This window comes from Haliscomenobacter sp. (assembly GCF_041740695.1).
In the GTDB taxonomy this organism is placed as follows: domain Bacteria; phylum Bacteroidota; class Bacteroidia; order Chitinophagales; family Saprospiraceae; genus Haliscomenobacter.
In genome coordinates, this window is record NZ_JBGSLK010000111.1 from 1 (window position 1) to 57,671 (window position 57,671).

42 protein-coding genes (1 of these 42 running past the window's edge) are annotated in these 57,671 nt (G+C 46.1%); 34 read left to right on the forward strand and 8 right to left on the reverse strand.

All coding sequences use genetic code 11. The annotated features are described in order from the left end of the window. Positions 1-209 precede the first annotated feature (209 nt). Positions 210-1,202, reverse strand: a complete 993-nt coding sequence (locus ACEW9O_RS22050; protein ID WP_373552373.1) for a glycosyltransferase — start codon at positions 1,200-1,202, stop codon at positions 210-212. Between the two features lie 183 nt (positions 1,203-1,385). Here ACEW9O_RS22050 and ACEW9O_RS22055 point away from each other — a divergent pair, with 183 nt between their 5' ends. The 6 genes from ACEW9O_RS22055 (at position 1,386) to ACEW9O_RS22080 (ending at position 7,568) form a co-directional block, all read left to right on the forward strand. Further along, a complete protein-coding gene (locus tag ACEW9O_RS22055) occupies positions 1,386-3,377 on the forward strand; it encodes an OmpA family protein (protein WP_373552374.1) in 1,992 nt (663 codons plus the stop codon). A gap of 68 nt (positions 3,378-3,445) precedes the next feature. Continuing rightward, complete coding sequence (locus tag ACEW9O_RS22060) at positions 3,446-4,447, forward strand: sugar phosphate nucleotidyltransferase (protein WP_373552375.1); 1,002 nt, start codon at positions 3,446-3,448, stop codon at positions 4,445-4,447. A gap of 13 nt (positions 4,448-4,460) precedes the next feature. Then, positions 4,461-4,994: a TlpA family protein disulfide reductase gene (locus tag ACEW9O_RS22065; RefSeq protein WP_373552376.1), complete on the forward strand. Its 534-nt coding sequence runs from the start codon at positions 4,461-4,463 to the stop codon at positions 4,992-4,994. A 232-nt stretch (positions 4,995-5,226) separates the two neighbouring features. Beyond that, positions 5,227-5,799 (forward strand): nucleotide exchange factor GrpE, encoded by a 573-nt coding sequence (locus ACEW9O_RS22070; RefSeq protein WP_373552377.1) that lies wholly within the window; start codon positions 5,227-5,229, stop codon positions 5,797-5,799. A gap of 6 nt (positions 5,800-5,805) precedes the next feature. After that, positions 5,806-6,984, forward strand: a complete 1,179-nt coding sequence (gene dnaJ / locus ACEW9O_RS22075) for a molecular chaperone DnaJ (protein WP_373552378.1) — start codon at positions 5,806-5,808, stop codon at positions 6,982-6,984. A gap of 104 nt (positions 6,985-7,088) precedes the next feature. Then, positions 7,089-7,568 (forward strand): gliding motility lipoprotein GldH, encoded by a 480-nt coding sequence (locus ACEW9O_RS22080; RefSeq protein WP_373552379.1) that lies wholly within the window; start codon positions 7,089-7,091, stop codon positions 7,566-7,568. 22 nt (positions 7,569-7,590) lie between these two features. Here ACEW9O_RS22080 and ACEW9O_RS22085 read toward each other — a convergent pair whose 3' ends face one another. Together ACEW9O_RS22085 and ACEW9O_RS22090 are read right to left on the reverse strand one after the other, a co-directional pair. Further along, positions 7,591-9,864 carry a DUF5916 domain-containing protein gene (locus ACEW9O_RS22085; RefSeq protein ID WP_373552380.1) on the reverse strand — a complete coding sequence of 758 codons (2,274 nt, stop codon included), beginning with the start codon at positions 9,862-9,864 and terminating at the stop codon, positions 7,591-7,593. Positions 9,865-10,101: 237 nt separating this feature from the next. Continuing rightward, positions 10,102-10,395 (reverse strand): helix-turn-helix domain-containing protein, encoded by a 294-nt coding sequence (locus ACEW9O_RS22090; RefSeq protein ID WP_373552381.1) that lies wholly within the window; start codon positions 10,393-10,395, stop codon positions 10,102-10,104. 196 nt (positions 10,396-10,591) lie between these two features. On the opposite strand from ACEW9O_RS22090, the gene ACEW9O_RS22095 reads away from it, so the two are divergent. Genes ACEW9O_RS22095 through ACEW9O_RS22120 form a run of 6 tightly spaced genes read left to right on the forward strand, consistent with a single transcriptional unit; the run spans position 10,592 to position 21,416 of the window. Further along, on the forward strand, positions 10,592-11,410 hold the full coding sequence (locus tag ACEW9O_RS22095; protein WP_373552382.1) for a tail fiber domain-containing protein: 819 nt from the start codon (positions 10,592-10,594) through the stop codon (positions 11,408-11,410). A 49-nt stretch (positions 11,411-11,459) separates the two neighbouring features. After that, on the forward strand, positions 11,460-12,692 hold the full coding sequence (locus tag ACEW9O_RS22100) for a T9SS type A sorting domain-containing protein (protein ID WP_373552383.1): 1,233 nt from the start codon (positions 11,460-11,462) through the stop codon (positions 12,690-12,692). Positions 12,693-12,740: 48 nt separating this feature from the next. After that, a complete protein-coding gene (locus tag ACEW9O_RS22105; protein ID WP_373552384.1) occupies positions 12,741-19,553 on the forward strand; it encodes a DUF6443 domain-containing protein in 6,813 nt (2,270 codons plus the stop codon). Next, the gene (locus ACEW9O_RS22110) at positions 19,546-20,079 is read left to right on the forward strand and encodes a hypothetical protein (RefSeq protein ID WP_373552385.1); all 534 of its coding nucleotides are present in this window, start codon (positions 19,546-19,548) and stop codon (positions 20,077-20,079) included. Before ACEW9O_RS22105 ends, ACEW9O_RS22110 begins: the two co-directional genes overlap by 8 nt. Further along, entirely contained in the window at positions 20,079-20,537 is a 459-nt protein-coding gene (locus tag ACEW9O_RS22115) for a hypothetical protein (RefSeq protein WP_373552386.1), read from the forward strand. The genes ACEW9O_RS22110 and ACEW9O_RS22115 overlap by 1 nt, the downstream gene beginning before the upstream one ends. 24 nt (positions 20,538-20,561) lie before the next feature. After that, entirely contained in the window at positions 20,562-21,416 is an 855-nt protein-coding gene (locus ACEW9O_RS22120) for a carboxypeptidase-like regulatory domain-containing protein (RefSeq protein WP_373552387.1), read from the forward strand. A gap of 1 nt (position 21,417) precedes the next feature. Here ACEW9O_RS22120 and ACEW9O_RS22125 read toward each other — a convergent pair whose 3' ends face one another. The 3 genes from ACEW9O_RS22125 to ACEW9O_RS22135 form a co-directional block, all read right to left on the reverse strand. Next, a complete protein-coding gene (locus ACEW9O_RS22125) occupies positions 21,418-21,675 on the reverse strand; it encodes a hypothetical protein (protein ID WP_373552388.1) in 258 nt (85 codons plus the stop codon). A gap of 105 nt (positions 21,676-21,780) precedes the next feature. Continuing rightward, the gene (locus ACEW9O_RS22130; protein WP_353481193.1) at positions 21,781-21,981 is read right to left on the reverse strand and encodes a DUF2283 domain-containing protein; all 201 of its coding nucleotides are present in this window, start codon (positions 21,979-21,981) and stop codon (positions 21,781-21,783) included. Continuing rightward, the gene (locus ACEW9O_RS22135) at positions 21,971-22,240 is read right to left on the reverse strand and encodes a DUF4258 domain-containing protein (protein ID WP_373552389.1); all 270 of its coding nucleotides are present in this window, start codon (positions 22,238-22,240) and stop codon (positions 21,971-21,973) included. Before ACEW9O_RS22135 ends, ACEW9O_RS22130 begins: the two co-directional genes overlap by 11 nt. Before the next feature lie 305 nt (positions 22,241-22,545). On the opposite strand from ACEW9O_RS22135, the gene pheT reads away from it, so the two are divergent. The 10 genes from pheT (at position 22,546) to ACEW9O_RS22185 (ending at position 33,913) form a co-directional block, all read left to right on the forward strand. Then, complete coding sequence (gene pheT / locus ACEW9O_RS22140) at positions 22,546-25,014, forward strand: phenylalanine--tRNA ligase subunit beta (RefSeq protein ID WP_373552390.1); 2,469 nt, start codon at positions 22,546-22,548, stop codon at positions 25,012-25,014. Positions 25,015-25,208: 194 nt separating this feature from the next. Beyond that, complete coding sequence (locus tag ACEW9O_RS22145; RefSeq protein ID WP_373552391.1) at positions 25,209-25,505, forward strand: hypothetical protein; 297 nt, start codon at positions 25,209-25,211, stop codon at positions 25,503-25,505. A 7-nt stretch (positions 25,506-25,512) separates the two neighbouring features. Beyond that, entirely contained in the window at positions 25,513-25,806 is a 294-nt protein-coding gene (locus ACEW9O_RS22150; RefSeq protein ID WP_373552392.1) for a cell division protein ZapA, read from the forward strand. Between the two features lie 29 nt (positions 25,807-25,835). Continuing rightward, entirely contained in the window at positions 25,836-27,521 is a 1,686-nt protein-coding gene (gene rny / locus ACEW9O_RS22155; RefSeq protein WP_373552393.1) for a ribonuclease Y, read from the forward strand. 288 nt (positions 27,522-27,809) lie between these two features. Continuing rightward, entirely contained in the window at positions 27,810-28,058 is a 249-nt protein-coding gene (locus ACEW9O_RS22160) for a hypothetical protein (protein WP_373552394.1), read from the forward strand. Between the two features lie 102 nt (positions 28,059-28,160). Then, complete coding sequence (gene gwsG / locus ACEW9O_RS22165; protein WP_373552395.1) at positions 28,161-29,126, forward strand: grasp-with-spasm system ATP-grasp peptide maturase; 966 nt, start codon at positions 28,161-28,163, stop codon at positions 29,124-29,126. After that, positions 29,113-29,385 carry a hypothetical protein gene (locus ACEW9O_RS22170; protein ID WP_373552396.1) on the forward strand — a complete coding sequence of 91 codons (273 nt, stop codon included), beginning with the start codon at positions 29,113-29,115 and terminating at the stop codon, positions 29,383-29,385. The genes gwsG and ACEW9O_RS22170 overlap by 14 nt, the downstream gene beginning before the upstream one ends. Next, positions 29,372-30,409 carry a grasp-with-spasm system SPASM domain peptide maturase gene (gene gwsS, locus ACEW9O_RS22175; RefSeq protein ID WP_373552397.1) on the forward strand — a complete coding sequence of 346 codons (1,038 nt, stop codon included), beginning with the start codon at positions 29,372-29,374 and terminating at the stop codon, positions 30,407-30,409. Before ACEW9O_RS22170 ends, gwsS begins: the two co-directional genes overlap by 14 nt. A gap of 11 nt (positions 30,410-30,420) precedes the next feature. Next, the gene (locus tag ACEW9O_RS22180; RefSeq protein WP_373552398.1) at positions 30,421-32,622 is read left to right on the forward strand and encodes a peptidase domain-containing ABC transporter; all 2,202 of its coding nucleotides are present in this window, start codon (positions 30,421-30,423) and stop codon (positions 32,620-32,622) included. 1 nt (position 32,623) lies between these two features. Next, positions 32,624-33,913, forward strand: coding sequence for a biotin/lipoyl-binding protein (locus ACEW9O_RS22185; RefSeq protein WP_373552399.1), 1,290 nt, complete (start codon positions 32,624-32,626; stop codon positions 33,911-33,913). Between the two features lie 128 nt (positions 33,914-34,041). On the opposite strand, the gene ACEW9O_RS22190 is transcribed toward ACEW9O_RS22185, so the two are convergent. Further along, positions 34,042-36,252, reverse strand: a complete 2,211-nt coding sequence (locus ACEW9O_RS22190; RefSeq protein WP_373552400.1) for a S9 family peptidase — start codon at positions 36,250-36,252, stop codon at positions 34,042-34,044. A 561-nt stretch (positions 36,253-36,813) separates the two neighbouring features. Here ACEW9O_RS22190 and ACEW9O_RS22195 point away from each other — a divergent pair. The 11 genes from ACEW9O_RS22195 to ACEW9O_RS22245 all read left to right on the forward strand — a co-directional run bounded on the left by ACEW9O_RS22195 (position 36,814) and on the right by ACEW9O_RS22245 (position 53,230). Beyond that, complete coding sequence (locus tag ACEW9O_RS22195) at positions 36,814-37,665, forward strand: universal stress protein (protein WP_373552401.1); 852 nt, start codon at positions 36,814-36,816, stop codon at positions 37,663-37,665. A gap of 102 nt (positions 37,666-37,767) precedes the next feature. After that, the gene (locus ACEW9O_RS22200) at positions 37,768-38,730 is read left to right on the forward strand and encodes a histone deacetylase family protein (protein WP_373552402.1); all 963 of its coding nucleotides are present in this window, start codon (positions 37,768-37,770) and stop codon (positions 38,728-38,730) included. Between the two features lie 3 nt (positions 38,731-38,733). Then, positions 38,734-40,107: a tRNA uridine-5-carboxymethylaminomethyl(34) synthesis GTPase MnmE gene (mnmE, locus tag ACEW9O_RS22205; protein ID WP_373552403.1), complete on the forward strand. Its 1,374-nt coding sequence runs from the start codon at positions 38,734-38,736 to the stop codon at positions 40,105-40,107. Positions 40,108-40,446: 339 nt separating this feature from the next. Next, positions 40,447-45,639, forward strand: coding sequence for a DUF6443 domain-containing protein (locus tag ACEW9O_RS22210; protein ID WP_373552404.1), 5,193 nt, complete (start codon positions 40,447-40,449; stop codon positions 45,637-45,639). 1 nt (position 45,640) lies between these two features. Then, positions 45,641-46,078, forward strand: coding sequence for a hypothetical protein (locus ACEW9O_RS22215; RefSeq protein WP_373552405.1), 438 nt, complete (start codon positions 45,641-45,643; stop codon positions 46,076-46,078). Positions 46,079-46,211: 133 nt separating this feature from the next. Continuing rightward, complete coding sequence (locus tag ACEW9O_RS22220; protein WP_373552406.1) at positions 46,212-46,682, forward strand: hypothetical protein; 471 nt, start codon at positions 46,212-46,214, stop codon at positions 46,680-46,682. Between the two features lie 16 nt (positions 46,683-46,698). Further along, a complete protein-coding gene (locus ACEW9O_RS22225; protein WP_373552407.1) occupies positions 46,699-48,669 on the forward strand; it encodes an RHS repeat domain-containing protein in 1,971 nt (656 codons plus the stop codon). Positions 48,670-48,756: 87 nt separating this feature from the next. After that, positions 48,757-49,299, forward strand: a complete 543-nt coding sequence (locus ACEW9O_RS22230) for a hypothetical protein (protein WP_373552408.1) — start codon at positions 48,757-48,759, stop codon at positions 49,297-49,299. Beyond that, positions 49,296-51,425 carry an RHS repeat domain-containing protein gene (locus tag ACEW9O_RS22235; RefSeq protein ID WP_373552409.1) on the forward strand — a complete coding sequence of 710 codons (2,130 nt, stop codon included), beginning with the start codon at positions 49,296-49,298 and terminating at the stop codon, positions 51,423-51,425. Before ACEW9O_RS22230 ends, ACEW9O_RS22235 begins: the two co-directional genes overlap by 4 nt. Before the next feature lie 113 nt (positions 51,426-51,538). Continuing rightward, on the forward strand, positions 51,539-52,210 hold the full coding sequence (locus ACEW9O_RS22240; protein ID WP_373552410.1) for a hypothetical protein: 672 nt from the start codon (positions 51,539-51,541) through the stop codon (positions 52,208-52,210). A 96-nt stretch (positions 52,211-52,306) separates the two neighbouring features. Beyond that, positions 52,307-53,230 (forward strand): hypothetical protein, encoded by a 924-nt coding sequence (locus tag ACEW9O_RS22245; RefSeq protein WP_373552411.1) that lies wholly within the window; start codon positions 52,307-52,309, stop codon positions 53,228-53,230. 150 nt (positions 53,231-53,380) lie between these two features. Here the strand turns inward: ACEW9O_RS22245 and ACEW9O_RS22250 are convergent, their stop codons facing one another. Beyond that, on the reverse strand, positions 53,381-54,466 hold the full coding sequence (locus tag ACEW9O_RS22250; RefSeq protein ID WP_373552412.1) for an NAD-dependent epimerase/dehydratase family protein: 1,086 nt from the start codon (positions 54,464-54,466) through the stop codon (positions 53,381-53,383). A gap of 567 nt (positions 54,467-55,033) precedes the next feature. Between ACEW9O_RS22250 and ACEW9O_RS22255 the strand changes: the two genes are divergently transcribed. Then, on the forward strand, positions 55,034-57,671 hold the 5' portion of the coding sequence (locus tag ACEW9O_RS22255; RefSeq protein ID WP_373552413.1) for a dockerin type I domain-containing protein. Its footprint extends 1,268 nt past the window's final position; 2,638 of the gene's 3,906 nt are visible here — the first part of the coding sequence; its start codon is at positions 55,034-55,036; the stop codon falls past the right edge of the window.

The window sequence follows — 57,671 nt, forward strand, 5'->3', positions numbered from 1 at the left end:
AATCAACAGCAGTTGATTGATCACAACGTGGCAGCCTTCGACTGTTTTTGGTAGCTCCAACTCAATGTTTTTGATGCCCTAAGATACTTTTTATTTTCATATTTAGCAGCCGCCGAAGGCGGCTGCTAAATAGTTACAAAATAAGTATAGAAATCACGCCCCCAACTACTGGTCCTTTTGAAGACTTGGGCTAGCGATAATCAAATCGCCTAAAGCCCGTTTAAACATTTGGCTAACTCAAAATCCTCCTGCTTCGACCACGGAAACTGCCCCTCTGCCCCCAACTTCCGCGCCAAGTACTCCTGCTCCGGCTGCCCCGGTGTAGGCACCAACCATGCTGGCCGCCCGGTAACCGCCAAATCCATCAAAGTACTATACCCGGATCGACATACAATGAGCCCACTCTGGGCAAAAAGCAACGACAAACCTGCTGTATCCAGATGAGGCGCTGCCGTAAGGTTGCCCTCTTGTTCTTGAAAAAAGGGTACTTCTGGTTTGCCTTGCAACAAGAAAAAGTGCTCCTCCGGAAAAGCCCGGACCTGCTCTCGAATCTCCGCTTCCCAAATGCTGCGCTGCGGCTCGGGGCCAGAAAGAACAAAGGCGATGCGGTATTGAATCGGCGCTTCCATTTTGTGCAAGCGCGACAAAGGCCCCAAATAACGGGTTTTGATGCCGGTAAACGGAGGATGGCTCAAATCTCCCGCCAAGCCTGGCGCTTCCTCCCAATCTGGCACCCAGCATTCCTGAAAACGCTTTCTGATCAAAGTTTCATGCATCCATTGTCCACCGCTCCCTCCAAACCAATCCTGCAATGGCAAATGCAATTGATGGGTAACAAAAGCATTAAAAGCCCCCGGAATGTAGCAGCCATAACGCTGATCGGAAATGACCTGCTGAAAGCCAATTTTTTGCTGCAATTGCCTTACCACTCGCTGCTCCCGGGCAATGGTCACAATAATTTTGGGCAACTGCCGCACCATCGGCCAGTACAAGTTGGCTTTGGGATAACTTATCGCGTAATCGGGTAACTGGTGGCAGGGCAAATCCGGAAAAGTAACTTTTAAAAAAGCCAGGGCTCGCCCGCTCGAAGCCAAGTGCACCTCGTGGCCTTGCTCCAACTGCTTTTGAATCAATGGCACGCTGCGTGTAGCGTGGCCGAGTCCCCAATCCAGGGGCGTAACGAGGGTTTTTACTGCTGACATCAAACCGTTGAATTATTACCCGGCAATATCTCGATTTTTTCTCCGTGCTTTGCTGTTATTTATCAATGAGCCAACAGTTATTTTTGCCGTAATGATAATGCTTAATGTAGCGCATCAAAACATCATATTTTTTCGTTATCTTCTCAGCAGTATCTATTTGTCCGCGTTATCAATCCCTTAACTATGCAGCGATTATCTACCCTTTTGTTCTTAAGTATCCTTTTTTGTAGCAGTGACCTCCTGGCCCAAAGCACCATCACCGTCAAAAATTGTAGCCGCATCAACAGTACTTCGTTGGAGTTTTCGCCCGCCTTTTATGGCAATGGGTTGGTTTTTGTCTCTTCGCGCAAACGCACGGGCGAGATAGACAAGGTAACGGGCGAAACTTATTTTGAGTTGTATTATGCCGATTTTGACGAAGATGGGATGCCCATTCAACCTGCTCTTTTTTCTGCCGAAATCAATTCTGAGCGCCACGAAGGACAAGTGAGTTTTACCAACAGCTCCGATAAAATGTTCTTTAGCCGCAACAACATCAGTAAAGGGGTACCCCAGGCTGGCAAAGACGACACGGTGCGCATGCGGGTGTACGAGGCATTTAAGGGGCCTTATGATTGGGAGCGAGTCCGCCCGCTGCCTTTCAACAATGTGAACTATTCCTGCATGCACCCCTCCTTGAATTACGATGGAACCCGCTTGTTTTTTGCTTCCAACATGCCGGGAGGTTATGGGAAAATGGACATTTATTTCGTAGACTGGGATGGTAATAAATGGTCAGATCCCATCAATCTCGGGCCGGAAGTCAATACCTCAGGCAATGAAGTTTTCCCCTACATCCACGACAATGGTGCCCTCTTTTTTTCCTCCACCGGCTTGCGTGGCCTCGGCGGCCTCGATGTGTACATGATCGATCTCAGCGGCAGCGAATGGGGCAAGGTGATCAACCTGGGACAGCCATTCAACTCCAAGGCCGACGATTTTGGCTTGATTTTGGACAAAGAAAGTACCCGGGGTTTTTTCTCCTCTAACCGCAACGGTGGCTCAGGAAAAGACGACATTTATGCTTTTGAAGCGCCCAATGGACTACAAGGACTCAAACCAGTCATCCAGGCTACCCTGCGCATTACGGCCATCGATGAAGACAACAACGCCACCATGCCCAATGTAAACATCCGTGTCTTCGAACGCGCCAGCGATGGCCTGATCAAAGATGGCAACACTTACGCCGCTACCCTGGTACCCGCCAATGACCAATCCCAAGACCTGATCATGCGCCTCAACCGCAAAAACGATGAGGAATTGGGCAACCCAACAACCGTAACTGGCCGCGATGGCTCCTCGACAATCAACCTGGCGGTCAACCGCGAGTATGTGGTATTGATTTCAAAAACTGGCTTCAAAACACAGGAACTCCCCTTTACCCCCAAGGCACAAAACCTAAAAAACACCATGGATGTGCGTATGGCCCACATCAACTGTATTCCCTTACGCGGCATTGCGCTTACTGACAAATATGAAAAACCCATTCCCAATACCAAAATTCGGGTCATTAGCAATTGCAATGGGCAAGAAGTGCTGCTTACCTCCAATTTGGATGGTACTTTTGACCACTGCCTGGATTTGGGTTGTACCTACACCATTCTGGCCGAGAAGTATGGTTTTAAACCCACGCAAACCCAACTTTCCACCGAAAACGTGCGGGGTAGCCGTTCCTTTTCCATCAGCATGCACCTGATACCAACCAACGAAGAAGTCATGCGCAAACCCCTGGCAGAAGGTACCATCATTGTGATGGAAAACATCTATTACGATTTCAATAAGGCTGCGATTCGAACCACCGACGCCCGCGATCTGGAGGCACTGACCCGTTTGATGGTCAAATACCCTACCATGGAGGTAGAACTAGGGGCACACACCGATTCACGCGGCACCAGCGAATACAACCTGCAATTGTCCCAACGCCGGGCTGAAGCTGCCAAAGAATTCCTGGTGCGCAAGGGGGTTGCGGCCAATCGCATCCGTACTACGGGTTTTGGTGAAACCCAAATCCGAAATCACTGTAAAGATGGAGTAGAATGTGTGGAAAAAGAGCACCAATTCAACCGTCGAACGGAAGTAAAAGTGTTAAAAATCAATGAAACCGCTCAGTATGAAATCAAACCTGGCGGGAATTGAGCTGCAATGAACGAGCGTGTTTTTATTCACAAAGTCTGCTATCTTAGAGCCCACATACGTAAAAAATCATGCATACTAAAGCCATTATTCCGGTAGCCGGCGCAGGTACTCGTTTGCGGCCATTGACTTATACTCAGCCTAAACCCTTAATTCCTGTTGCGGGCAAACCCATCATTTCTTTCATCATCGACCAATTGATCGATATTGGAGTGCGCGACTTTATTTTTGTGATTGGTTATTTAGGGGAAAAAATTAAAAATTACGTAGAACAAGCTTACCCCGACATCGAAAAGCAATTTGTCAATCAGGAATTGCGCTTGGGCTCCGCACACGCCATCTGGACAGCCCGGGAATCGATTCGGGATGCCAATGATGTATTCGTTTTTTTTGGAGACACCATTATTGATCTCGATTTTCAATTGGTGCTCCAGGATCCTTATTCTTGTTTAGGGGTAAAAAAAGTAAACGATCCGCGCGAATACGGTGTAGTGGAGTACGGTGAAGATGGTTTGGTCAGCAAAGTGATCGAAAAACCACGTATCCCCAAGTCCAACATGGCCATGGTTGGTTTTTATCACCTTAAGGAAGTGCCTGCCTTTATCGATGCATTAGAGTTCAACATCAGCAACAATATCCGTACCGATGGCGAATTCCCCCTCACCGATGCCTTGATGCGCATGATTGAAACCGGTACCCGTTTTAGCACCATCGAAGTCGACAACTGGTTCAACTGTGGCAAGAAGGATGTACTACTGGAAACCAATGCCATCATGTTGCGCCGCAAAGGCTATGCTTCCGCCAACCTGCCCGAATTCGACAATTCCATCATCATTCACCCCGTCAGCGTTGGTGAAAATTGCCAAATCGTAAACTCTATCATCGGTCCACATGTTACCATCGGCAACAATGTTCGCATCAACAATGCCATCGTGCGCGACTCGATCATTGGCAATTACGCCGCCATCCAGGAAATCATCCTCCAAAATTCGGTGGTGGGCAACGATGCCTCGATCACGGGTTTGCGGCAAAGTTTGAACATTGGCGACAATACCGAAATTGATTTCAGTTGATAAGATTTAACTTATGAAAATCACCTTCGATCGCCTTGTGATCGTCCTCATCATCGCAGTGGCAGGCATCTACATCGGCAAGTATTTTTACAAACAACCACAGTTTGTCAATGGTCAAAAAGCACTGGACTTTCAGGCACAAACCATCAACAAGCAAACTTTTCGACTTTCAGACCTGAAAGGCAGTTACGTTTTGCTCGATTTTTGGGGGTCCTGGTGTGGGCCCTGCCGAATGGAAAACCCTGAGTGGGTGGCCTTGAACAACCGATTGGCTGGGCAAAAATTGCCAAAGGCCAATGGGTTTCACATCGTCAGTATTGCCGTTGAGCGGAATGAAGAAAGCTGGAAACGGGCCATTGAGTATGATGGACTGAATTGGCCGCTGCACATTCTGGATCAAAGCAGCAGTTTGAAATTTTTCAATTCACCCATTGCCAGTTTGTACAAAGTACGCGCCTTACCCAGCAATTATTTGATCGATCCCAAGGGGATGATCATTGGGGTAAATGTAACTCCTGAAGAGGTAGAGAAACGGATTGGCCAGTAAATCTTGTCATGTCAGGCTGTCAAAAACTGACAAGCTGACCTTTGGGGCGATAAAAAAATAAATGTTCATTTTGCCAAAGGATTAGATGAATAAACGGTTCATTTAAAGTGTCTTATCTAATCCTTTGGCTCAAAAAAAATGAACATTTATTTTTGCCCCACTACTTCGTCTACTCCTTTTTTCTGCCATGGCAAGATAATTGCTGTGGGTTCCCAAAAACAATTGTATCGTGATGGATCCGAATAAAAACGTGGAAATCAACGAAGAAACCATAGCAACACCAGTGGAAAACGACAACAACATCAACGACGAAGGGCAAGCCGAATCAACGCCGGGCGGAGACAACTCCGTAGAAGAGCAATTGGCTCGCTTGCAGCGCGATTACGCAGAATTGCAGGATAAGTACGTCCGTTTGGCTGCCGAGTTTGACAACTTCAAACGCCGTACCCTCAAGGAGCGACTGGACTTGATGCGCACTGCCGCTCAAGATACCATTCAGGCCCTGCTGCCTGCGCTCGACGATTTTGACCGGGTCAAAACTGCCAGCGAATTGCCCAATAGCCCCGAACCTTTCAGCGAGGGCGTAAAACTGGTGTACCATAAGTTGTACCATATTTTGGCAGCTCAGGGTTTGGAACCCATGGAATCCAATGGGCAGGATTTCGATACTGAAATCCATGAAGCCATTACTGAAATTCCAGCCCCTACCGAAGAAATGAAAGGCAAAGTGATCGATACCCTGGAAAAAGGATACAAACTCAAAGACAAAATGATCCGCTACGCGAAAGTGGTGGTGGGCAAATAACAAAGCATGGCGAATAAGCGCGATTTTTACGAAGTGCTTGGGGTGCCTAAAAACGCCGATGAGGCGACTTTACGCAAGGCTTACCGCCAAATGGCGATGAAATACCACCCAGACAAAAACCCCGGCGACAAAGAGGCCGAAGAAAAATTCAAGGAAGCTGCTGAGGCTTACGAAATACTCAATGACGCTGATAAACGGGGACGTTACGATCGGCACGGTCACGCTGGCGTGGATCCCAATATGGGTGGTGGCGGCGGCTACGGCCCCGGCGGCATGAGTATGGACGATATCTTCTCCCAATTTGGCGACATATTTGGAGAGGAATCACCTTTTGGTTCTTTCTTTGGCGGCGCAGGTGGTCGTTCTGGCGGAGGCCAACGTGGCGGTCAACGTGGAGGAAACCTTCGCATCAAAGTATCCCTGACGCTGGAAGAAATCGCCAATGGGGTCACCAAAAAAATCAAAGTCCGCAAACAAACCACCTGCGACGAATGCCGTGGATCTGGGGCCAAAGACTCCTCTTCGGTAAAATCCTGCAACACCTGCAATGGTGCCGGGTATGTCCGTCAGGTGCGCAATACCTTCCTGGGACAAATGGCAACAACTACGCCTTGTCCAACTTGTGGCGGTCGTGGCCAGGTTGTAACCAGCCATTGTCCCAAATGCCGTGGCGCAGGAACAGTTGAAGGGGAAGAAACCCTGGACATTGATATCCCAGCAGGCGTTGAGGAAGGCATGCAACTCCAAATGCGGGGCAAAGGCAACTCAGGGCCCAATGGCGGCCCGGCCGGTGACCTCTTAATTACCATCGAGGAAAAAGCGCACGAGCACTTGCAGCGGGATGGACAAAACGTGATTTACGAGTTGTTCATCAATTTTGCCGATGCTGGCCTGGGCACCTCCGAAGAAGTCCCAACTCTGGAGGGCAAAGTCAAAATCAAAATACCACCTGGTACTCCTGCGGGTAAAATTTTCCGGCTGAAAGACAAAGGTTTGCCTTCGGTGCAAGGTTATCGCGGTGAGCGTGGCGACCAATTGATTTATGTCAACGTCTGGACGCCTAAAAAACTGAACGACGAGGAACGCCACTTGTTGGAACGAATGCGGGAACTCCCCAACTTCAAGCCACAACCTGGCAAATCCGACCGTAGTTTTTTTGAAAAAATGCGCGACTTTTTCAAATAAGCAATAGTCTTGATCGTTGCTGCAAATGACGAATAATGAAAACGGTCACTGAGCGAAGCCGAAGTGCCGTTTTCATTATTCGTCATTTGAATTAAAACACCGATATGAAATATGCTTTTGCTCTCTGCCTCGCCCTTGCTTTCCTGCTTAGCGCTTGTGGCCCCAACTACGTCTACAACCACAAAACGGCCTTCGAAAACGACACCTGGACTTACCAGGCCGTTCAGCAACACCAGGTAGAAATCAAAGACACCACTTACCTCTATAACCTGATCATTGGGGTCAAACATAGCCCTGAATACGCTTTCCAAAACTTGTACGTCAAGATCAAAACCGTTTTCCCAAATCAAGAAAAACGCGAACAAGTCGTTTCCCTCAACCTGGCCGATGGAAGCGGAGCCTGGTACGGCAAATGCAGCGGCAAAACGTGTAGCATCGAAATCCCCCTCCAACAAAACGCCATTTTTGAACAAGTTGGCACCTACCAGTTCAGCATCGAACAGTACATGCGAACGGAAAAAGTGGAAGGAGTAAAGGGTTTGAGTTTTAAAGTGGAAAAGACCACGATCAAAGCCGCAAAATAAAAATTTGATGCCTGCCTTGGGCCTACAAATTCAACCAATACGTCACCTTCAGCACCAGCGCCCGGTTCTTCACCTGTGGCCCTTGAAAAAACTGGTCGGTAAAATAATTATCCGTATACACCAAAAATACATCCGATACGGGCCTGAAGCGCCACTGCAAACGGCTATTGATGTTCACGTTGTTGACCTGGGTATTGTATTGCAAAAAGGTGCTGAAAAACAGGCTGCGGCTAAAGGACAATTCCGCCCGCGGCCCGATCAGCCAAAAACTGGCGCTGTTGAAAGGGCTAGGTAAATGGATATCATTGTAGGCGTAGGTCATCGCAAAAACACCGTAGGGTTGCCAGCGGTAGACCAGCTCGCCGTTGATGCGGAAAATATTGCCATTGAAGTATTGACCAGTACCCACGTTGACTTCGTAGGAAAAAGGTTTGCGGAAGTCCGAAACATAGCTCACACTCGCCGTATGGTAGGTGTAATCCGTGCCTGCGGGCAACACCTCGCCGCCCGAATTGGTCGGGTCAAAAGGGAAATAGAGGTAGGTGTATTCCTGTCCAGCTTTCAATTCCAGCGCCGAATTTCCCGGAAACTCCATGAAGTAAGCCAACTGGTGGCTGCGGTCGGTCAACTGATAACCGGGGGCATTGTAAGTGAGTGTATTTTCCACGTTAAACCCGGTAACGTTGACCTTTTTGGCCCAACTCTCCTTGCGGGGGAAGATGTTCATTTTGGTGATGTTGAACATCGAAAAATTCCCTGGCCGGGGGATAAAACCCACATCGGCGCGGAAGTCCTGCCCGATGTATTGCATGCCTGAAAGTACCGACCATTTGCGGGTAGAATGACCTAAAAATGCGGCTGCCGATTGGGCGTCGGCGTTGCTTTGTTGGCCCGAGAAAGAGCGGTGGTAATAAAACTCCCCTTCCCACTTGTTGTCTTTGGAAAAAAGGTTGTACTCCAGGCCCGCTACCCGATTGTAAGCGCCGGGGTTGTGCTGGATTTTTTCCTGATCATCTACCCGGAAGTTTTCCTTGTTGACAAAAACGGCGCTGATCGCCGAACGTTCAAAAACCTTGCGCTGCAAAACGCCCACGGTGTAATTGGCCGGGCCTTGTTTGAGGGCGCTTACCCGACCCGTTTGCATGTTGAGCAGACCGATGCGCCAGTTTTTATCCAGTTTGCCGCTCAGGCGCATCCCGGCCTTGATGGGCACATTGAGGTTGCGCGTCACGGAAACGGTATCGCCCTCAGTAGTCACCTTGCGGATGCTGCCATTGGCCAAGCCCACCCTGCGGCTAAAAAAAGGCCGACTATCCGGGAACCCACAACGGCCAAACAAGTCTTCATTTTCCAAAAAGAACTGCCTCCTTTCGGGAAAAAACAGCTCAAAACGGCTCAGGTTGGTGATCTGGCGGTCGACGTCCACCTGAGAAAAATCGGGGTTGAGTGTCAAGTCCAGGTTGAGTGAAGGGGTGATGGCGATTTTGGCGTCGCCGCCGATGTTGAGTTTGTTTTCGGTGGGGATTTTGAATTCAAAGTCCTTCTCCGTGCGCCCGATGATGTAGGGAATCACCGAAACGTTGGCGCCGGGTTGTGGTGGCGCATCTTCCCAAACGAGCGAGCCAGTGAAGGCCAGATTGACCGGTAAAAAAGCCCGGGGTACGGGTGACCAGGTGGAAGCCTCGTTTTGTTTGAGGCCGAAACGGACAAAATTGATGCGCCAGGCATTTTGCCCGCTGACCTGCCGGTAGCGCAGGGTTTTGAAGGGAATGGCGATTTCCACTACCCAATGGTCGGTATGGTTCTGGATTTCGGAGTACCATTTGTTGTCCCAGTCGGTGGTCAGGTTACCCCCATTGTCGATCAAACCTTCACGCTGCACATTGAAGGGCGAAACCGCAAAATGAAAGCCATTGAGTTTGTCACTAAAAGGATCGATGTTGACCGCAAAAACGTCGCTGGTACCACTTTGAAAATCGCGCTTGAGGGAAGTAGTGATGTAATCGGCCTGATTTTGGTACAACACCGCGCCAACGTAGAGGAAGTTTTGGTCAAAAGTGAGGCGAATTTCAGATTTGAGGTTGGCTGCGGAGGTATCAAAAGGGAAGTTCTGGAAAAAGTCTTTGGCGACTTGTGCACTTTGCCAGGCGGCTTCATCCAGGGCCCCATCCAGGCGAATGGCTTCTTTGGATTTTCGAATCGAAACTTGGTGTTTTTCAGCTGGTACCGGGGCCTGGCTGTAAAGATTTTGGGCCAGCAGCAGGCAGATACCACTGATAAGTTGGGCGATTTTCATACTAAACAGAGTTGTTTGGACTGTACAATGCCGCGAAATTCTGGATTATAATGGTGCAAAACAAATGATGGGGCTGAAGGGGGAAAGAATGATGCCCAACAAGTCGTTTTTGACGATTGAAACAATTTTCAGTTCAAAGTTGAATACAACAAATAACCGATCCAAAATGACTGGATCGATTATTTGTTAAAAGGATTTGGAAGAGAGGTTAAGTGTCAAGACCAAGTTTGGCAAGGCTCACAATAATTTTTCCAGTGCTTTACGAATTACTTGTTTTACTTGCTCTTCAATATCCCCTTCTTTCAATAATTTATCGCTTTTTTGCTCTTTTTTAAATAAAAGATCAGGCTCAATGTTAAGCACTTCAGCGATAGCTAAAATGTGGCTTATTTGGGGAATGACCATTCCATTTTCCAGGCTTATGTACCAGCGGCGAGAGATTCCCGCCTGATCGGCTACATAAGCCTGTGTGTAATTGCGTTGTTCTCGCCAATAGCGAATATTCTCGGAAACAGTTTTGGGACTAATCATGAGGAAGTTTATTACAGTGAAACGAATTAATCTAGGATACTGAAGATGTAGTTAGCGTTCTGCTCATTTGTGCACAAACTTCGCTCAAATCTGCATAGCATGAGAAGTTTTGAGCGTTACTTTATTGTTAATTTTATCAAATATTGCACCATGAAAAAGTGATATCGGATTAAAAACATCATAAAAACTCTTCCTTATGAAAAATTTATTGCTCCTGATTGTTTTCGCTCTTTCTTTTTTCGCGGGTCAATATGGAATTGCACAAGTAAAAGTTACAAGTACAGGAAAAACGATTCTCGGGTTAGAGCGTTCAGGAAATGATCCATCTGCTCAGGTAACTACGGAAGCATTGGGGATTAATCCTTCGGATGGACTTCGTACAAAATCAAGAATTTCCTTTGGAGATTACAGCTCCGCAGGTTCAGGAGAGTATATTTTTTTAGGAGAAGCCCGTGCCAATATCACCGGAGGGGGCGACGATTCTGATGCCCTACATTTACACGGCAGCAATGGTATCTATTTTTCCACCACCTCTACTGGGGCCTATGTAGGAATGAAACTGGATGTGAGTGGTAATTTATTGGTGAGAGGAACTTTAACACAAAATGTATCTACCTTTTCCGACATTAGACTGAAAAAAAATATCTTAAAAATTGATAGTAGTTTAAGTATTCTCAAAAAACTAAACGGCATCCGCTATGATTTTACTCCAGCAGTAAATTCCAAATATCGAGCAGACCTGGATAAACTGAGTCCAAGTGGTGAAAAAGAGAAAAAAGCGCTGGAAGATGCGAAAAAAAGTATAGACAAAGCATCCACACCAGTACCCGATCAATACGGCCTTTCCGCACAAGATGTACAAAAAGTATTGCCCTCCATCGTGTCTACTTCGGAAGATGGATACTTGGCCGTCAATTACACTGCTCTTATTCCAATACTCATCGAGGCAGTTAAGAGCCAACAAAAACAAATTGAAGACTTACAAAAGGAAGTAGACCTCTTGAAAAAGAAATAAACAGCCTCTTATCAGCTTTAGTACACGCTTAAACGCTAAAAATCAGGATATGAAATTCGCAACCCGTTTCATAAAAGGACTTCTTTTGATCCTCATCGTGGCAGGGCAGGTATACGGCCAAGAGCAATTAAGCTGGCTACCCACCAATTCACCCCAAGGCACGGTATTTTTTTTGTCATCTCAAAAGAAACACCTCTATGCTGGTATCCATAATCATGGGGTATACCGCAGTAGTGATTTGGGGGAAACCTGGGAGCGAGTAGATCAAGGTATAGCCAGCCTGATGCCTCATTGTATGTTGGCTTCGGGTAAATATTTTTTTGTAGGTACCAACCATGGAATCTACCGTAGCCTGCCAGATGAATTAAAATGGGAGCGAAAAGAAAAGGGATTGACCAACAGCAAAATTCTTTCTTTAGCCCAAAATGGCAAAACTATTTTCGCTGGAACCAATCAAGGAATTTTTCAATCACATGATGAAGGGGAAACTTGGGAACAAGCAAAACTTCCCCAGCCAATAGGAGTATCCAGAAATATTTATGCATTGCTGGTGACCAAGGACAACAATATCATAGCCGGAACCAGCAGAGGCGTATACCTAAGTGCCAATGAAGGCAATACCTGGCTACTATTAGACGTGGGCACTCCACACGATATAGCAAGCCTGGCTACCGATGGCAAAGTCATTTATCTGGGAACGAGTGGTGATCAGATCATCGAAACGGAACGTTTGAGTTTTTTTGGAAAAGGAATCAAACAAACGCAGGGTCTTTCGAATGTACAAGCCTTGGTGGTTGCTGATTCGGCACTCTACAGCGGTGGAAACATCAAAGGAGTAGTAAAGGACACTCAAAAAATAGATCGGGAATTGCCTTTTGAAGGCATTCGCTCCATCGCTGTTCATGATAAAGTGTTATTTGGGGGTACGCTCAAATTTGGTGTCTGGAAATACGCCTTAAAACCTAAAAAACTCCATGACATCGAATTGGCCGAGTTGGGTAAAGCAGATGCTCAACAGTATGGCATGAAGGTGTTTCCAAATCCTGCACCCAAAACGGGTGATCGGAAAATCTCTTATTGGTTGTCCTCAACCGAAAAAGTAGAAATACAAGTATTCAATGCGCTAGGCACACTGGTTTACAAAACCGATTTGGGCATCACGGCTCCTGGTAAATATGACTTCAACTTAGGGGGAAACAACAACTTGCAAGCAGGGATGTACGTATGCACGCTCCGCATCGGCAATAAGTTATTGATTGAAAAACTCATTTTTTCAGAATAGTCAATCAAACACTGGGATTTAACTACTCATCCATCTAAATCAAAAATCATGTTCGCTGGCTATAAGCACCTGAAATTATACATTGTCCTGGCCTTCATTGTTTCTTTTTTTATTGTTCCAAAAGAGCATTTGTTGGCGCAGGATCCATCCATTGTATTGCCCTCCATTACCCTGCCTAACACCCCTGAAGCATCCAGCTTGGGTAAGTTTGGCGAAGGAAACATCAACACTTATACCGGAGCTTTGAATGTTTCCATCCCTTTATATACCGTTCAGGGAAAAGAATTAAAAGAATCCATAGCTCTTTCTTATGATGGTTCCGGCAACAAGGTTGCGAACCTGCCTACTTGGGTGGGCCTGGGCTGGACTCTTGCCAACGGTGGGGTGATCACTCGCTCCATGAACGGTATGCCCGACTTGAACTCCAACTATTACTCCAAAGCCGATCAGATCAAACCAGAAACAAATGTTGGGTATACCGACCAATTTCAAGAAAATGACTACTTGTATGAGGTGGCCGGCCGTAGAATTGAAACTGAACCCGATGTATATTACTTCAACTTCGGAGGCTACTCCGGTCGTTTTTACATCGACGCCCGGAAGAATATTTATCAGACCGAGAAAAAAGATGTGGTAATCCAACCAGTGTATGGTTCTGAGGATATTACCTCATTCACCATCAAGGACATGATGGGGAATGTGTATGAATTTACCGCTACCGAGGTAACCGATGCTTTTATTGACTGTTCAGAAACAGCAGTATGCTATCGAGCGCAGTACGTTTTTAACAGCAGTTGGTACCTCACCAAAGTGACCTCTGCGAATGGAACTGAGTTGATGGAATATGAATACGAAACTTTGACTACTCCTTATAGTCCACCCATAAATCTTGCTTCCAATCATTCGATGACCTACATCTTACCAGTAGAATATCCGATTGAACCTATTCAGTTTCCTCCAGGTGGTTGTTGCGGACCTCCTTTATTCCCTTGTGGTGACAATACAAGTACTCCATCAGTACAGAAAGGAGGATTTACCAATCAAACGTATATCTTAAATCGTAAGTTTTTAACCAAAATTTCTTACAAACTTAGAGACCTCAATACTGCTGGAACAATTACTATCGAAACAGTAGATTTTCAGTCATCACTAGATATTTCGCATTATGCATATGGCGGAAAGCGGCTGGATAAAGTGCTGATCAAAAAAGGCGAAAATGGAGCAACTGGAATCATGGAATGGAAATTCAGTTATCCCACCGCGAGTTCGGCTACTTCTAACAATCGATTAAAACTATTGAGTCTTCAGCAATGTGCATCAGGTACCTCTACTTGCGCACAACCCTACCTGTTCGAATACAATACATTGGAACTGCCCGATCCTACTGCTAGCCAGATTGATTTTTGGGGATACTACAATAGCAACCCTAACCAACAAGGGCTGATACCTTCTTTCACCTACAATACGGTAACTTATCCTGGCCAAAACGCCAACCGCAATACCGATACCACCCGCGTTAAGGCAGGCATTTTGACTAAAGTGACGTACCCCACTAAAGGCTACACCGAGTACTACTACCAAGCTCATTTGGTAAAAGACTATGAACTTACTGGCGATAACAGATATGTAGGCGGCTTGCGCATCAAAGAAATCAAAAACTACAACTATGATGGTACCCTAATCAATAAAAAATATTACCGCTACATTGCTGAAGGGACCAATCCAAATACACCTAATAATTCAAGTGGCAGTCTCTTATCCCGGCTTGACTATCTTAGCTTTCCCTCTTTTTATCATTATTCCGAAGCTGGAATACCATGCCATAATCAATTTGGTCATTGCACGGGTTTCCCCGAATTTTATATATGGATCTGTAGATTCATCACTGTTACAGCCACCAATCATACAAATTTAGGTAGTGAAGAACTTGGACATGTTGGCTATGCTCGGGTGGAAGAAATTTCTGCTGGCAAAATGGTTTATCATTTTTTCCGAGGAAACAATGGTAATGGAGAATTGCTCAAAACCGTTGCTTACGATGATCAGGATAAAAAACTAAGCGAAAGCACTTTCACTTATAGCCATGACATCAACGAAACCCGCAATTTTACCAGTTGTTATGGCTACAAAGTAGAACAATACCTGGATCAAGATAATGCCACCACACTTTGCGGAGTTGGTGGAGTATTTTCTTGGCTAACCCCACTGCAATCGGGTACCAACTGTGAAACTCAAAGAGGCTACGGAGTCAAACTCCGTCGCAGCTACTATGGCATCCAACAACAATGGAGGTACTTGGCCGCCAAAACCGACAAACAATTTTTCTACGATGGAGCAGGTATCCTTACGGGTGAAGTCAGCAGCACTACCAACTTCACTTATGGCAACACCAAAGTGACTCAGCCTACCATTACGTCCGTGCAAAACAGTGATGGCAAAACCTACACCAGCATTGTTCGCTTCACCGAAGATGCCTCCCCTGTACAATCCGCCCTGGTGACCAAAGGGATGTTTGGAGTACCCGTGGAAGTGGAAGAACAGGTGGACGGGGTTTTGACCAAAAAGGTGAAGGCGGAGTACTCCGTAGATGAATTCCCCGGTGGACTGGTCTTGCCCTACCGCTTCTACCACAAATACAACTCCAGTCAGGTTGATGAACTCCAGCTTACCGTTCAGTCTTACGACAAATATGGGAACCTCCTGCAATTACAACGCGAGTACGACCAACCCGTAAGCGCCCTCTGGAGCAATTACCATACCCGCATGGCTGCCAAAGTACTCAATGCCGCTCAAAACGAAGTGGCCTACACCAGCTTTGAAACCACCGAAGCCACCCAAGGCAACTGGAGCATCACAGGTACTAATAACATCCAATACAATGGCGCCAGCCCAGCCAAAGCTGGAGCAGGTTGTTTTGGCACTGGGTCTGGAAGTTTTACCAAAACGGGACTCCCCATTGGCAAATACATCCTCAGTTATTACAGCAAATCGCCAGGAGGTGTAAGTGTGACGCTCTCAGGAGGTACCGTGCTTTCTACCACCACCGACCAAACCGAAGGAGATGGCTGGGCCTACGTCGAACGCCTGCTGGATTGTACCGCCAGCAACGCCAGTGTAACGGTCAATACCTCCGGTGCCTTGTTTGACGAACTGCGCCTTTACCCTCATGATGCCCTCATGACCACTGCCAGCTACGACCGCAACTCCTGCCTGGTCAAAGCCATCAGTGAGGAAAGCAACCTCAGCGCCAATTTTGAGTACGACGCCCTGCTGCGCCTGCTGCGTGTAAAAGACTTCAATGGCGACTACGTAAGCAGCACCGATTACCTGTATCGCACTGGCAGTGGTGGCGAAAATACCATCAAAACCCGCCTGATTCAAACCGCGGGGATCACCACCACCGCAGGCATTTCCGATTTGACGGGTGCCAACCTGATCGACTCCTATAAGTTTTTTGATGGCTTGGGTCGCCCAGTCCAACAAATTGACCTCAATCAGTCTCCTACCCAAAAAGACATAGTCGCCTTTATGGAGTACGACCAGTTTGGTCGGGAAGTAAAAAAATACCTGCCGTATACCATTGCTGAGACCAACCCTCGATCTATTCGACCTAATGTCATCAGCGAGCAACAAAGTTTTTATACCGCCATTGCCGAAGGATCTGCCTATACGGAGACCGTGTTGGAAAACTCGCCCCTCAGCCGCCCCAAACAACAATACTTGGCGGGTACTTCTTTCCGCAGCAAACCTGGCAGCACCACCTACGGTACCAACACCAGTAACGAAGTGCGCAACTTCAAAACTAGCGGCTACTATGCGGCCAATAGCCTCATGAAAGTGACCGCTACCGACCCTGACGGCAAAACCAGCATTACCTATACCGACAAAATTGGCCGGACCCTGCTCACGGTCAATGGTAGCGAAAAAACCTATACCGTATATTACGATCATGGCGGCATCCAGGCAGTACTGCCCCCCAATGCCAGCGCACTCCTGGAAAGCAATACTGGCTGGACAGCAGCCAGCAGTACCGAAGGGGAACGCCTGTACAAATACACCTACGACCCCAACAATACGAGTCTGCTGACTTCCAAACAAGTGCCGGGCAGCAACGTCCAATACATCTACTATGACCGCCTGGATCGGCCAGTGCTCAGCATAGATGGCAATGGCATCAAACTCTTTACCAAATACGACATCCTCAATCGCCCCGTCATCACGGGCAAATACAACGGCGGTAGCGTGCCCTCCAGTGGCAATGTCCTGTACGAAAGTCCCAGCACCAGTGGCCCACACTACTACACCACCACCACAGCCTTTCCTACCGATGGCTTGATCGAGGTATACTCCGTAAATTATTACGACCAGTACGACCTCAATCGCGACGGCACCCTCTCCAGCACCGACGAAGCCTACAGCACGCCGCCCTCCGGCTACAACCTGCCTACCTACCGCGTGCGTGGCAAAAGTACCGCCGTCAAAGTAGGGCAACTGCCCGCTACGGGTGCTGCGCCCACTCAATACCTCTTGAGCTTCGCTTACTATGACAAAAAAATGCGCGTGGTACAAACCCGCAGCGACAACCACCTGGGCGGCAAAGACAAAACCTACCAGCAAATCAACTTCCCCGGTTGGACGCTCAAATCCAAACGCGAACACACCGTAGGCGCTACCACTACGACCATCGAAACCACCTTTGAATACGACCACGCTGGCCGCCTGACCAAAACCAGTGAAAGTGTGAATGGCGTATTCCCTACAGTACTCTCTCAGCAGGAATACGACGAGCGCAACCTGCTCAAAAGCAAAAAACTACACCAGGCCAGCGGAGGCGGCTACCTGCAAACCCTGGACTATACCTACAACATCCAAGGCTGGGTAAGCCGCCTCAACGACCCCGCCAACCTGGGAACTGACCTCTTCGGCTTTGAACTAGTATACAAAGAAGGCGACGCCAGCCTGGACAGCCGTTATGCCAGCGGCCAAAACGCCAACTACGCAGGCAACATCACGATGATGAAATGGAACGTACAAGGCAGCAGCAACGTCAAAACCTATGGCTTCCTGTACGACAACCTCAACCGCCTCAAAGAAGGTATTTATGCCGAAAAAACCAGCGTCGGCAGCTACACCGCCAGTGGCAACTACGCCAATGCCCTCACTTACGACCGCGATGGCAACATCCTGACCCAAACCCGTACTGGCCGCAAGGGTGATGGAACCTTCAACCAGATCGACAACATGACCTATACCTACAATAGTAAGGGGCAACTGGCCACCTTGCTCGACAACGCCGATGGCAGCAAAGGCTTCGTCACGCCTACACCCGGCACTGCCCAAGGCTACACCTACGACGGTGCAGGCAACCTGACCCGCGATGAACACAAAAAAATAACCATCACTTACAATGCCCTCAACCTGCCCCGCCGCATCCTGTTTGACAATGGCTCCCAACTCGACATCACCTATGACGCTGCGGGCAACAAACTCAAAAAACAAGTCATCTACCCAAATGGGGATAGAACCATCAACAACCTGCCCATTTCCTCCGGCACTTACACCGCCAGTGGCACCATCACCTCCACTGGCCGGGTCGACAATGGCAGCAATGTGACCTTCAAAGCAGGCATGGCAGTATTACTCAACCCAGGCTTTGAAACCAAACAAGGTGGTGCTTTTCTTGGCAAAACTGAAACTGGCCAAAGCGCCAGCTACACTCAGGACTACGTCATGGGCATTGAGTACCAAAACACCGTGATGCAAACCATCTACAATTCCGAAGGCCGCTTGTACTTTGCGGGTTCTACTACGCGTTATGAGTACACTATGACGGATCATTTGGGCAATGCCAGAGTTAGTTTTACGGATCAAAATGCGGATGGGGTTCCGGAGGTTATTCAGGAGAATCATTTTTACCCCTTTGGCCTCGCCATGGAAGGCCCCTGGGTGAATGACCCAGCGGAGGATAATAAGTACCAATTTAATGGGAAAGAACTGAATGATGATTTTGGGCTGGGTTGGATGGATTATGGAGCGAGGTGGTATGATGCGAGTGTAGGGAGATGGAATGGGGTGGATCGGTTGGCGGAGAAGTACATGCCTGTTAACGCTTATGTTTTTGCAATTAATAATTCGTTAAGATTTGTTGATCCAAATGGCATGGATATTATTGAGTTCGCAGGAGGGATAACATTTACTGGTGAAGATGCCAAAAGGGCTTTTGAGCAATTTAAACAAAATAAAAAAGTTCAAGTGTATATTGTTAATTCAACTAATTTTGGTATCAATCCTTTATCTGATGAAAAGTTAGAAAAAGCAATGGGTTATGCTAATGATATATTTAAAAAAAATGGGTTTCATTTTTTACAATTCAATTTAATTTCTAAAACTGAGGCAAAGGAGAAGGAATTGAAGTATGATGATTTATTCTTAGAAATTAGATCTTTTATAAGTGCGTCATATGGAGGGAATTCTTCGATTAATGCTAATAATACAGATGTATATTTAGATAATGAGGCAGCAGAATCTTACGCCAATTACGGCTTTGAAGGAGTACAAAATAATACCAATCCCCTCTATGCATTGGGCTTTTTAATAGCGCATGAATCACTGCATCAACTTGTTGTTAAAGCTCATTTTGCGCACTTCCAACTTTTTACCGAGTCAAGCACAATGTATTTCTCAGAAAGTGAAGGTGCCCATGATAACTCGCGCCCAAATTTGAATAGAGAGGGAGATTATGCTAAAATCCCTGACGGGCCAGCTAAAAAGGTACAGCCAGAGGAAAGAATTTTGGGGGATCGATGGCTTTATATTTGGTACCACTTTATTCACGTTCAAAAATACGACAACAATGAATAATAAATTAATTTTATGTATTTTATTTTTAGAATTCTTTGCTAGTATCATTTTGTTAAGCATCAGCTCTTGTAGTAATGTTAAACAAAAAGGTTTACTATCTTCATGCATTGTTGAAATAATTGGGCCAGTAGCTACTGACACAACATTGACGGAGGACAAATTCAAAGACATTTCTCATAGGTTTATTATGAAAATTTCAAATACAAATGAATCCCAGGATTTAAATATCTGGCCATACAACGCTGCGACGAATAAAATGAATCCTTTAAGTATTAACTATTCAAAAAAAAGTGATAAACCTGATTTTAGAATGGTTCTACCGGAAATCTTTAAAACAGATACATTGAAAATAAAGACAAAAAAGACAGTAGAAAAAAGGTTTAATATCCACTTTTTTCCAGAGTTTGATACTGTACATTTTGATTTTAAATGCTCTTTTGGGGATGGTGATGAAAGAGGTTTTAAGATTAGCTATTTAATAGTTAAAGGTAGATTGAAGGAAAAAATCAACCAATATTATTATTAATGATTTTGCTAGCCCAAGTGTTTCAAAATCAACCGAACCGAAAACATTCCGCTACCGCTGGTACGGCGTCTTCTACGTTTAATTCTGGACAATGGCAGCAATATGACCTTCAAAGCACGGCCGTACTGCTCAACCCCGGCTTTGAAACCAAACCCGGTGCCGCCTTCCTAGGCAAAACCGAAACTGGCCAAAGCGCCAACTACACCCAGGACTATGTCATGGGCATCGAGTACCAAAACACCGTGATGCAAGCCATCTACAATTCAGAAGGCCGCCTGTACTTTGCGGGTTCTACTACGCGTTATGAGTACACTATGACAGACCATACTTCGGCTACGCTCAGTAACCATTTGGGCAATGCCAGAGTCAGTTTTACGGATCAAAATGCGGATGAGGTTCCTGAGATCATTCAGAAGAACCACTACTATCCCTTTGGCCTAGCCATGGAAGACCCTTAGATGAATGACAATAATTACCACGGTATGCATAAACTCTGTTCCTCTCTCGTATGTTTCTGGCTGGTTTTGTTACTTCCCGCCCAATCCATCCAATCCACCATCTCCGACTTCAGCACTCATGAACCCGTCTCCTTTGTCAACATCGGCATCCTCGGCAAAAACATCGGCACCGTCAGCGATGCCAATGGTCATTTTACCCTGGACATTCCCCAGTCCGAAATTGTGCCCAACGATACCTTACGCTTTTCTTCAATCGGCTACCAAACCTTAGATTTTTTGGTCAAAGACCTTGCGACGCTCCCAAAGGAAATAAAGCTACAAAAAACAACCTTGCTGCTCCCTACCGTCACCATCAACCCCAAAAAATACAAACGTTTAAAAACCCTGGGGCATCGAGCCAATTCCGACAAGATTGTCTTCTACTTTCAGTCCAACCGCCTGGGAACGGAACTGGCCAGTTTAATTGAGGTAAAAAAGGGCAGTTATTATTTGAAATCGGCTCATTTCAACATTGCGGAGAACAAATTTGGGACGCTATTTTTTCGGGTAAACCTCTATGAAAGCCTCAATGGACTGCCCGGCAAAAACCTGCTGTCCGAAGGGATCATTGTCAAAACCGACTTAAAAAAAGGCACGCTCAGTGTGGACCTGGCCCGCTACAACCTGGTGCTTGCCGAGGATTTTATCCTCTCTCTGGAGTGGGTGCAAGCCTTGAATCAAGGCAAGCTGAGCAAAGACTTGATGTTTTGTGCAGCCCTGGGCAATGGCACCATTTTTACCAAAACAACCAGTCAAGCCAATTGGCGGGCGTTTACGCAGAAGAAATTTGGATTCAGGCCACAGTTGGGCTTTTATGTGGAGGGTGCGGCGGCGGAGTGATCTAGGCCGCTTTAGCGCTCATTTGTCCCAATAAATCTGCTGCCATTTCTGGGAGCCTTAAGAAGCATCGGGTGAACTCTGCTTTTAACAATTGCATTTCAGCAGCTGGTAAGGTATTGGCATCTCTCCAAAATCGCTCATTGAGTGCATTACATTCTTGTGCACTTTCTGCCATCAGATATAATGTGAAAAAAGTACGAAAGGTTTTATTATCCGATAAACGGCTGACTACATCTTGCACATGAGCATATTTTTTCATTCGCCAGGATTTTTGAAATCAAGTAAATCATACTCCCGCTGGTAAAATTTGCTGGTGCTATAGAAAGCTTAGGCAAGCGAGATGCAGGTCAGAAGAGCTAAATCTCTAAGCGCTAGCTACTTCATATTCCAATTTAAAAGGTGCTGCCATTCGTTTGGATGCATCCAAAATCTCGATTTTGACAATATTACCTTCACTATCAAAATCCAGAATAACCCCAGGCTTTACTTCATCGCTTTCCAGGATTTTTTCTTCTGAAAAGCGAAGAACAAGAATGTCTACCTCTTGGTCAAATTTAATTTTCATTTCGCCAATATTTTTCCACCTTGCTGGTTAGATAAACAGTAATAACCAGATTAGGGATTTTGACAATGTTAACGAATACCCTCACTAGAAAGTCTTTACCTTCATCCTCAAAATACCAAATCGATTGATAAATGAGTTTATTTTCTCCTTGAGCAATTGTTTGTTGGGGGTTTTCAATAATTGAGAAGACTATTTCTTCTGTTATTCCCCGCTCCTCCATTTGCTCTCTTGCATGACCTGAAATAACTACTTTAGGCATACCCTTGTAATTTACAAATTTTACATAATTCTCTACGAAATTTATTCACAATCCTTACAAAAATAGCGTTTTAGTTTGATTAAAAAAATAAAAAAACATTTTAATGAAAAATATTCCCTGTATGTAGTGCATTCCATGCTGGCACAAGTCTTCTAAATCAAACTCAAATAAACAATCAACCTGCTTTTATGGTTTCAACACTAGCCACAAGGAACTAAAACCCCCTCCCCCACATTGATCTTACCAAACATACTAAAAATCCCAAACAATCCCCCTATCTTTGCGCCCAAATACGACAGCGAAACATGAAGGTTTCTCTCAACTGGTTGAAGCAATACCTGAATCTGGACGGCCTCAGCCCCGAAAAAGTCGGCGAAATATTGACCGACATAGGTTTGGAAGTAGAAAGCATTGAACGTACCGAAAGCATCAAAGGTGGACTGGCAGGCGTAGTGGTAGGCCACGTGTTAGAACGTGAAAAACACCCCAATGCCGACAAACTTTCGGTGACCAAAGTAGACATCGGTACGGGCAGCTTGCTCAATATCGTTTGTGGTGCGCCCAATGTGGCCGCGGGCCAAAAAGTACTGGTTGCCACCGTTGGCACCACTTTATACCCCACCGAAGGCGAGCCCATCACCCTGAAAAAAGGCAAAATCCGCGGCGAAGACTCCGAAGGTATGATTTGTGCCGAAGACGAACTCGGCCTGGGCCACGACCACGCGGGCATCCTGGTTTTGCCAGCCGATACCCCAGTTGGCCAATCCGCCAAGGACTATTTCCAACTCGAAGAAGACCACCTCGTCGAGATTGGCCTCACCCCCAACCGCTCTGACGCAACCAACCACCTGGGTGTAGCCCGCGACCTGGCGGCAGCCCTCAAAATCAACTACGGCCACAACGGACTGGTCTGTGTACCCGAAGTTGAAGCGTTCAAAATCGACAACCATAGCTTACCCGTAGCGGTGAGCGTTGAAAATACCGAAGCCTGCCCCCGTTATAGCGGGGTAGTCATCAAAGGCATTACAGTGGGAGAGTCTCCCGATTGGTTGAAGCGCCGCCTGCAAGCCGTGGACGTGCGCCCAATCAACAACATCGTGGACATCACCAACTTTGTACTCCACGAATTGGGCCAGCCCCTGCACGCTTTCGACCTGGATGAGATCAAAGGTCGCCAAATCATCGTCAAAACTCTGCCCGCAGGCAGCAAATTCCTGTCTTTGGACGAGGTAGAACGCACCCTGCACGCCGAGGACCTGATGATTTGTGACGGCGACTCCACAGGCATGTGCATCGGCGGGGTATTTGGTGGACTCAACTCCGGGGTCAAGGACAGCACCGTCAACATATTTCTCGAAGCCGCCCATTTCAGCCCCACGTACATTCGCCGCAGCAGCATGCGCCACAACCTGCGCACCGATGCTGCGAAGGTATTTGAAAAAGGCAGTGACCCCAATGTCACCGTTTTTGCCCTCAAACGCGCAGCTTTGTTGATGCAGGAACTGGCCGGTGGCGAAATTGCCTCCGAGCTCATCGACATCTACCCGAACCCCGTAGCGCCGCGTGAAATCACGGTAAAATACAGCTACGTGAATGGTATTTTGGGGGTTGACCTCAGCCCTGCGGAAATGGAGGAAATCCTCGTTGCGCAAGGCATGAGCATCCTGACTTCGGATGAGCAAAGTTTCACCGTGGCCGTGCCCACCAACAAAGCCGACGTGCTGCGCCCTGCCGATATTGCCGAAGAAGTGCTGCGCATTTACGGCTTCAACCGGGTGGAGATTTCCGAAAAATTCAGCATCTCCGCCGCTTTGGCTCCCAATCCAGACCCAAGTCTGGTGCGCAATGCCATTGGCGACTTTTTGGCCGCTTCAGGGTTCAATGAAATCATGGCGGTATCCCTATCACAATCGCGTTATTACCGCCAGGCCCTCAAAAGTATTGCCGACGAGGAACTGGTGTACATCAACAATACCTCCAACGCGCAGTTGGACATCATGCGCCCGGACATGCTCATCAGCGGCCTGGAAGCCATTGTACACAACCAAAACCGCCAGCAAACCCGCTTGCGTTTGTTCGAATTTGGCAAAGTGTACCGCTTCAAAAGTGAAGGTGCCATTGATGAAAAGGCGCAACTCAGCTTGTTCCTGAGCGGCGATCGGTATGGCAAATCCTGGCTGATGAAGTCGCCATTTGAAGGGTCCAGCAACAAAACCCCTTATTTCACCCTCAAAGGCTACGTGCAAAACATCCTTTCCCGCCTCGGCTACGAAGGTTACCAGGAAACGGTGTTGGAAAACGATGAGCGTTTTGCCTACGGCTTGACTTACCACCGCGGCCAGCAGGTTTTGGCTACTTTTGGGCGGATCAGTGGCAACATGGTCAAAGAATTGGGCGTGCGCAACGAAGTTTATGCAGCCGTTTTTGAATGGGATAAACTGCTGAAAAGCCTGAGAAAGCAGAACGTGACCTATCAGGAAGTCAGCAAATTCCCGGCGACCAGTAGAGATTTGGCGCTGATTATTGAAAATTCTGTTAAATTTAGCGATATTGCGGCAATTGCCCGCAAAGTGGGTAAAAAATTGATCAAGGACATTACCCTTTTTGACGTGTACGAGAACGCCCAACAACTCGGCGAAGGAAAACGATCCTATGCCGTAAGTTACTGGTTCGAAGATGCTGAAAAAACCCTCGAAGACAAAGAGGTGGACAAGGTGATGAACCAATTGATCAACGAATACGAAACTAAACTAGGCGCCTTAATTCGGCGTTAGGGGCAATAAAAAAATAAGTACTCCTTTTGCCAAAGGATTAGATAAGTAAACGGTTTACTTCAAGTGTCTTATCTGATCCTTTGGCTCAAGAAAAATGAGCACTTATTTTTGCCCCACTACTTAATACAAGTGAATACTAAATGTTAGGACATTTACGTTGACTTGTTTTATTCGAATTTTGTGATGATCCTAAGATGAACGCATCTGAACAATTTGAACGCATCGAAATCAAAGTCCGCCAATTGTTGGCCCTGGTCAAACAATTAAAGCGCGACAATGGAGGTTTGCAGGAAGAAAACCGCGAACTCAAAGAGCATATTGCCCAGCGGGATGCCGCTATTCGTGTGTTACAAACTCAGGTGGAGCGCGCTGACCAGGAACTGGTAAAGCTGCGCCGTGAGGAGACCGAGCAATCGGACAAGTTTAAAGAGCAAGTCGATCAGTACGTTAAGGAGATCGACAAGCGCATTGAGTTGTTGGCCAACAATTGACTATAGCATGGAGGGGCAAGAGGAAACGAAGAACATCACGGTTGTAGTTGCCGGACGTCCATACCCCTTGAAAATCAGGGTAGAAGACGAGGCTTCTCTTCGCAAGATAGTCAAAGAAGTCAACGAAAAGATCAATCGTTTTCAACTGACATACACGCATAAAGACAAGCAAGACTGCCTGTCTATGGCGCTTTTGACCTACGCTGTTGATCTGCACAAAACCCAACTCGCCGCCGCTCAGGAAGCCCATCTCTCGGCCAAACTTTCTCACCTGGAAGCTCTCTTGGATCAGGAAGTATAATATTTAAAAAAATCGGAAAAAACGACTTTATGGCAGAAATTGGAATAGGCGCCGTCATCGGGTTAGTCATTGGTGCAGTAGCGGGATATTTTTTGGTTCAATTTTTCCTGAATAGATCCAAACAGCAGAAACTAGAAGAACTCAATTCCCAAGCTGACTTACAGATCAAAGAAGCCCGTTTATCGGCCAAACGTATTGTCGACGAATCAGAAACCAAAGCGGAGAAAATCGTCAATCAAGCGGAAAGCAAAAACGAACGCATCAAACAAAATAAAATTCAGGAGGCTAAGGATCATTTTGCCAAACTGAAATCTGACTTTGATAGCCGCAAGTCCCAACAATTGGTAGAAATGAAAGAGCGCGAGATGGAAATCAAATCGCTCGAATCAGAATTCAAGTCCAAGGAAGAAAAAATCGAAACGCGCCAGCGTGCGCTGGAACAGCAAAAATCCGAGTTCGACCTGAAAGAAGCTGAAACCGCTGCCATCCGGGAGAACCTGGAGAAGCAGCTGAAAATTGTGGCCAAAAAACGGGAAGAACTGGACCAAGCCAACGAAATTCGCATCAAAGAACTGGAGATCATCTCTCGCCTGAGCGAGCAAGAGGCGAAGGAACAGCTTTTGGATGCTGTACGCGCCAAGGCCCAAACCGATGCGATGTCGATCGTCAAAGAGTCCATCGAACAGGCCAAAATGGATGCCAACAAGGAGGCGAAAAAAATCGTCATCCAGACCATCCAGCGCATGTGTGCAGAATACACCATCGAAAACACCGTTTCGGTATTCCACCTGGAATCGGACGACATGAAAGGCCAGATCATCGGTCGGGAAGGTCGCAACATCCGGGCGCTGGAAGCTGCCACTGGTGCTGAAATCGTGGTAGACGATACCCCGGAAGCAATCGTCATCTCCAGCTTTGACCCCATCCGCCGCGAAGTAGCGCGTTTGGCCCTCAAAAAACTGGTGGCCGACGGTCGCATCCACCCTGCCCGCATCGAAGAAGTGGTGGCTAAAACCCGCAAACAACTCGACGAGCAGATTGTAGAGATTGGCGAAAAAACCGTCATCGACCTCGACCTGCACGGTCTCGATCCGTACCTGGTGAAAATGGTAGGTCGCATGCGTTTCCGCTCTTCTTACGGTCAGAACCTGATCAAACACTCCATCGAAACCGCCAATCTTTGTGCCATCATGGCCGCGGAATTGGGCCTCAACGCCAAACAGATCAAACTGGCCAAACGGGCGGGCTTGCTCCACGACATTGGTAAGGTTGCTGAAGAGGAATCTGAATTGAGCCACGCTATCCTGGGGATGCAGCTCTGCGAAAAATACAAGGAACACCCTGCCGTCATCAACGCCGTAGGTGCCCACCACGATGAAGTGGAAATGAACAACATCATTTCACCCATCGTACAGGCTTGTGACGCCATCTCTGGTGCACGCCCAGGTGCTCGTCGCGAAATCCTGGAAAGTTACCTCAAGCGCATCGGTGAGCTCGAAGAGCTGGCCATGGGGCACGAGGGTGTAACCAAAGCTTTCGCCATGCAGGCTGGCCGCGAATTGCGCGTCATCGTAGAAAGTGAAAAAGTAACCGACCAATATGCCGACGACCTGGCCTTTATGATCTCACAAAAGATCCAGGACGAAATGCAGTACCCCGGCCAGATCAAAGTGACGGTCATTCGGGAGAAACGGGCGGTGGCTTTTGCACGGTAGGGCGATAAAAAATGAGTGTTCATTTTGCCCCACTACTAAGTCAAAAATATACTCGATTATAACACGGTTGGAAGCGCCTGTTTGGGAAACTGAGCAGGCGCTTGTTTTTTGTTTAAGGGGTATTTACCCAACCAAGCTATAATATGTCTAAATTAGGATTGCAAGAAAAATACACAATGGAATATATTGTTATTCAAAATAAATCACTATGTTTGTCAACCATTGAAAAATTAAACACCCAGTGAAAGCGGTTTACTCAAATTTTTTACCTGTAAAATAGCTTTAAGTATGAAAAAAACGCTTGAACGCCTGAATGGCGAAAAATTTGCTTCCTATGCCCTAGAGGCAAAAGCAATGTTCTCAATTGTTGGAGCTACAGACCTTACGGATGGCCCCACTGGTACACAAACCGGCGGTTCTACCAACAAACTTGTTGCTTCAACTTGTAACCTAGGTTTTTCCCATGCCAACAAAGACTGGGCTTCCGATCAAACACCTATCGACCTTGACCCAATCAAGGATGTTGATGTTAAGTAGGTTCTGACGGTATCAAAACCAATTTTGGGCTACAGGAAAGGTTAACTTTCTCGTAGCCCATTCTTATCTTTAGTACTGTCCATTCCCAAAACAACACTGGAAATGATCCTGATCAAGTCAATAGCGGATGACTTCTCGACTACTCATATCATCAAATGGTTGGAATATTTTGGCGTTCCCTTTCTGCGGATAAATGATGAAAAAATAATCAGCTTCAGCATTGAAAGTGGGAAAAGAACCCGGGTTAACCTGGAAAATGAAAAAAGCTTCGTGTTGGAAGAAATCCAGGCCTATTGGTACCGTAGGGGGATGTGGAAATTCAAATCAAATGCGGCTGCAAGCACCAATACACTATACAAGGTTTTTGACCAACAAGACACAGCGAATAAAAAAGGCTTGCTGAAGTTTTTGAACGAATCCCTCAAACTATGCGGCGACATCAGTGACCAAAATAGTGCATTTGAAGCCAATAAACTGGATCAGTTACGCAAAGCGGAAGCCTGTGGAATTCCTCTGCCCGAATATCTGGTCACGACCCAAAAGAGTGAGTTGCTTGCCTTTTTAGCTCAACATAGTAGCCTTATCACCAAAGCGCTCACCAACGCCATTTATTACGTCAGCGAGGATGTCTTTTTTCCGCCGCATACGCTGCTTTTGGATCAAAGCAATGTAAGCCGTATCCCAGATGTATTTGCAGAAAGTCTGTTTCAGACACTCGTGCTTAAAAAATACGAAATCCGCAGCTTCTATTTTTACGGGAAATTTTACTCTATGGCCATTTTTTCCCAAAATGACGATCAAACCAAGGTAGATTTTCGGAACTACAACTGGAAAAAGCCCAATCGCAACGTACCGTATCAATTACCCGTTTGCTTGGAGGAAAAGCTGCAAAAGCTGATGGAGCTACTACAACTACAAAGTGGGTCCTTTGACCTCATTGTTACTCCCGACGATCAGTATGTATTTTTGGAAGTAAACCCGGTTGGACAATTTGGTATGGTTTCTATTCCATGCAATTACGGTTTGGAAAAACTACTCGCAGAACACTTGGCATATGGAAAACAATAACAGAAAGAGTTTGGAGGAAGTCAAAGTGCTATTTGACGACCTCAAAACGACCCAGCCTGAAATGCTGGAAGCCTTATTCTACCTGGAAGAATTGAAATTTTTTAATCCCGATGAAACTTTTTTGGTGAAGGAAATGCCTTTGGAGCGCTACCAAACCAGCGCATACCTAATGGATACTAGCTATTACAAAACCGTTTCCAGGATGTTGCCCAAAGCGGTGATTGAAAAATTAAAAGCCAACACCGATGAAATACGCTGAGCAGGCCACACAGTACCTGAAGCTGTTTTCGAACTGTTTTGTCACTAAAGGAGTCATTCGCTCCATCATTGTCGACGGGTACCGAGGAGGATTTGAATTTATCCCCAACGACCTGGGTGATTTGTTACAAGAGGCGGAGCAATATACCATCGGCGAACTCTATACCCAGTACGGGGAAGAGAACTACCCGGCAATCGACGAATACATTGACTATCTGCTCGAAAAAGAGCTGGTTTTTATGGTCTCAGCTGCTGAGAAATCCTGTTTTCCTGCTCTGTCTATGGAATGGCGTTTTCCTGGAAAAATTGCAAATGCAATTCTGGATGTTGGCGCAGCGCAATCCTATGACTTGCCCGCCGTACTTCAGCAATTGGATGAGCTGCAATGCCTGGCCCTACAGGTCAGGTTGTTTGCGCCACAATCCTTGGAATGGCTGGAGAACCTGCTTAAAGCCTGTTCAAGCCTTACTTTTGAAAGCATCAACCTGTTTCTGCCTTACGATTCCTTGCTTGACGAGGAAAGACTGTTGTATCTGGCCTTAGCGCACCAAAAAATTGCCAGCATAGTGGTGCATGGTGCCCCCGAAACCCGTCGTATTCGCCACGAAGCCATTGATAAATTGGCTGGACTTTTCTACATTGAAACGCCTATTGTTGACGAGAGTCATTGCGGGGTTACGCTCCCGGAGTACTTTTCCGCCAATCTACTACACTATACAGAATCTTTGGCGGCCAATACCTGCCTGAACCACAAAATCGCCGTGGATCGTTTTGGAAACATCAAAAACTGCCCCTCCATGATCGAATCCTATGGGCATGCCAATGAGGTTTCGCTCAAAGCAGCATTAGCTGCAGAAGGCTTTAAAACCAAATGGAGCATCAAAAAAGAGCAGATCGATGTTTGCCAGGTGTGTGAATTTCGGCACATTTGTACCGATTGCCGGGGGTATCTTGCCGAACCTGCCAATGTGTATTCCAAACCCGCCAAATGCAGTTATGATCCTTATGTGGGAGTTTGGAATTAAAAAAAATTAGTATGCCACTAAAATATCCATTTTTTGGGCAACTCGATGCCAGCGATTGTGGCCCGGCCTGCCTCAAAATGGTCACCAAATTTTTTGGCAAAGAAGTTTCCATCAGCACCATTCGTAGAACGACTTTTTTGCAGCGCCAGGGCACTTCGATGTTGGGCCTGAGTCAATCGGCAGAATCACTCGGGTTAAAAACACTGGGGGTCAAAATCAACCTTGACCTACTGCGTACCGAAGCCCCTTTACCTGCCATTTTATTCTGGAATCAAAACCACTATGTTGTACTGTATAAGGTAAAAAAAACGCGCTATTACATCGGCGACCCTGCCCGGGGGCTGGCCTGGATTTCAGAAGCAGAACTCAAAAGATCCTGGATTACGGATCAAACCAATGGGGAAGGCATTGCCCTTTTTTTGGAACCGGGGACTCATTTCCAGGAAATGTTGGACGAAGGTCTCGAGGAGGAGAAAAAAACAAGTTTATGGAGCTTGAGCACTTATGTATACAAGTACAAAAAATACTTCGGTTATTTATTGCTGGGCATGTTGCTGGGTTCATTGCTGGAGTTGCTCATTCCCTTTTTGGGCAAAACGATGATTGATCAGGGGGTACAAAACCTTGACCTGAGCATTGTCAACCTTATTTTGGCCTCTCAATTGTTCATTTTTTTTGTGGGTACCGTCATTCAGACCCTACGTTCCTGGTTGTTGTTGCACATCAGCAGCCGGATCAATGTGACCATTCTGAGTGAGTTTATTTTTAAACTATTGAACCTTCCCCTTTCGTTTTTTGATACCCGCATGAAAGGCGATATCCTCCAACGTACCAATGACCACGTACGCATTCAAAGTTTTTTGACCTCCAGTACCCTGGCCACTGTTTTTTCCTTTTTGAACATCCTGGTGTTTTCCATCGCCTTGGCTTTTTACAGCGTTCAAATCTTTGGGGTGTTTCTGGCGGGCAGTCTGCTTTCGATCCTGTGGGTGTTCTTTTTTTTGGAACGGCGGCGTTTTTTGGACAATGCCACTTTTCGCTACAACGCCAAAAGTCAGAACATTCTTTTTGAGCTGGTGGACGGCATTCACGAGCTCAAACTCACCAATGCGGAGCTTCCCTACAAGTGGAAATGGGAAAATGTACAAGCGAAAGCCTTTAAGTTGGGGCTGCGCAGCCTCAACATCGAACAATGGCAGTCGATCGGCAACAACGTTTTGAATGAACTCAAAAACCTCCTGGTTTCCTATTTAGCGGCGCGTTTGGTGATCGAAGGGAAAATCACCCTGGGCATGATGCTCACCATTTCCTACATGATGGGGAGCCTGAATGGCCCGATCAGCCAGATCATTGGATTTTTTCGGGCAGCCCAGGACGCCAACATCAGTTTGCGCCGCCTACAAGAAGTAAATGCCCTCAAAAATGAAGACGATGGCCTGTTTATGGATGCTCCGGCCTCGGAGCTTCGAGTTATGATTGGGGCGGGAAACATCACGATTCAGCAAGCCAGTTTTTCTTATGGTGGCCCGGGTTCACCCAAAGTATTTGAGGGTTTAAATCTGGATTTGCTGGGCGGAAAGGTCAATGCCATTGTGGGCACCAGTGGCAGTGGCAAAACCACTTTGCTCAAACTATTATTGAAGTTTTATGCCCTCGAAGCAGGCGAAATCCGCATCAACGGCATTGATTTGAACAGCCTGCGCTCTTCCTCCTGGCGCGGGATGTGTGGGGTGGTCATGCAGGATGGATACGTATTTGGAGATACCATTGCCCACAACATTGCCCTGGGGGAAGAAGATGTCAATTATGCCAAGCTGATCCATGCGGCGCAAGTGGCCAATATCCATGAGTTTATTGCAGGTTTGCCGCTGGGCTACAACACCAAAATTGGCTCCGAAGGCATGGGCATCAGCATGGGCCAAAAGCAGCGAATTCTGATTGCGCGGGCAGTGTACAAAGACCCCAATTTCATCTTTTTTGACGAGGCCACCAGCTCCCTCGATGCCAATAATGAGCACGAAATCATGCACAAATTGGGAGCTTTTTTTGAGGGAAAAACGGTGGTAGTGGTGGCGCATCGCCTGAGCACGGTGCGCAATGCGGATCAAATCATCGTGTTGGAAGATGGGAAAGTTGCGGAAATAGGCACCCATCAGGACTTACTCAACAGAGAGGGGATGTACTATCGATTAATCAATAAACAATTGACTTAACATGGCAGTGCAGCACAAAGAAATCGGCCAATTTGACGAGATCATCGGCGCCATCCCTGAACGGGCACTACGCAGGTACGGCTTGATGATCATCCTTCTGGTTGCACTGGTTGGATTGGCCGTATCCTTTTTAAAAATCGCCGAAAAGATCAACACAGACATTACCATTACCGCCCTGAACCCGCCAGTGGAGCTCAGTCCCAGTACTCCAGGCATCGTAAAAGAGCTTTTTGTCAAGGATAAAATGCAGGTGGAAAGAGATCAGGTTTTGGCACACATTGAAGCGGAAATTGACCTGGAGGATATTGAATTGATCGAAAAAAGTATTCCTTATTTTTCCACTTACCGCAGCCACCCAGAACAAGTATTCAACATGTTGAATGGAATTGGACACCTGGAAGGCGAAATTGAAATCCCAATCGTAAACCTGGCCCAACACCTGGAAAAATACATTCGCCTATTGGCCGACCCCCTCTACAAGGACAAAAGAAGCATCCTGGAAGAACAACTGGTGTACAAACGGCGCTTACAAGAATTGTTGGTCGCAGAATTTGATAGTAAAACGGAAGAAAAAGACACCGAAGCCTCCGAACACGAGATCAACAGCAAATTGTATGACTCCTCCGTCATCTCCAAACTCGACTATTTAAGATCCAAAAAACAACTCATCAGCACCGAATCCATTTTAAAAAGGCAGCAAACTGATCTAGAACGGAATAAAGCGGAGATGGAGGAGATCAAAGCAAATGTGCAAACCCTGGAAATCGAGTACAAAAAAGAACTACGCCAGATTGAAGATAAAATCGATGATGAAATCAACGGCCTAAAAACCATGGCGCATGGTATGGAGCATACCTATCGCCTGGAGTCGCCCATTGCTGGCTTACTGGAATATGTGGATGCCTTGGATCGTGGCCAGTCCATCAAACAAGCAGACGTCTTGTTTGTGGTCACCCCGGCGTCTAGTCAGGTGATTGGCCGCATGTCGGTGCCGGAAATCAATACTGCCAATTTGCACATCGGCAAAAAAGTGCGGGTTAAACTACAAAAATACCCTTTTAAGGATTGGGGCATGCTGGAAGGCCGCATATATGCCATTACCAATATTCCGATTGAGGGGAAATACCGGGTGAAGGTTGAATTCCCCAAAGGTTTTTTGACTACCTACGGGAAACGAATTTCGGAGGCCAACCAACTAGAAGGCAAAGCGGAAATCATCTTGAGTAAAAAGACGATTTTTTACCACTTGTTTAATCAATTCAACTCAGCGCTTGATCAAATGAAAGATTAGGATGTAAAACGACTGAGGTGTTTCTTAAGTGTCTTAGGATTCTTAGGTGGTAAAAAAATGTGCTTACAGTTTTTCTTTCACCACCTAAGAATCCTAAGACACCATAGAGACACCTCAGTAGGGACCCCTTACGGCCTCACCACCCGATCCACGCCCCCCGGAGGGCAATTCTCCTTCAAAAACTGCGTAAACAGCGTCGCCAAATGCTTCGACGTCCCCTCACCCTCATAAATCCCGTGCGAGCGGTTCGGGTAAGCCATCATTTCAAACTGCTTGTTGTGTTTGACCAATTCATTGATCAAACGTTCCCCGCTCTGGTAATGCACATTGTCGTCGCCAGTGCCGTGGATGTAGAGCAACTTGCCCTTCAGGTTTTTGGCGTAGGTGATTGGCGAACCATTCACAAAATCCTCCATGTTCTCCTGCGGCAGGCCCATGTAGCGCTCCTGGTAGATGTTGTCGTAGCAGAGTTGATCCGCTACGGCGGCAATGGAGATACCGGTCTTATAAATTTCTGGGTGTTTGAACAACAGATTCAAGGTTGCGCTGCCGCCGCCACTCCAGCCCCATACCGCTACGCGGGAGGTGTCGATGTAGTTCCATTTAAAAATCTCTTTGGCGCCCATAGCCTGATCGTGGATGTTGATGATGCCGATTTTGCGGTAAATCGATTTGCGCCATTCCCTGCCTTTGGGTGCGGGCGTGCCCCGGTTGTCGAGCGAGATGTAGAAGTAGCCATCCTCCGACATGTTGCCCTGGTACATGTTGGCATTGCCCATGCCCCAGGAATTCTTGACTGTCTGCCCGGCTGGTTCGGTATACACGTGGAACACCACTGGGTACTTTTTCTGCGGGTCAAAATTTTGGGGTTTGACCATCCAGCCGTCCATCGTGACGCCATCCACCGTAGTGACCTGGAAAAACTCCACTTTGGGGCTGGCGGCTTCGGTTTTAGGCGCCTCCGTTTTGGCCTTTATGGGCTTGCAATCCGGGATGGTAACCCAGTCACTTTGTGGGCGCGTATTCACGTTGGAAAAACGCTGCTGTGCAAAACGGCCACTCGGCGCAAAAGTATAGCCATAAGTCCCCTGGGTATTGGCGGGGGAAAGCCGTTCCGCTTTGCCGCTGCCATCCAGATTGACTTTGTAGAGGTATTTTTCGGTGGCATTGTCGGGTGAGGCCAGAAAATAAATGGCCTTGGTTTTTTCATCAATCAAACCTGGATCAATCACATCATAAGCGCCTGCTGTGAGGAGTTTTTCCTGTTTGCCATCCCGGCTGATGCGGTAATAATGCCGCCAGCCGTCTTTTTCGGTGAGCCACAAAAAGGCTGCACCACCTTCGATCCAGTCCCAGCTCTGATCGGCGTCCATTTGTACATCTACCCAGGCGGCGTCTTTTTCCTCCCAAATCGATTTTGCCGTGCCGTTGGCGATGGTGCACAAGAAAATTTTGTTCACTTGCTGCTTGCGGTCCAGTTGTTGCAGGATGATTTCGGAAGAGTTGGCTGCCCAATCCATGCGGGGAATGTAGTGCTGCCGATTGTCGCCGGGTACATTCATCCAGCGGGTAGCTCCGCCTTTTACCGACACGATGCCAACCTTACAGGCCGAGGGCGTTTCACCGACCTTGGGGTATTCCACGGGTACGGTGAAGGAATAAATCGAATCAGTGTTGTTGATCATCAGGAAGTATTTCACGTTGCTGGCGTCGATTTGCCAATAGGCGATGTTGTTGCCATCGGGGCTCCAGCGGAAGCCGTCGCGGCAACCAAATTCTTCTTCGTAGGCCCAGTCGAAGGTGCCGTTGATGATCTTGTCGGTGCCATCTTTGGTCAGTTGGGTGATCTTGTTGTCGGCCAGGGTTTGTACATACAGGTTGTGTTTGCTCACAAAGGCCACCTTGCTGCCGTCGGGCGAAAATTTGGCAAACATCAGCGAGGAAACGGGCAGGTTAGCCCCTAGCTGTACCAGGCTCTTTTTATCCAGATCCAGTACCCAATAATCCCCCCGGGTATCGGCGCGCCAAACTCGGACTGAGTTGGTATAAATCAACACTTTACGGTTGTCTGCTGAGGGGCGGATCGAACGTAGGCGCAGCGCCTCGGTTTTGCCCGCTGGCGTAAGCATGGCCGTAGTCGCGATTATGCTACGGGTTTGTTCGGGGAGGGTGTATTGTACAATCTCCCCTTTTTCGGGTGTCCAGTAGGAATTGCCGTCTTTGGTCCATTGGTTTCCGCCGCCTTGGGCGAAGAGGGTAATGCTACTCAGGAGCAACAACAGCACGAGTGATGTACTACGCGGTTGAGCAGTAGCAATCCATGATTTGAATTTGTTCATATGCCTGACAATTTTGGGAAAGTTAAAAGTAAAAAATTGGGAATGAATGCGCAAGCCTTTAAAAACTGCCGGGTGGATTCATTTGGTCGACGAAGGGCGAGCGTAATATGAGGCAGGAGTTCGCGTAGGTATAAAAAAAGAGCATCCTCCGAGAGGATGCTCCAAGATTCCCTAAAATCACCCGAATTATTAATCAATAATAGCGATTAACTGCCACAAATAAAGCGGTTTTGGAAGGGCTGGCTGATGACATTTATCATGGGAATACTTTGATTTTTGTCAAAAAACTTGATTCGAGGGAAAAGAATACGTTTTTGTAAAGTCACCCCTTTTCTCTGACATAACTCATTGTAGTCGGCACAGATATTGAGCTTTTTTGCAGGAACTAAGTACCAGCTCATAATTAATGATGCTTATTTGAAGGAGCTAATTTTAAACCAGACAAGGCAAAAAACGTAGCCATAGCAGCGCTACGGCGAGGCTTTTTAACGAAGTCTGGTTTAAAAATGGCCCTTCAAATAGCATTAATTGATTGTGAGCTGGTACTTGAAATCGACGATCATGAGCGAAGTAAAAAAAATATTGTTCCCAACCGATTTTTCGCCCAGCGCGCAAAATGCATTCAAACATTGTTTGATCCTGGCCGATTATTATCAGGCGAAAATAGAAGTGCTGCACGTGGTGTTTCCCGAATACGCCGCGCTGGATGTTCCGGTGGTTTCGATGGCCACTACCCGTGAAAAAGTGGACGCTGCCGTATCCGTCATGCATTCCTTTGTGGAATTGGGCCTGTCCCAAACCCAGGCTTTGTATACCTTTCAATCCATTCCTAAGGTGGAGGAAAAAGTAGAAATGGGCATTGCCGTGGGTACCATCGTCAAACTGGCAGAAGACCGCCACGCGGACTTGATCATGATGGGCACCAAGGGCTCGCACAATACCCTGGAAAAAGCCTTCGGCAGTATTTCAACGGGGGTCATTGAGCAGGCCAAATGCCCAGTGATGCTCATCCCCGAGTTTGCGCAATGGAAACCTACCCATATTGTGGCCTACGCCAGTGATTTATCGGAGTCCGATCCTTATCATTTTTGGAAGGCTGCTGAAATGTTGACTCCTTTTCACCCTCTTTTGCACGTGATCAACATTCATAAAGGAGGTGCTCATGATCAAATAGCAATTGATGAATTGAAAAAAATCTTCAGCGACAATACCCCAGCGGTACAAATTTCCTTTCACCAGGAAAAACACGACTCCGTTGCTACTGGTTTGGAAGAGTTTGTCGACAATTACGGCGTCGACATGCTAGTGATGTATTCGCCTCACCGCTCCTGGGTCGAGCGTTGGTTTCACCACAGCCAAACCCGGGATGTAGCGTTTACGACGCGGATTCCGTTGTTGGTGATTAAAAGTTGAAAAGTTGAGGAGTTGATAAAACGGTCGCTGAGCGTAGTCGAAGCGTCGTTTTCTCAACCCTCAACTTTTCAACTCTTCAACTTTTCACTCTATCTTTAAGGCATGAAATTACTGTACAACCGCATTTGCCTGCGCCACGATACCGGAATGCACCCAGAGAACAAAAAACGCCTGGAGGTATTTTCAGATATTCCAGAAACGGAGTTTCCCAATGGCGAGCAATACCTGGAACTGGTTCACGATCCTGCCTACATTCGTCAGGTGCGGGAAGCTGCTCATCTGGGGGCCCATCTCGATCCCGACACCGTTGTTTCGGAGGGTAGTTATACAGCAGCTTGCCATGCGGTGGGGGCGACAATTCTAGCCATGCAAAACCAGGATTTCGCCCTGGTGCGCCCACCTGGTCATCACGCTTATCGGAATCGGGCAAGTGGTTTTTGTTTGTTTAACAATGTAGCCATCGCCGCTCAATTGGCGGTCAACGAAGGCAAAAGAGTCCTGATTTGTGATTTCGACGGCCATCTGGGCGATGGTACTTCGGATATTTTTTACCAATCCGATCAAGTATTATACTGGTCGATGCACCAATACCCGGCTTTCCCAGGGCATGGTTTTGTCAACGAATTGGGGGAAGAGAAAGGTTTGGGTTATACCCTGAATATGCCGCTGCCACCCGGTAGCGCCGACGATATTTTTATGGATGCCTTTGGTCATTTTTTGCCACTGGCCGAGCAATTCCAGCCCGATGTGGTGGCCATTTCCGCAGGCTTCGATGCCCATCAATACGACTTGCTACTCGATTTAAAGGTTACTACCAATACGTATTATCAGATCGGGCAATTGCTCCGGGAACGTTTTTCGCATATTTTTGCGGTGCTCGAAGGCGGCTACAATATTCCTGAATTGCAAAAGTGTGTGTATGCATTCGAGGCTGGGGTGAATGGTCTACCTTTGCCGCCACCCTGCGAAGAAGTACGTACCACCTCGGGTATGCGCGTGTGGGAAACGTATGAAATGTACCTACACGGCTCATTGGGGAAGTTGAAAAAACACTGGAAGGTATAATCTATGTCCGATACCATCATTGCCCTCGCCACTCCTCCCGGGGTAGGCGCCATTGGAGTCATCCGTTTATCTGGCCCAACTGCCATTCAGTTGGTAGATGCCGTATTTCATGGCAAAAAACTGAGTGAACAAGCCAGCCACACCATTCATTTTGGCAGCATCCGGGATGAAAAAGACCAAATTCTGGATGAGGTTTTGGTGTCCCTTTTCATCGGGCCACGCTCTTATACTGGAGAACATGTGGTGGAAATTTCCTGTCATGGTTCCAATTACATCATTCAGGAATTGATTCGACTCTTCATCCGCAAGGGGGCCAGATTGGCACAACCTGGGGAGTTCACCATGCGGGCTTTTTTGAATGGCAGAATGGATTTGTCGCAAGCCGAAGCAGTGGCGGATTTGATTGCTTCCAACTCCGCTGCGGCCCAACAAGTGGCCATCAAACAATTGCGCGGAGGTATTTCCAGCGAAATCAAAAAACTGCGCCAGGAACTGATTGATTTTGCGAGTCTGATCGAACTGGAACTGGATTTTGGTGAAGAAGACGTAGAATTTGCAAACCGTGATCAACTGCGGGCTTTGGTACAAAAACTCCTGCGCCTCATCCACAAACTCAGCGATTCTTTCCAATTGGGCAACGCCATCAAAGAAGGGGTGAACACTGTGATTGCTGGACGACCCAACGCTGGAAAATCTACTTTGCTTAACGCTCTGCTCAACGAAGATCGCGCTATTGTCAGCGAAATACCGGGCACCACCCGGGACACCATTGAGGAATCGCTCAACATCCAGGGCATCCAATTCCGCATTATTGATACTGCTGGCATCCGCGAGGCATCGGATGCTATTGAGGCGATCGGGGTACAAAAAACGCTGGAAAAAGTACGGCAGTCTGCAGTGCTGATCTACTTGTTTGACGTCATCAGAACCCAGCCCGCTGAATTGGAAGCAGACTTGGCCCAGCTGCTGCACGACGAAACCCAACTGCTGGTGGTGGCCAATAAAATGGACCTCAACCCCTACACGGAATACAAACATTACGCCAATCCACACTTTACGGCGGAGCAATGGATTCCTATTTCTGCTTCCAATGAAATGAACATCGAATACCTCAAAGAACGCCTGTACCAAACGGTGGTCGGGCAGGAGGCCAGCATGGATGGGGCCGTGGTGAGCAATGCCCGGCATTATGAGGCCCTGCTACGGGCGCAAACCAGCCTGGAGGCGGTGATTCAGGGTTTGGACAATGCGGTGACCACGGATTTTGTGGCAATGGATATCCGGCACGCGCTGGCGTACCTGGGCGAGATCACGGGGGAGATTTCGACGGAGGATTTGTTGGACAATATTTTTTCGAGGTTTTGTATTGGGAAGTGAGCCGGATATTTCAAAGCAGCTACCTATAGAATTCTCAAAATAGGCCTCCGCCAAGATGGTGCACGGATTAAAATTGTAGATGCCAGTAATGGCCAGATTTATGAAAAAGGAGGGGCAGGGAATATTGTAAGCCCAATCCGAATACCAGAACCCAATCCGAATGGTGGTGGCGAATACGCTACCGAAATACTCAACTTACCCGCAGGCACATACACCTTACAGGCGTATGTTCATACCATTGGATCAGGGTATCCTCCTTCAGAGTCTCATTTTAACAACCCCGAGCAGGCCTATATCTCGGTTGCCTACCAAAAAAATGTAAACAATTATGTCACCAATGTGCCCACAGGAGGTTTACGCATTAAGCAGATTACGGTTGATGATGGGGATGCCACCACGAGCAACAACATCATCAAAGCTTATAAATACCATCGCGCCTCTGAGAGCTGTACCAATGGCTCTTCTGCGGCCTATTTTGGCAAACCCGTGAAGTACCTCACCAATGAAGCCTCGATTATCCCAGGCTTAGGTACTTGTGGGACGCAGCAATGTGATTTTTTGAGGTTAGGTTCAGCCAGCATGCGCAACCTCACGGGTTACAGTGGTAATATTGTGGGGTATGAAGAAGCCTGGGAATTAGATGGGCTCAATGGGGAAAATGGCAAGAAGTACTACAAGTTTAACATTATATTGGATGGTGATCCACAGATGGGACCTAATCCCGATAATGTTTTCCTCAATACCCCCCAAATTGACAATGCCTATAAAAGTGGAAAACCACTCCAGGAGAAGGTATTTAATGCCAGCAATCAAATCCTTTGGGAAAAACTATATGAGTACAACTTCAATGAAACGGTGAATAAAACTTCGGTCAAGGCGATGTATTCCCAAAGGAGATATTCCTTGCCATGTGCACCTACTCCTGTGCCAACCAATACCATAGAGTATGCTGTTGAATGGTACGATATAGTTTCTCAATGGGTGTACCTTACTAAAGAGACCGAAAAAACTTATGCTCCAGGTACCGCAAATTTCGTTGAAAAAATCACTGATTATCAATACGATGTGCCTTCTGGTCGGCATACCATGCCTGTGGCGACGATTACTACCAATAGCGATGGCATCCAGTATGTCCAACGCAGTAAATACCCCAAAGAATACACCACTACTACCCTCAGTGATTGGGCGGCCTATGCCATTAAAGACCTGGTAGATGCCAACATCATCCATGAACCCATTGAAACGGTACAATTGGTAAAAGCCAATAGCAGTAGTCCAGAACAAGCGGTGAGGGGTCGAATCGTCAAATACCATACCTTTGGCTCCCAACGCATTCTGCCACGTGAAATCTGGCTATTGGGCACCACCACACCTATTGCTAGTTTTCCCTATTCCTCCATCAATGGAAGCGGCTTGTTTACCTTTTCTGGCAATTACTACCATTACAGTACCAGCGATACCTACGATATGCAGGGCAATTTACAGACCTATGCACGCAAAGACGATCAGGTATCTTCCTTGATTTGGGGGCATAGTGGACTGCTGCCCACTGCTGCGGTGAAAAACGCCACTCCTACCGAAATTGCCTACACCAGTTTTGAAGAAGAAAGCCAGGCGGCCAGTGCCAACGGAGGTTGGATACTTACCGGTACTACCGGAGGTTGGAATAGTGCCGTTGGGTTTGCTCAAACCGGATTGAAAGGTTTTAATCTTAGCGACCAGAGGTATGCAGAAAAAAGCAGCTTAGCTACCGGAACATACGTGGTGGGTTTTTGGTACAAAGGTGGACAAGTGCGCATTCTGAAGGGGAGCACCTTAGTTGTGGCGTCGCCAACGAGCACAGGCTGGGCCTGGTTTGAATACAAGGTTGCGATGGCTGGAGAAGTCCTCAAATTAACGGGCAATTCCTCGACAGTATACATTGATGAAGCACGAGTACATCCAGTGGATGCCTTGATGTCAACATATAGCTACGATGCTCAGCGTAAGCTATTGATCAGCACTGCCGACCCTAGCGGGGTGACCATGACCTATGAGTACGACCACATTCAGCGTCTCAAAACGGTTTTTGATGTCAATCGCCATGTGCAACAGGCCCTGGAATACCAATACAAAATTGGTGGGGCAGCACTCAATTCGGTCAAAACCCGCGATGTGCTGGTTAGTGGAACTACGGATCACTCAGGTGCACTTGCACTAGCAGATGCGAATGTCATACCTGTGTTCGCCTACCTGGATGGCCTGGGGCGCCCCATTCAAACGGTGGCTGTAAAAGAGTCAGCGGGTACCAAGGATGTGGTGAGTTATCAAACCTATGATGAGTTTGGCCGCGGTCGCTATCAATATTTGCCCTACACCGAAACCTCCAATGGGGGCACTTACCGCAGTAGCGCGGCAAGTAGCCAAGCTTCGTTCTTCATTGCCTTGTTTGGGGGAACCGATGGCGCTTATTGCTTTCAACAAACAGAATTAGAGCCTTCGCCTCTCAATCGCCCTATTCGCCAGCGCGCCCCTGGAGCAATGTTTCATGTCAAACCTGTACAAACCTCCTACAGCACCAACGGGGCCGCCGAAGTACGCAACTTTAAAACAGCAGGCTATTATCTTTCAAACTCCTTGATCAAAATTCAGGTGACGGATGAAAACGGAAAATTATCTACCACTTATACCGATAAACTAGGTCGTAAAGTGATGACCAGTCAGGAAGACAAGCGCACTTATTACCTTTACGATGATTTTGGCAATCTACAGGCCGTCATTCAACCCTTGGGGAGTGCCTTAGGGCACAACACCAGCACCTTGCTTTGGACAGATGCTAGTTTAAATAACCTTAGCTTCAAGTATACCTATGACGATCGGCAAAGACTGAGTACTAAGTTGGTTCCTGGAGCAGGCACGACTAACTTTTATTACGACCGACTAGACCGTTTGGTACTTACCATAGACCCCAACAATGCGAAAATATACACAAAATACGATATACTTGGCCGAGTTATAGTGACAGGCCGGTTTTTAGGTGCTTCGTTGCCTAGTAGCGCACAAGGACTTTATGAGTCACCGAATAGTGCAAATGATCCTACCTATTACTCTTTCAACCAGTCCTTCCCTACTATTTCGTCACAAATGAAACCCTACATTATCAACTATTATGATGGGTACGATTGTAATGCCAGTGGCATTGTAGAACCTAACGAACAGTACATTACACCTCCTTTGGTGAGCGCCCCTTATCAGACTTATGCACAACCTTACGGCTGGGTACGGGGCAAGTTGACTTGTGTCAAAGTGGCACATTTAACTCCGGGTGCCGGGGATTTTATCAATTACTACTACAAAACTGCTTCCTACTACGACATTAAGGGCCGAGTGGTACAAGTCAAAATGGACAACCATCTAGGGGGGACTGATGTCAGTAATACCGCTTACACCTTTGCAGGTTGGGTCAAAAATACGCATCGGGTACATACAGCTACACCCCCAGGAGGAGTGGCTACCACACTCACTATCCAGGAGCGTTTTGAACATGACCACGCCGGGCGAGTACTGCGTGCATTTCACAAAATAGACGCAGGCAATGAAATCCAAATCAGTGAAAGTACCTACAGTGAGCTAGACTTGCTGGCTACCAAAAAGCTACACAAGAAAAATACCCTTTTTGTACAAACCATCGATTATACCTATAACATTCGCAATTGGCTGACCCGTATCAACGATCCATCAAGCATAAATACTGATGCCTGGGCTACGGAACTGGTATATGGCCCTGGTGATGCTCAGCTCCATTCAGCTTATTCCACTGGTGGCGCCAACTACAATGGCAACATCACCATGCTTAAATCGCGCACCCAGGGACAAAGCCTTACCCCCACTTATGGCTTTATGTACGATGGAGTCAATCGCTTGACTACATCGTATTATGGAGAAAAAGGGACGTCTACCTATAGCAATATGGACCGTTATAAGGAAAACCAAACCTACGATGACAATGGGAATATTCTTTCTTTGGACAGATATGGCTTAGCTGGAGGTTCTGCAGGAAGAATTGATAATTTGGCCTACACTTATTTGGGTAACCGCATCACTGACATTGCCGAAGGAGAAACCAACACTACGTTCAGAGATAAAGGGTTTAAGTACTACAACACCAGCAGTGGAGGCGACTTCAGCTACGACGCCAATGGCAACCTGACCAATGAACCCTCCAAAGGTGCCATGATCACCTACAACCACCTTAACCTGCCCCGCCTATTCACCCTCGGCAGCAATACCATCGAAATAGAATACGATGGCGGCGGCAACAAACTGCGCAAAACAGTAAAACAAGGCAGCACCACCCTCTACATCCAAAACTACCTGAGTGGCATCGAATACAATAGCGCTCGCCTGGAAGCCGTTTTCCATGCAGAAGGACGGGTGTACAATACGAACGTGGGCACAGGCAACAGCGCCTTGGTCTTCCGCTACGAGTACGCTATACGTGACCACCTGGGCAATACTCGTATTATGTTTACCGACAAAAACGACAATGGTGTGCTGAACGTGACGGCTGGAACGGACAATGAAATCATTCAAGAGAATCACTATTACCCATTCGGGATGAACCAAGAGGGAGCTTGGATGAATGATGCGGCAGCGAAGGATACGAAGTATCAGTACAATGGGAAGGAATTGAATGATGATTTTGGGCTGAATTGGAGTGATTATGGGGCTAGGTGGTATGATGCGGCGATTGGGAGATGGGGGCAAATCGATCCACTGGCGGAGGAGCCCAACCAGATTGACCTATCTCCTTATGCCTATGCTTGGAACGATCCTGTAAACCTTTCAGATCCTGATGGCCGATGCCCTATATGTCCTATTTTGATACCTATTATTGCAGGGGCGTTAGGTGGTGCTGCAACGGATTATGGGTTTCAAGTAGCAGGTAACATGGCAGAAGGACATAGCTTTAAAGAATCATTGAAAACGAATATAAATGGCACAAGTATCTTTTTTTCTGGTGTAGCTGGAGCCGCCACCACTGGAACATCAATAGCATTTAATGGTGCAAAGGCTGGCGTAATGATGGCTGCTAAAAAAGTAACAGTAGAAACGACTATTGATGTTAGTGAATCAGTTTTAAAACAAATAACATCGGATAAAGGAGAAGTAACATTGGAGCAAACAGTTTCAGATGTAGTTGCAATCAAAGCAGCAGGTCATATTACTAAAAACTACAATGGAATCGATGCTAATAAAATCGAAGGACTAAAAAGGCAAGCTGATAGAACAGCTAGAATTGCTAGAAATGACCCTTCTAGTTCAGGGAGAGCGGTACGTGCAAAAGCTGTTCAACAGAATTTGAATCAAACTATGTTTCGGGCAGGAACTACTTCAGAAATGGTTGGAGAAACAGTCGAAAATTCGCTGCAAAATGGATCAAATGCTGTTCGGGATAATAGCCCTTTGTCTTCACCAAAACCATTACTTCCAGTGACTGTTCGAAGAGACAATACTAACGTTATTAAACCACTAATTTATAAACCTCGATAACATGAAATCAATTGGATGGTGGATTTTGGTGTTTCTATCATTTTTTTGCATCGGTATACTTATTTTTTCTCAAGAGTACAAAAAGTACAGAGCGAAAAAAAATGGGGATATAACTTTAGTGGAAGTGGTATCTGCGCCTTCTTTTTGTTTAGGTAAACACAATAGAATTGGCGTGGCAATAAAAGGAGAAAGATTTGTTTTGGAAATATCCAGAAAAAGTTGTGTTACAGGTGAATATTATGTGGGGAAAAAGATTAAAGTTATCTACGATGCAAAAACTAAAGTTGTACTTTTTCCAGAGAAAAACACGGAGTTATCACTTATTATTTCAATATTTCCATTCATTTGTCCTTTTATTTTTTATTACATGATTCAATACCTACTCCGACAAAAAGAAGAAGAAGCTAAAAAGAAGCAGAGGAAAAAGAAAAGAAGTTGATGGAGTAACCTGCTGGCACAAGGGTGGTCGCTGCTACAAGTCCTTGCTGAAACGTTTAGATTCTGATAAGTTAGCTTGGGGCAAAATTGTAGACAAATTAAAACAACAGAACACTAAAATCAAACTTAAACCAATGACTATTAATATCTTATTTGCGTTATCGACACTCACTGCGGGAATTATTATGATGGTAATAGCTTTTAACACAAGCTCAATGCCAGCAAAGAGTTTGGTTGTTCAAAACGCCTCTCTTTTTAAGGCAGTTGCTGCTTTCATGATTGTTTCAGGCTCATATTCAAGTGTAAATGAGATTTTAAAGTCAGAAAAGGCTAAAGTCGAATGGAATGATGAGGATAAGCTTGGCATGATAAAAAATTGTATTAAAGATTCAGGTCCCACCGCGCAAAAATACCCGAAACTTACAGCTCAATACTGCGCGTGCTACATCGAAAATATGACCAAAAAAGTAAAAAAAGATGCTCTTATGTTGACCCTAAAAAAAAGTATCGAAGATCAGATAGAATTTCAATATCCATACATTAAAGATTGCCTAGATGAGTTAAATCGAGAGATTGAACGAATAGAAGCAACTGAAAAAGAATAGAACCCCGCTGGTACAAGTGTTCATCCACGCTGGTCGGGTACTGCGTGCATTCCATAAAATAGACGCAGGCACTGAAATCCAAATCAGCGAAAGTACCTACAGTGAGCTAGACTTGCTGGCGACCAAAAAACTACACAAAAAAAATACCCTCTTTGTACAAACCCTGGATTATACCTACAATATCCGCAACTGGCTAACCCGCATCAATGATCCAGCTAGCCTCGGTCCAGATGCCTGGGGCATGGAACTAGTATACGGCACCGGAGATCAGACCTTAAACTCCAATTACGCCAGTGGCCAAAATGCCAACTACAATGGCAACATCACCATGATCAAATCGCGCACCCAGGGACAAAGTGTAACCCCCACCTACGGCTTCATGTACGATGGCCTCAACCGCCTGACTGCAGCGTACTATGGGGAAAAAGGGACTTCCACTTATTCCAACCTGGATCGCTATACCGAAGTCCAGACTTATGACGACAATGGGAATATTGTTTCCCTGGATAGATACGGTTTAGCAGGAGGCTCAGCAGGCATAATTGATGACCTAACCTATACCTATACACCCAACAGCAATCAGATTTCTGGCATTTCTGAATTAGTAGCCAATACCACTTTCCGGGACAAAGGATTCAAATACTACAGCAGTGGTACTTACACCTACGACGCCGCAGGCAACCTGACCAACGAACCCTCCAAAGGTGCCGTCATCACCTACAACCACCTGAACCTGCCCCGTCTCTTCACCCTTGGCAGCAATACCATCGAAATAGAATACGATGGCGGTGGCAACAAATTGCGCAAAACAGTAAAGCAAGGCAGTACCACCCTCTACATCCAAAACTACCTGGGCGGCATCGAATACAATAGTGCCCGCCTGGAAGCCGTTTTCCATGCAGAGGGGCGGGTGTACAATACCAACGTGGGTACAGGCAGTAGCACCCTGGTCTTCCGTTACGAGTACGCCATTCGCGACCATCTCGGAAATACACGTATTCTATTCACCGACAAAAACGACAATGGTGTGCTGAACGTAACCGCCGGAACGGACAATGAAATCATTCAGGAGAACCAGTACTACCCCTTCGGCATGAATCAAGAAGGGGCTTGGATGAATGATGCAGCGGCGAAGGATACGAAGTACCAATACAATGGGAAAGAGTTGAATGATGATTTTGGGCTGAATTGGAGCGATTATGGGGCGCGGTGGTATGATGCGGCGATTGGGAGATGGAATGGGGTGGATCCTCATTCATTTAATTATGTCTCTATATCCCCTTATGTTATGTCGAAAAATAATTTACTCCGCTTTGTGGATATCGATGGAAATGATATTATTCCTTCTGCTGAGTTTATAAAATCATTTCATTACAATATATACAATAAGCTGATTACGGGTAATTCGGCGTATAATTCTGCGTTGTCAAAGTATAAAGACTCAAAAGTATACAACTTTAGATTAGATGTTAATGATTCAAAAATAAGTTCAGGCGCTCGGGCTAGTACAACCTTTTCGGCTAAAGTTGAAACATTAGGCAAATCAAAAAAACTTATTGGGGCAGAAGCCTATTCTTATTATTCGGAGAAAAACCCACAAAGGACTTATGAATTTGGAGAAGGTGATAAAAAATATACTAAAACTTATGAAAGAAGTGAGATCGCATTGGCAAAAACGCTAATTCATGAGGCAGTTCATGGCTTTATTGGCAGTACAACCTTAGCAAATGATGATGATAATCATAATTTATTTAGTTCTCATGTAGAAAAAATAGTGACAGCTCTTAAAGAATACAATACTGATAACAACCTTGGATATACAGATAATCAACTGGAGGGGCTAGCTTGGGAAGGTGCAGAAAAATCTACTGGTTATGCCGCTTATTTGGCTAAGCGAGCAAAAGATAATGGAACTACTGTGGAAGAGGAAAAAAAGAAACATCGTCAGGAATTATCAGATATAACGGCTAAAGAGGTTAAGGATTAATAATCAATTTATTACGTAGTTAAATTTTCACAAAGCATTTTAATGGCCATTAATAGCCGTTATTTTATATGCGTTAATTTGTTAACTATGAAGAATACAATGCTTTTAGGAATGTTGTGGTGTTTGGCAAATATTTTTGCTACTGGACAAACTAATACGCATAGGTATAAGTTTATTGTACATGAACCAGACTCAGTTTTGATAGATGGCAAGCTTGTATCCTATTATGGAAAAGATAGAGAGTTTGTCTCAAAACGAATTTACTTAAATAGTAATATCTATATAGAAGGAGGGATTTTTTCCAGAGATACTAATAATGTAAATAATTTCTTTAAGTTTAAAAAAAATGGAAACTCTTGGTGTGTAAGTCAAAAAAATTCTTGGAAGTTATTAATTAAAAAGAAAAAATTTAAAACTCCTCAAGTATTTCTTTACGATCGTATGTTTTATATAAATTGGGAAGCTCCTATGGTGATAAATAGAACCACTTTATATCCCTTTACATTAAAGCCTATTGGGTTTTCGATGAGCGAGCAAAGTACTTATTTTTTTTCTCTGCAACTAGGAGTAGTTGCACTAGAAAGCAGTGATGGTCTAATGTTTGTTAGGGAAGATCTTAATTTAGAATGAACCTACTGGCGCAAGTGTGTCATTGGAATAAGCCGCCCGCTTTTTCAGCCCAACATGAGTTGTACCCGCTGGTACAAGTGTTCACCCACGCTGGGCGAGTACTGCGTGCATTCCATAAAGTAGATGCAGGCAATGAAATCCAAATCAGCGAAAGTACCTACAGCGAGCTAGACTTGCTAGCCACCAAAAAACTACACAAAAAAAACACCCTCTTTGTACAAACCGTCGACTACACCTACAACATCCGCAACTGGCTAACCCGCATCAATGATCCAGCTAGCCTGGGTCCAGATGCTTGGGGGATGGAACTGGTATACGGCCCTGGAGATCAGACCTTAAATTCCAACTACGCCAGTGGCCAAAATGCCAATTACAATGGCAACATCACGATGATCAAATCGCGTACCCAGGGTCAAAGTGTAACCCCCACGTATGGTTTTATGTACGATGGGCTCAACCGATTGACGGCGGGATATTATGGAGAAAGGGGGACTTCCACTTACTCCAACCTGGATCGCTATACCGAAGTCCAAGCCTATGACGACAATGGGAATATTGTTTCCCTGGACAGATACGGCTTAGCAGGGGGCTCAGCAGGTGCCATCGATGACCTGAACTATACTTATACCCTGAACAGCAACCAAATTTCCGGCATTACCGAATCGGTAGCCAATACCACTTTTCGCGACAAAGGATTCAAATATTACAGCAGTGGTAATTACACCTATGATGCGGCAGGTAACGTGACCAACGAACCCTCTAAAGGAGCGGTCATTGCCTACAACTACTTAAATTTACCTCGCTTGTTGACCCTCGGCAGCAATACCATCGAAATAGAATACGATGGCGGCGGCAACAAACTGCGCAAAACCGTAAAACAAGGCAGCACCACGCTCTACATTCAAAACTATCTCGGTGGCATTGAATACAATAGTGGCCATCTGGAAGCCGTTTTCCATGCAGAAGGCCGGGTGTACAATACGAATGTGGGTACGGGCAACACTACCCCAGCTTTTCGTTACGAATATGCTATCCGTGACCACTTGGGTAATACGCGTATCTTGTTCACTGACAAAAACAACAATGGGGTGCTGAACGTAACTGCTGGAACGGATAATGAAATCATTCAAGAGAACCAGTACTACCCTTTTGGGATGAACCAGGAAGGAGCTTGGATGAATGATGCGGCGGCACGGGATACGAAGTATCAATATAATTCGAAGGAACTCAATGATGATTTTGGGCTGAATTGGAGTGATTATGGGGCGAGGTGGTATGATGCGAGTATTGGGAGGTGGAATGGGGTGGATTTACTTGCAGAAAAATTTACACAGCATACACCTTATAATTTTACATTAAATAACCCTGTGGTGTTTTTAGATCCAGATGGTATGGCCGTGTATTATGACTATAGTGGGAATTATTTAGGAGATGACGGCACAGATAATGACGATGTTTATGTAGCAAATAAAGTATCTACAGGCAAAGATGGAAAATTAATTTTTCACAATTCGAAGTCATTAGGAATAAGTCATGACCTATTCCTCGCATTTGCAGCAACCATTTATAGTGAGTCATCAGGAGAAAAAACAGAGTCATATATTATGGCCAATATTGTTATGAATTTTATAAAAGATGGTAAAAGCAGGCTTAAATCTCTTGAGGAACTTGTAATGTATAATAACTCAATTTATCAAGGAGCCAGTCAGGAGAATTTAGACTCATACATGAAAGATTACTATGGGAAAAACTCTAAAAACGAAGTAGATGCAGTCATTAATGCTTTAGCAGGAGACAAGTATCCTGAGGCAAGGGAAAAAGGTCATTTTAAGGATTATTCTAATGGTGCCAATGCTTGGGATGGGGTTGATTTAGTTGATACTGGCTTCAAAAATAGCCATAGATACTATACGTGGAGTGAGGATTCTAAAGATATTTTGATAAAATATAAGAAAAAAGTAAATGGAGGGGTGAGTGTTGAAACCTTTACATATGTTAAGACTAATTATCAAATCGCAGCTAAATTTATTAGAGATAGAACTCTATTTGAATATGCTCCAGGAGGGAGAGGAGGAGAAATCCAGAAACCTGAAAAGTTAGTGGTCAAACATCCCTCAAAAAAGTGAAAAATTAATTCAACCTACTACTTATTTCACTATGTGAGGTTTATTCATAAGCTCAAAAGTTCCTTATTGAAACCTCATATAGTGAATTGTAGGAGATGTCAAAAATTAAAAACATGCGTAACTATTTAAATATTAAGTTTATTTTTATTGAACTAATAATGATGGCTTGTGCGCTCTCTTGTGCTCAATTTTCTGCAAATAAAGAGCGTTTGATTACTGTTAAAAATGATTTCCCTGAAGTAAAAAAATGGTTACAAAGGGAATACGATGCTGATTTGCAATTTGCTTCGAGTTCTGATACAAGCATACTTCTAAATTTAACCTTTGATAAGAATAATCAAGGGAAAATAAAGACAACCTACACAATTGCTAGAGATACTTCTTTTATAATCAAGAGTATTTTTTATCAGATTAATTTACAAAAAAATGAAGATCGTAGAGAATTAATTGTAAATGGATTAATAGAGTCCATCAAAGCATGCGGAATAAATATTGATAATTTTGCATGGTTATCTTTTATACATGAAATAACTATAGAACCGGCTCTTGTGGAACAATTACCAGTAGAAGAATCTTATGATGTTCAGAATTTACAAATCGTATCTATAGGTGAAAAAAGTGTGATCAAATTCGCTTATATCAGAGGTAGAATTAGTGAATATAGCATTGATGTTTTTTATGATACTGATCGAAAATTTCTAAAAGAAGAAAAAATATATAGTTACGATCATAAAAAAAATATATATGCGCTAAAAATGATTAAAACAGCAGTCGACACTAATTAGTCTAACCATTGCTACTTCCAAATGCAAACATTAGACCAGTCTTGAAGCCGTTTTCCATACGGAAAGCTAAACTTACAACACCCAGATGCCTGGGGCATGGAACTAGTATACGGCACCGGAGATCAATCTTTAAACTCCAATTACGCCAATGGCCAAAATGCCAACTACAATGGCAACATCACCATGATCAAATCGCGCACCCAGGGACAAAGTGTAACCCCCACCTACGGCTTCATGTATGATGGCCTCAACCGCCTGACCGCAGCATATTATGGGGAAAAAGGAACTTCCACTTATTCCAACCTGGATCGCTATACCGAATATCAAAGTTATGACCTCAATGGAAACATTCTTTCTTTGGACAGATATGGCTTAGCGGGGGGCTCGGCAGGCCAGATTGATGACCTGAACTATACCTACACCCTGAACAGCAACCAAATTTCGGGCATTACCGAATCGGTGGCCAACACCACTTTTCGCGACAAAGGTTTCAAATATTACAGCAGTGGTACTTACAGCTATGATGCGGCAGGTAACGTGACCAACGAACCCTCTAAAGGAGCCGTCATTGCCTACAACTACTTCAATTTACCTCGCTTGCTGACCTTTGGCAGCAATACCATCGAGATAGAATACGACGGCGGCGGCAACAAACTGCGCAAAACAGTAAAACAAGGCACCACCACCCTCTACATCCAAAACTACCTGGGCGGCATTGAATACAATAGTGCCCGCCTGGAAGCCGTTTTCCATGCAGAGGGGCGGGTGTACAATACCAACGTGGGTACAGGCAGTAGCACCCTGGTCTTCCGTTACGAGTACGCCATCCGTGACCATCTCGGAAATACTCGTATTATGTTTACCGACAAAAACGACAATGGTGTGCTGAATGTGACGGCTGGAACGGACAATGAAATCATTCAGGAGAATCAGTACTACGCACGGGCGTACTTGGGGAGATTTCGGCGGAGGACTTGTTGGACAATATTTTTTCACGGTTTTGTATCGGGAAGAGATTAACATACTTCAAAGCAGCTCCGCTGTATCTACTAAGGTGTGCCTTTAGTGTCTATGGTTCCTTAGGTGGTGAAAATTTAATTCTCACAGGTTCTTTCTTTTTCACCACATAAGAAACCTAAGGCACTGAAGACTCACTTAAGCTGATTAGTGCTAGCGCAAACTCTCCACCATATCCACAATCGTCTCCTCCACCGGCCGATAACTCAAGCCCAACTCCTCAATGCTCCGCGACACATCAAACTGCGGCGCATAGCCCAAATTCCCCCGCAAAAAACGCCGACTAAAACCCACCCAGGGGCCAATCAGGTACAACAACCAATTGGACAAGGGCCGTTTGGGTAGTTTAAACGCATCGCCAAAACGGTTGCCGAGCGAAGTCGAGGCATGGTTGCCGAGCGAAGTCGAGGCACGCATCACAGCAGCTATCCCTAAAATGCTCATGGTTTCGGCACAAATCAGGTAACGACCATTGGCCTCGGGTGTAAAGGCAGCCAATAGGTGCGCTTGTGCAGCATCCCGCACATCGGCTACCCCAAAATAGAGTTGAGGTGCCCCCAAACGCAACTCACCATTCATCAATTGGCGGATGGTGGATACACTCACATTGTCGCCCCGCCCGGAGAGGGTAGGTCCAAATAGAAAAGTTGGGTTGATACAAACCAGATCCCATTGCCGTTGTTGATTGGCGATGATCCAGGCTTCTTTTTCGGCCAGGGTTTTGGAATAGCCGTAGGGGTCGTAATGCAGGTCGGAAATCAAATTCCAGTTGCGTTCATCAAAAGCCCCGCTGGACTGATCCATTATTTCGCGGGCTTCCGCATACACTGCTACCGCGCTGGAAGTCATGACCACCCGTTTGACGGATGGTGTTTCTCCTGCTGAATACAACACGTTTTTGGTGCCCTCCAAGGCCGGATCGACCAATTGTCGCTGTGGGTCTTTAATTTTCCCAATCAAAAAAGGGGCAGCCGTGTGGATGACAATCTCACAGCCCCGCATCGGATTGTTGAAGTCGCCGTGGCGCATCAGGTCTGCGTCGTAAAACTCCAGCCGACCAGGGCCAGCCGCCGCAATCCGCTTGAGGTGGGCGATTTTGCGTTCATCCTGCCTATCCCGTACCGTAGTGCGTACATAGTAGCCCGCCTCGACGAGGTATTTGACGATCCAGGATGCCAAATAACCCGACCCCCCGGTAATGAGGATCGGCAAGGTCTGATCAAATGAGGGTGTACCCATAAAACAAATTAAAAACTTGTTTAAACCTAAGTAGTGGGGCAAAAATAAGTGATCATTTTTCCTGAGCCAGAGGATTAGATAAGGCACTTGAAATGAAACGTTTACTTATCTAATCCTCTGGCAAAATGATCACTTATTTTTTTATCGCCCCTAATGGTCAAAACTAACACAATCGCCTGTATTTTAGGTATAGAAGCAAAAACACAATTGTTAAGGTCATATTTTTTCTTTCACAAATAAAAATTATTTGGGTATATTTACCGCCATTGTGACATCCGGTCCTACCCCCTTTTGGATCACATCACGAGTGATTGCCGGAAATACCCATAAAAAAGCCGCCTGCAAGTGTGATTACAGGTTTTTACAGCATAAAATTTTTTGACATAGGAAACCTGAGAGAGAGTCAAAGGTTTCGTGGTCGCATTCCTAGCCGTTGTTTTGGCCATTCAGATTAAGAAGCTCGGTAACAATCCTTTGAATGAATTTTTTTGTCATAATCTCATTTGATGAAGAGCAATAACTATTGAGGCTGTTGCTCTAGGAATCGATTGAAAGAATAAGATCGGCATGCGCAGTTTTTTTCAGCTAATTCCCGTAGCGATAGCTTTCAAAGCTATGTTGCTACTCGGCAGCTTTGGTCACAAGTTGTCGACTTCCCTTGTACCCGGAGTACAAACTGCACCATCCGTACGGACTACTGTGAATCAAGGATGTATTGATACCGTACACATTACACTGGACTCGAACTGTCAGTTTGTACTTACACCTACCTTGGTTTTGGAAGGTTCGGGGGCTTGCTTAACGGCAGAGGATTACGAAATTTTTGTGGACGATGAAAATCCCCTCAACCGCGACACGGTCGATGGTTGCGGCAATTTCCGCTTTATCGTCAATATCAAGAATCCCAAGTCTTGTACCTCCTTTATAAACTGCTGGGGTATTGTCGCCGCCGAGGACAAAATGGCCCCAGTCGTAACCGCACCTGCCGATACTACCCTCTTCATTTTTTGTGACGAGATCACGAATATTTACCAGAACCTGAGCAGTACGGACAGTTTTGGGATTGCGACCCTTAAGGACAATTGCAACAAAAGAACCTTGAAGATTCGCAGCTTTATCGATGCCATTTATTACGACAACCACTGCGACACCATCATCATTCGGCGCCTGTTTTTTGCCAGCGATGCCAAGGGCAACCAAGATACAGATCCACAGTTCATCACCCTGCTTCGTGCGCCGCTGGCCTCCATTCAGTTACCGGACAGTGTGGGTATCAATACCTGCACCGGAAACAACAACCCTAAAAAAGATAAAAACGGGAACATCCATCCCGACGTGAGTGGCTATCCATATGTGATCAATTACCAGGGCAAAATAGATTTGATCACCGTTGATTCTTCCTGTGGGCTCAGCTCTACCTATGTTGATACCCGTTTCGAGGTATGCCCCACCACTTATAAAGTACTTCGGCGTTGGATCATCAAAGATTGGTGCAAAAAAACCTCCATTGAGCTTCGCCAAGTCATCAAAGTGGGCGATGTGGACAAACCGATCCTGAAACTTCCCTACCACCATGATTTTTTGAGCACTTCTACCAGCCCCTTTGATTGTACGGCGGGTATTGAAGTGATGGCACCGGTTGTATCGGACGCCTGTTCGGGCTACACCTGGACTGCCGAAATCTGGACCGACACTTGTCGGGACACTCTTGGCTTGGCCATCGATCCCAAACCTCCGGTGCGTTTAGGTTTTACAAATAGTGGGGCACAGAAACGCTACATTAGCAACCTGCCCGTTGGCTGCCATCTCCTCATTTATACGGTGCGTGATGCTTGCCACAATGAGGCCAAAGACACCATCCACCTGGAAGTACAGGACAAAATCAGCCCGGTAGCTATTTGTGACGATAAAATCAACATCAGCCTCAATGAAGCGGGTTATGCCCAGCTGCGTGCAGAAGACGTTGACGAAGGCAGTAAGGACAATTGCAAATTGGCCAAACTCCACATCCGCCGCCCGATTACCCTAGATGAGAATTGCAATCCACTGGATACGCCGAGGGTAAGCCGTTGGGACTCGATCCTGACTTTTACTTGTTGCGACCTTGCTTTAGGCTACGTCAAAGTGGAGTTGCGGGCAACCGATGCGTCAGGCAATGCGGATTATTGCTGGACGACGGTATGGATCGAAGACAAAATGCCCCCCTGGTGCCGGGCACCCAAAGACACCACCGTGTATTGTGATCGTTTGCCCAAAGGAGTTGATTTTAAAAACCGCAGCACCATCGCCAGGTACTTTGGAGCACCTCAGGTAGGCGACAATTGTTTCAAAGCCGAATGGATCGAATTTGATCCGGTGGTGAAGATCAATAATTGCGGAGTAGGCACGGTTAAACGTAAATTTTTGGCACGGGATGAATCTGGCAATCAATCGCCCGATACCTGTGTACAATGGATCACTATAGTCCCTGCGCATGAGTACATGATCAAATTCCCCAAGGATTACATCGAATATTGCAAAGATCCCAGCCCAGATACCATTGGTACCTTTGAACTGGCCTGTGATATTTTGGCCGTCAATGTCACTGATAAGCGCTACCAGGGCGATGGTGTAGAGTGTTACAAAATTTTCAGAACCTACAATGTCATCAACTGGTGCCAGTACGTGGATGGGGACGAAGTTATTCCCGTGCCTCGGGACATCGATTGTGATGGCACCGGAGGTGAAGACGATGTGTGGGTGATTGTTCGCCGCGACGGCAGTGCTTATTTTGATGCCGACAACAATGAAAAGAACAAATTCCCATTGGCCAACTCCCGGGCTTGTGGCGGCAATCCCGAAGGATATTGGGAAAAACTGAACCGGAAACCTACCGGACAATGGACCTATACCCAAATCATCAAAGTGGTGGACACGGAAGCCCCACAGGTGTTCACCGAATCCAATGTGTCTTTTTGCATCAATCGCAGCGATTGTAAAGCCGATATTGTATTGTCGGTTGGGATACAGGAAGCTTGCGACCCGAATAACCTCAATATTGATACCGACCTCAAATTGGAAATCAACGAAAGCTCCAGCAGCAGCCAAACCAATTGGCGGGTATTCGGGCGTTACCCCAAGTACTTGTTTACCGGAGTTGTGCCCAAAGGCGATTACCAGTTGGAGATCAAAGTCTCCGATGCTTGTGGCAATACGGGCAGAGGTT

What these genes read in the sequence shown, in the direction of transcription:
- ACEW9O_RS22100 (WP_373552383.1), top strand. Translation starts at nt 11,460, where the DNA reads ATGAAATTCGCAACCCGTTTCATAAAAGGACTTCTTTTGATCCTCATC.
- ACEW9O_RS22170 (WP_373552396.1), top strand. Translation starts at nt 29,113, where the DNA reads ATGGAAAACAATAACAGAAAGAGTTTGGAGGAAGTCAAAGTGCTATTT.
- ACEW9O_RS22125 (WP_373552388.1), bottom strand. Translation starts at nt 21,675, where the DNA reads ATGAAAAAATATGCTCATGTGCAAGATGTAGTCAGCCGTTTATCGGAT.
- ACEW9O_RS22065 (WP_373552376.1), top strand. Translation starts at nt 4,461, where the DNA reads ATGAAAATCACCTTCGATCGCCTTGTGATCGTCCTCATCATCGCAGTG.
- rny (WP_373552393.1), top strand. Translation starts at nt 25,836, where the DNA reads ATGGCAGAAATTGGAATAGGCGCCGTCATCGGGTTAGTCATTGGTGCA.
- ACEW9O_RS22240 (WP_373552410.1), top strand. Translation starts at nt 51,539, where the DNA reads ATGCGTAACTATTTAAATATTAAGTTTATTTTTATTGAACTAATAATG.
- ACEW9O_RS22070 (WP_373552377.1), top strand. Translation starts at nt 5,227, where the DNA reads ATGGATCCGAATAAAAACGTGGAAATCAACGAAGAAACCATAGCAACA.
- ACEW9O_RS22145 (WP_373552391.1), top strand. Translation starts at nt 25,209, where the DNA reads ATGAACGCATCTGAACAATTTGAACGCATCGAAATCAAAGTCCGCCAA.
- pheT (WP_373552390.1), top strand. Translation starts at nt 22,546, where the DNA reads ATGAAGGTTTCTCTCAACTGGTTGAAGCAATACCTGAATCTGGACGGC.
- ACEW9O_RS22250 (WP_373552412.1), bottom strand. Translation starts at nt 54,466, where the DNA reads ATGGGTACACCCTCATTTGATCAGACCTTGCCGATCCTCATTACCGGG.
- ACEW9O_RS22215 (WP_373552405.1), top strand. Translation starts at nt 45,641, where the DNA reads ATGAAATCAATTGGATGGTGGATTTTGGTGTTTCTATCATTTTTTTGC.
- mnmE (WP_373552403.1), top strand. Translation starts at nt 38,734, where the DNA reads ATGTCCGATACCATCATTGCCCTCGCCACTCCTCCCGGGGTAGGCGCC.
- gwsG (WP_373552395.1), top strand. Translation starts at nt 28,161, where the DNA reads ATGATCCTGATCAAGTCAATAGCGGATGACTTCTCGACTACTCATATC.
- ACEW9O_RS22095 (WP_373552382.1), top strand. Translation starts at nt 10,592, where the DNA reads ATGAAAAATTTATTGCTCCTGATTGTTTTCGCTCTTTCTTTTTTCGCG.
- ACEW9O_RS22135 (WP_373552389.1), bottom strand. Translation starts at nt 22,240, where the DNA reads ATGCCTAAAGTAGTTATTTCAGGTCATGCAAGAGAGCAAATGGAGGAG.
- ACEW9O_RS22220 (WP_373552406.1), top strand. Translation starts at nt 46,212, where the DNA reads ATGACTATTAATATCTTATTTGCGTTATCGACACTCACTGCGGGAATT.
- ACEW9O_RS22105 (WP_373552384.1), top strand. Translation starts at nt 12,741, where the DNA reads ATGTTCGCTGGCTATAAGCACCTGAAATTATACATTGTCCTGGCCTTC.
- ACEW9O_RS22085 (WP_373552380.1), bottom strand. Translation starts at nt 9,864, where the DNA reads ATGAAAATCGCCCAACTTATCAGTGGTATCTGCCTGCTGCTGGCCCAA.
- ACEW9O_RS22190 (WP_373552400.1), bottom strand. Translation starts at nt 36,252, where the DNA reads ATGAACAAATTCAAATCATGGATTGCTACTGCTCAACCGCGTAGTACA.
- ACEW9O_RS22180 (WP_373552398.1), top strand. Translation starts at nt 30,421, where the DNA reads ATGCCACTAAAATATCCATTTTTTGGGCAACTCGATGCCAGCGATTGT.
- ACEW9O_RS22200 (WP_373552402.1), top strand. Translation starts at nt 37,768, where the DNA reads ATGAAATTACTGTACAACCGCATTTGCCTGCGCCACGATACCGGAATG.
- dnaJ (WP_373552378.1), top strand. Translation starts at nt 5,806, where the DNA reads ATGGCGAATAAGCGCGATTTTTACGAAGTGCTTGGGGTGCCTAAAAAC.
- ACEW9O_RS22120 (WP_373552387.1), top strand. Translation starts at nt 20,562, where the DNA reads ATGCATAAACTCTGTTCCTCTCTCGTATGTTTCTGGCTGGTTTTGTTA.
- ACEW9O_RS22090 (WP_373552381.1), bottom strand. Translation starts at nt 10,395, where the DNA reads ATGATTAGTCCCAAAACTGTTTCCGAGAATATTCGCTATTGGCGAGAA.
- ACEW9O_RS22115 (WP_373552386.1), top strand. Translation starts at nt 20,079, where the DNA reads ATGATTTTGCTAGCCCAAGTGTTTCAAAATCAACCGAACCGAAAACAT.
- ACEW9O_RS22160 (WP_373552394.1), top strand. Translation starts at nt 27,810, where the DNA reads ATGAAAAAAACGCTTGAACGCCTGAATGGCGAAAAATTTGCTTCCTAT.
- ACEW9O_RS22245 (WP_373552411.1), top strand. Translation starts at nt 52,307, where the DNA reads ATGGAACTAGTATACGGCACCGGAGATCAATCTTTAAACTCCAATTAC.
- ACEW9O_RS22150 (WP_373552392.1), top strand. Translation starts at nt 25,513, where the DNA reads ATGGAGGGGCAAGAGGAAACGAAGAACATCACGGTTGTAGTTGCCGGA.
- ACEW9O_RS22185 (WP_373552399.1), top strand. Translation starts at nt 32,624, where the DNA reads ATGGCAGTGCAGCACAAAGAAATCGGCCAATTTGACGAGATCATCGGC.
- ACEW9O_RS22055 (WP_373552374.1), top strand. Translation starts at nt 1,386, where the DNA reads ATGCAGCGATTATCTACCCTTTTGTTCTTAAGTATCCTTTTTTGTAGC.
- ACEW9O_RS22110 (WP_373552385.1), top strand. Translation starts at nt 19,546, where the DNA reads ATGAATAATAAATTAATTTTATGTATTTTATTTTTAGAATTCTTTGCT.
- ACEW9O_RS22050 (WP_373552373.1), bottom strand. Translation starts at nt 1,202, where the DNA reads ATGTCAGCAGTAAAAACCCTCGTTACGCCCCTGGATTGGGGACTCGGC.
- ACEW9O_RS22235 (WP_373552409.1), top strand. Translation starts at nt 49,296, where the DNA reads ATGAACCTACTGGCGCAAGTGTGTCATTGGAATAAGCCGCCCGCTTTT.
- gwsS (WP_373552397.1), top strand. Translation starts at nt 29,372, where the DNA reads ATGAAATACGCTGAGCAGGCCACACAGTACCTGAAGCTGTTTTCGAAC.
- ACEW9O_RS22130 (WP_353481193.1), bottom strand. Translation starts at nt 21,981, where the DNA reads ATGAAAATTAAATTTGACCAAGAGGTAGACATTCTTGTTCTTCGCTTT.
- ACEW9O_RS22195 (WP_373552401.1), top strand. Translation starts at nt 36,814, where the DNA reads ATGAGCGAAGTAAAAAAAATATTGTTCCCAACCGATTTTTCGCCCAGC.
- ACEW9O_RS22080 (WP_373552379.1), top strand. Translation starts at nt 7,089, where the DNA reads ATGAAATATGCTTTTGCTCTCTGCCTCGCCCTTGCTTTCCTGCTTAGC.
- ACEW9O_RS22060 (WP_373552375.1), top strand. Translation starts at nt 3,446, where the DNA reads ATGCATACTAAAGCCATTATTCCGGTAGCCGGCGCAGGTACTCGTTTG.
- ACEW9O_RS22230 (WP_373552408.1), top strand. Translation starts at nt 48,757, where the DNA reads ATGAAGAATACAATGCTTTTAGGAATGTTGTGGTGTTTGGCAAATATT.